The sequence below is a fragment of the Streptomyces sp. NPDC036764 genome (genome assembly GCF_055609385.1).
This window is the reverse complement of record NZ_JBVJPT010000002.1, coordinates 1-57,142: the sequence shown is the minus strand read 5'-3', so window position 1 is coordinate 57,142 and position 57,142 is coordinate 1. Positions and strand designations below refer to the sequence as shown.

Genomic DNA, 57,142 nt, shown 5'->3' with positions numbered 1-57,142 from the left:
ACCCGCGATGGGAAACGTGTCGGACGCCCAAATGGCCAGGCTGCACCAGTCGGGTCAGGCCAAGGAGTACGACATGGGCGGGCAGAGCGAAGTACGCACATGGAACGGGTGAGTACGGATACGGGCCCCACGAAGCCGCGCCGGCGCAGGTGGCTGGTGTGGTTCCTGGCCTTGTGTGTGGTGTGGACGCTCGGCGCGATCACTTGGGCGGCCGTCGCGCTGCTCACGCCGGCCGGTGACGGTCCGAAGGAGGCAGTGGAGCGCGCGGCGGGGATGCACCACGATCAGCATCAATCCGCGGGGCGCTACTACATACCGACGTACGCCAAGGTGGAGAAGGACGGCACCGCGGTGCTCCGGTACGAGGTGGGCAACAGCCAGGACTCGAGCATCAAGGACTTCCTTCGTACGTACGACATCACCGCCAAGCCGAAGCGCACCAGCCCGTCTGCGGTGACGTACTCCGACCGCTTCGGCGACGTACGGCGAACGTTTACGATCACCTACAACCCGGCGCCCGAGCCAGGCGGGTACGACTACGCGCGGATCACCATCAGGGCCAGGGGCACCGACGCAAGCTGAAGGTCCGGAAACAGGTCGGCAGGTCGGGATCCTTCAGCTCCGAACCCATCCCTCGTGGTTGTGCCGCCCCAGCGACGCCGGCGCTCTCTGAGCCGTTCGTGGATCGGCCGGTGAAAGACCCTTGGCAGCGCCCAAGTTGCCGTGCAGCCCCGCCCGTGGTGGCAGGATGGTGACGGTGTCGTTCAGCGCGGCGGGGGGAGCGACGAGGTGACGGTGGTTGATCCCGAACCGGTGAGCCAGACAGTCACACGCGAGAGTGAGCGAAGTGGACTCCGTCTCCGCAGTGGCATCCAACTGCAGCAACAGAGCCTCCTGGAAGGCAAGTTGACGTAGACACCCTCCGAGCTACCAAGAGACCCTGTTCTCATGCCCGGCACCAGACGCAATCGCCCGATCGAGTGTCCTGCCGGACCGCGGCTGTCACATGGTGGGGCGTTGACGAGCTGGGATGCCAGATCGTTTGCGACCGCGGAGGCTCGGGGTTCTCAAGCGACCTGGCGGAAGTCTCGTTCGCGATAGAGGCGGGCCACGGCCATGGAGACATCGGTGTGGCCCGCCATGCCGTCCGTTGGTCGCGGCCGTTTCAGCCTTGGTTTCCGGGCTGGAGCCTCAACTGTTGGCCAGGGTGCGGTCCAGAAGGGGGAGCAGGCGATCCCAGTGGCGCTTCAGCCCGGAGGAGCTATAAGCGTCGGTGTCGGACATGGTGAAGCCGTGGATGGTGCCGGGGTAGATCTCGGAGGTGTAGCCGACACCTGCCGCATCCAGGGCCTGGTTGACCTCGCCGAGGGCCTCAGGTGTCACGTCGCCTTCGGCGTGGCCGAGGTGGACCTGGGCGGTGAGCTTGGAAAAGAGGTTGGCCCCGTCGACGCCCACCGGCCCGTGGAACGCGGCGACGGCAAGTGGTGAGGAACCTGAGGTAGGCGTCGGCGTCGCTCAGAACACGTTCGGCGGTGTGCGCCTCGATCAGGGGCATCAGATGGGCGAAGACCGCGGCCCGGACCTCTCTCCGATGAACTCGGGAAGCTCGACCAGCGGCGCCGGGCCGTGCCGGTAGAAGGAGTTGGGGACGAGCACGTAGTAGCCGTGCCCGGCCAGTTCGCGGGCCATCTCCCGCAGCACGGGCCGGATGCCGAAGCCGTCCGCGTACATCAGCACCCCTGGGTGCCACTCGCCGTGGTCGGGGAAGGCAGCGAAGGCGTCGGCCTGGCCGTCCGCGGTGGGAATGTGCAGCGTCTTGGTGGGCATGAATGCTCCTGTCGTGGTTGATGTGCAGAGCCTTTGATCAACACGACAGAGGCGGAGCCCGCGCAGCAGCGCAACATCCTCGATCGAACAGCGGGCCCAAACCGGCCCGTACGGCGCTCAGAAGAGCACCGGGTCACCGATCCGTGTGTGGCGCAAGGCCGTCCCGGTATTCATAGCCGCACAGCGTAGCCCAAAAGGATATGAGCCGACGTCGGCACTGCAGCCCGAGCGGATACCTCGATTGGCTGAGAACCGACACGCGTCGCATGCGACAGGACATCGTGACTCCCGTTCGAAGGACACCCCTCGCGTTCGCCTCACTCTCACAACCAGAGACACGGGGCCTATTACGACAGGAAGTGCCGCGAAGGAAAGCACCACGTCGCAGCCCTGATCGCCCGACGGCGCATCGACGTGCTCGTCGCCATGATCCGAGATGGCACCTTCTATGAGCCCCCCGACTCCCGCCACGGCTTGACGAAGCCCATAGAGGTACGACAGACACGGCTGGCCCCGCGGGCGAAATGGCGGCAGGGCCGCTCCGCTGGGTCTCCACCTCGTCAGTGGCTGAATATCGTCCCCGACGGTTGAGAAAAGGGGCTACCGCTCAGGGAAAGCCTGTTCTATGTCGCCATCAGCCACATTCCACCAGGGACCCGATCTCTCGGCATTTTGGCGATGGGGCGCCGACCTGCTTGCCGTGGCCATCGATGGGGCCACCGCACGGGAAGGCGATGTGTCGGAAGGTGTTCCGCCGGAGGGCCTCCTGCCCACACCGAAGCCCACCAACGTTGCGTCGTCGGGACCGTCGCCGCTGGTCCTGGAGGCGAGGCTGCCAACTCTTCCGGGCCATGTCACCGAGCCGCTGCACAATCAGGGGTTCAAAGCCTGCGATCTCTGCACGGTGGGTCTCGCCCTGGCCGCGGATCTCGATCCGGCGATCGGCCGGACCGCCTGGCTACGAACGCTGCCGCGTCCCGCCTACGTTTACTTCGCCTCGATCGCCCGGTGCGCACTGCATGACGGGCTCACCCCGAACGGCATCCTCAGGGTCGTGCCGCCGGCCGCCATCGGAACCGGCTCCGTGCCTCATGAGACCGTCGTGCGGGCCAACGAGTCGGAGCGCCACGAACCCGGCCCCGCCCGCCCTGAACCAGCGGGGGTAACCCAGGAGGGCGTCCTGTGATGTCCCAGGCGTCGCACGCCGGCGGCTCCCTGATGGCCATGCTCGACTCTCGCGCGCCAGACCAGGCCCGTCCGCTGGACGCCCATGTGCGCGCCCCGCTGGAGCGGGCCTTCGGCACTTCACTGAGCGACGTGATGGTCCACACCGACCTTCCCGCGGCCACCACCGCGGCTCGTATGGACGCCCAGGCGTATGCGCTGGGCCGTCATGTGGTCTTCGCGCCGGGCCGTTTCGACCCGTATTCACCGATCGGCCGAGCGCTGCTGGCCCATGAAGTGGCGCATGTCCTTCAACAGAGGCACGCCGGTGGCCGGAACGGCACGACGGTCCCGCTCGGTCCGCAGGCCGGCATCGCCGCGGAAACCGATGCCGATCATGCAGGTGCCCTCGCGGCCGCCGGGCTGCCCGCTGCCGTGTCCGTCACCTCACCGGTTGGTGTCGCCCGCAAGGCGACGAAAGAGCCGGTCGTCGTCGCGACCGTTCCCATGTACGAGTACCGCGACGAGCACGGCACCGTGGTCCGACTCACCGAGCAGGAGTACCGGGAGAGACGGGGCGCGGCCGACCGCCGCGTTCGCCAGGCCATCACCCGGCTGGAGGGCATCGGGGACGTCGGGCGTGCGACACACGCCCGGCATCTGAACGAGTGGCACGCCGAGTCCTTCGGCGACATCGCGAGCAAACCGCAGCGACTGATCGGCGTCGCCGCCAATATCTGGGGCGGCATCGTGCCGCCCCCGCTGCACATCTGGGATCCACCCCGCACTCAGGCCGCCGAGGCGCGCAAGGCGCTCGATGCCGGAAACCTCGCCGAGGCGGGACGGCTGCTGAAGTCGGCGGACGCCGCGCTGAGGGCAGCTCAGAAGCAGTGGAACGACTTCCTTGCGGCCACGATCGAGGGTGCGGCCAAACTCAAAGGCGACCTCGAGATCGTCCGCGACGCGGCCTTCGCCGTCGAGATCGGACTGGCAGCGGTCGTCGCGGCGCCGGCCATCGGCGCCGCCGCGGCAACGGGCGCGGTGTCCTCGGTGGTCATCGGAGGCGCCATCCGTGGCGGGACACACGCGGTGGCGTCCCGGCGAGCCTCCCGCCAGGCCGGTGGCCGGGGCGAGGTGGATGTGCGGGGCGCCCTCAAAGCGGCCGTCGATCCACGCAGCGTGGTGGTCGACGCTGCCACGGGAGCGGTGGCTCCGGGGGTGGGCAAGGCCTTCGGCGTGGGGACCAAGGGCCTGACGCTGGGCCAGAACGCGCTGCGCCAAGGGGGTGCGGCGGCGACGACCGCAGCGGTCGTGGGAGTGGGGGAGACGGCCGTCGAGACGACGGCCGCCGTGACCGTCGAGGGCAAGACGCTGAAGCAGGCGACAGAGGAAAACCTGCTGCCCGGACTGGAACGGGCTGGGACGTCGGCCGCTGCCGGGGCTGTGGGCGGTGCGGCGGGCGCGGTCGTCGGCGCTGCGACGGGCAAGGTGGCACCCGCCGTCGGGTCGCCACTGGGCAAGGCCGTCGGACACGCCGGGCAGGCGACTGTCGCTGCAGGTACGGCCCTGGCATTGGGCGGTGACACCACGGCTGCGGCAGCGGCGGCACTGGCCACCCTCGCCGGCGCCGCGGCCCCCCAGCCCAAAGCGAGCAGGCGCCCCCGGCCGGTGCCCCGCCCCTCCAAGCGGCGGGTGGCCGCGGCGGAGGGGAGACTGGCGGCTGCCGAGAAGAAGAAGGGCGATCGTCTGGAGAGTTTGACGAAGGCGCGCGGCAAGGCGCAGGACGCGGCAGTCCGGCAGGAGCAGGCCGCCGCAGATGTCAGCGAGGCTCGGGCAGCGCTCGCCTCTGCCAGAGCCGAGGCTCGCAGCGCACGCCAGAGCGCCAGGAGGGCCGCCAAGGCTGCAGCCGAGGAGGCGGCACAGGCGCAGCCGCGCAAGCCGGCAGGGCCCCGGTCACGGAAGCCGGCGGGCCGGGTCCGGGCGGAGCGGGCTCTCGCGTCGGCCGAGAAAGGAGAGAAGGCCCTCGCAAGAGCCAAACAAAAGGTCGGAAGTGCCCGGAAGAAGCTCGAGAGGGCTGAGCGCTCCGTGCGCCACTGGAACAAGGCCGCGAAGAACCATCAGGACAAACTCGCGCAGGCTGACACAGCCATCAGACGGGCCAAGACCAAGCTTCGTATGGCGAGGCAGTCGCACAGCGTGGCCAAGGAAGCTCGCAAGGACTGGGCGAAGCAGATCCGCCCCGAGCAGGCCCGCAGATTCGGCGCGCGATCGGGCGAGGAACTCCACCATGCCATCGAGCTGCAGGTACTCGACAGGTATCCCGAGGCCTTCGCTCCGGGCGAGCTGCTTCAGGACAAGAACATCCGCCCCATTCCTGCGGAGATCACCCCACACGAAGCACATCTGCTGGCCCAGGGAAAGCAGACGCCACGTGCACAGTGGACCAAGGAGATGACCGACCTGCTGGAGGTGCACACGCCGGGGGGCGGCGAGGACATCGTGCTCCTTAAGGAACGTCCCAGGAAGGGCCGTCCCGCCCAACTGCACCAGAGCGCCATTCGCCGTGAGTGGGACAAGATCTACGACCGACTCGATGCCGACCTGGAACGCGGTGCCCGTGACGGTTCACTGCCGGAGGGCTCCCAACGACAGCTCCAGTTCATCCGCAATCGCATCTTCGAAGGCCGCGCCTACGTCGACTACCGGTTCAGAGATTTCTTCAGCGAGGCCCGGAGAACGCTGAAGCTGCGCTGATGGCAGTCGATCGTCCGCCAGTCCGTGGGTGCCGCATGCGCGAGTCCTCGCTGCAAGCCCACCATGCTGATCCACACGGGGGAACTCGCGGGTCAGCCCGCTGTGCACACTGCGAGACCCGCGAGCCGATCGCATGCTGGTGTCATGCCCGACCTCAATCCGACCCGCATCCCCCTCGGCCACCAGCCGGACAAGCTGCTGATGTCCCGCGACGGTCGCCTGCTCTATGTGGTCTGCGCCGACGACGACGTCATCTGCGAGATCGATACGGCCACTGGCCGGGTGGCGGCCAAGATCGCCTGTCCCGACCTGCGACGGTACGCCACCCTTCTGCCCGACGGCCGCCTGTACGCGACGGTGGGGGAAGGCGAGGTCGCGGTCGTGGACACCGCAGCTCGTTCGGTGACGAGCACGATCAGCCTCGGCGGTCGTCCCTCCGGAGGTGTCGTCGCCCCCGACGGGCGACTCGCCTACGTGTCACTGGGCACTGTGCCGCTGGACAGCGCTATGGGTATCGCGGTGATCGACACCGTTGAGAACACGGTGATCGACACCTTCGAGATCGAAGTCCTCCCGTCCATTCTCGCGATGTCGCCCACGGGCGATCGCATCTACGCGGCTGACGAGAACGGCGGGGCGCTCGTGGTAGTCGATACGGAGACCATGACAGGCGACGGGATCACCGTCGGTGCGGACATGGAGGGGATCTTCGGTCTCGCGGTCCATCCCAGCGGTGGGCATGTGTTCGTGCCCTGTATGGATTCGGGAACCTTGCGCGTCGTCGACGTCGACGGGTCTGAGGTGACGGGCGAGGTCAAGGTCGGCTCCGAACCGCAGGACGTGGCTCTGTCTCCCGACGGCACCCGCCTGTACGTCTCCCAGTCCACGCAGACCGTCGCCGTCATCGACACCGCGGACATGTCCGTAATCCGCGAGTTCGCCGCGGAAGGGGTGGACCGCCTGGTGATGGCCCCCGACGGGGAGCGCCTCTATGCCTCCTCGTTCGAAGGCCATTCAGTGCTGGTCTTCCCGACCCGATACAGTGCGGTTGCCACGGCGCGTAAGTCGCAGGGCGTGGCCGTCAGCCCAGACGGCCGGCATCTCTTCGCCACCCTCCCGGAAGGGAACGCGGTGTCCGTCATCAGCAATCCGGACACCCGGATCCCGGTCGGTTGGCGGCCGGTCGCGGTGGAGGCTCCGGGGGGCGGGAACGACGTGTACGTCGCCGACGCTGTGGGAGGGCAGGTAGTCGTGATCGACTCCTTCACCGACGAGGTGGCCGGAGTCATCGAAGTCATGAGTCCTGAATTCGCGGAAAGACCACTCGACTTGGCGACGGACCCGAGTCGTGAACGCGTCTATGCCGTCGGGCCCGACCGGCTGTCGGTGATCGATACCGGGGACCGTTCGGTGGCGGATCACATTTCCGTGCGTCCCACCTCGCAGCCGCGCCGATGCCTGGCGACGGACGGAGATCGTGTCTACGTCAACAACCCGGAACAAGGTACGTTCACCGCGTACTCCAGCGAGACATTGGAGGCGGACCTGGAGTTCCCGCCGGAGGTACAACCGGTCGTGCCGCTTGTGGAGGATTTGGCGTTGGCGGGGAACGGACCCCGCGTGCTGGTCACGGATCCGGACGTCGGTGGTGTGTTCGTCGTCCACCCGAACGGGGTGCCCGACCCCCAACTGGTCCGCATCGACGGCGCGCGAGGAATGGCTGTGAGCCCCGACGGCTCTGTCTTTGTCACCAGCCCGAGCACCGACACGATCACCGTCGTCGATCCCGATTCCGCCACGACCGTCGGTGAACCAATCACGATCCCCGGCGGCCCCGGCGCTGTGGTGGTCAGTCGTGACGGGCAAAGACTGTTCGTCGCGGGCTCCAACGACAGCCACGTGACCGAGGTGGATATCGGCACCGGCAAGCCGGGCAGGCGGTTCCTGGCCTGCTCCGACCCGGACTCCATGGCCGAAGCGGCGGACGGGCGCCTGTATGTCGCCAGCTCGACGATCGGTACCGTCTCGGTGGTCCAGACGCAGGAGACGACGCTCGACGTCGACTCCAGACCGACAGGCATCGCGGTGTCCCCCCAGACAGGGCGCGCTTACGTGGCCAACTCTGCATCCGGGACTGTCTCCGTGATCGACCTGGACGCGAAGGCCGTCGTCGGCGCTCCGTTCACCGTCGGAGGCGAGCCCGTCGGCGTCGCTGTGGGCCCTGAGGGCACGCCGCTCTATGTGGCCGACGGCTTCAACGGCAGCATCGCCGTGGTGAACGTGGATGACGGCAACGTGATCAGGACCATGGAGAACATCGGCCTTCTGCTGCGCGGCCTGGCCGTTTCCCCTGACGGCAAGGTGCTCTACGTGGCCGACGCACAGGCACAGAAGGTACTGGCGGTAGACATCGAACAGCAGAACGTGACCGGAGCCGTGGACCTCCCCACCCCCTTCGGGCTCGCCATGGCCGAGGACGGGGAGAAGCTGTTCGTCACGCTCCCCGGAGAGCGCAGCGTGGCAATCGTGGACCCGCGCACGCCGGCGGAGATCGGCGAGCGGATCAAGCTGGGGGCTGCCGCCAGCGGTGTCTGCCTGGCTCCCGACGGCCGCCGGCTCTATGTGACCGACCCTTCCACCAACGTGGTGACGGTCGTGGAGTTGTGACCCCCCGTCGGCTCCTTCACGCCGTATAGACGATGCGGAAATCGTTGATGAAGGCCTTTCCCTTGAGAGCGGTGTCGACTTCCGTCGTCTTGACCGCCTCGGCGACGATGTAATAGCGGAACCTGGTGTTGTCGACCTGCCTCCGCTCGGGTGTGGCATCGGCAGTCATGTCGAAGAACACCTGATTGGGGTCCTTGGGCACCCGCACCACGGCGATGGGTTCGGTGGCGCCGTCGGCGCCGTTGCGTGCGATCTCCTTGCGGGAGAGCGTGATGGTCAGGTTGCGGTCGGACGCCTTGCTGCCCGACGCCTTCAGTTGGGAGATCAGACTGTCCTGGGGGAGAGCCACACTCATCATCCCCGAACTGGTGATGTCGCCCACTGTGGGAGATGAGGGGAAGACGCTCGGCGCACGTGTGGCCGCACGACCGTCCTCGTGCGTCCAAGCGCGCACGAAGTCGTCTTTCATCCACATCAGATTGGGTGTCAGGGTGAGAGTGAGACCGACCGGCTGGGACGGGCCGGATTCTCCAGCGGGCCGCAATTGTGGGACGAAGCGCCGGAAAGTCTGGTCCAGGGTCACCCCACCGGCCGCGGGAACGCGGATGCCGGCGAGCACTACCCATGGCTCGGAAGTCTCCGGCGGCGCGGGCTGCCCGCCCGGCACAGGTCCCGGTACCGGAGCCGTGTAGATCTCCGGCAGGGCCTCCAGTAGCCCGAGTTCGAAGCCCTCCGTCATACGGGTCTGCTCAGCCGCGCCATCGCGGCTCTCGTCGTACCGCACCGCGACGAAGAACTGGCGTGCCGGGTCCAGGGCTCCGGACGGGCCGACTGGCGGAAGCGTGCGTACGTCCACGCGCACCGAGCTCTCGATGGCAATCTCGTCGCCCTGCGGGGACAGAACGAAGCCGGGTGAGATGTCCACGGTTCCCGGGATCGGGGAGTCCTGCGGCGTCCGCGCCGGTTTGACGTCCGCCCCGAACACCAGACCCCAGCCGTGCAGCAGCCGGTTGTGCCGGCGTTTTCGTGCCAGGGCCCAGGTGTTCCACTGGCCGAGATCCTCCGGACCGACGAGCTGCCCGGTGAACCAGAGCGGGCGTTGGGATTCCTCGACAGGTGCGGACATGGGGTTCCTCTCTCTCGTGTTCTCCTGCTTGCGGCGACGAGGCCGAAGATCTACTGCGCCGGTTTCAGCACTACCTCGGCGATCACGTGGGCCGGCCGCTCTCGGGCGACGACTCGCCGCACGGCCGCGAGTGCGGGTGCGTGCTCGGCCGGGACCAGCACCTGAACCCGGTGCGCGGTCTCCGCGTACAGGGGAAGCCCGCGGTCCCTCGCGTCGATCAGCCAGGAGTTGTCCAGAACGGCCGTGCTGCCGAGCACAGGCGATTCCGGCCGCACAGCGAGCCGGGTGGTGGATCCCAGAAGTGAACTCGTGGGGTCGCCCAACTTCCAGACCCCGGCGTCGAGCAGCGGCTCGCGAATTTCCACCTCCACACCGCCCACCTCACGACGTACCGCTTCCACAAGTCCCGCCGGAGTACCCCGCCGGGCGTGGGCGGCGACCGCTCGGGCCACTTGCTCACGCCGCTGCCGTACCGTCGACGAGGGCGCTTGCGGGTCGAGCGCGTCCAAGCCGGCGTCCACCCATGCGGCGAGGCGCGACAGCCAGGGTGCGTCCTCCCGGTCCGGAGCCACCGCCGGGTCGAGCAGCTCGGGCAACCGGTCCAGCTCCTTTGTCACTTCCGCGTACATCGAGGAGAAGAGCCCCAGCAGCCGCCCCAGCGGGCCGCTGCCGTCATCGTCTCCCACGTACACGCCGGGCATCTGATCTAGCAGACCCCGTCCAATGCGCATGACGCGCACATCGCTCAACCTGGGTGTCATCCGGCCGTCTCCGATGAGCTCGACGGCCACCCACAACGCGGGCGCGATGTCCTGCGGCACCGCGAGCACGCGTGCATCGAGGCAGTCCAGCGGGCCGGCCCGCCACCGCTCGGCGAGAGTGGGCACCGGTGCATGGTCCGGATCCACGGTGCCGCGTTGAGCAGGGCTGGGCGGGTTGGGAGGGGGAACGTCCGGGCCGTGGGGGGTGCCGGACACGAGCGACCAGACGCGTACGTGCGTACCGGGGGGTGCCGGTTCGGCGAGTTCGACCTGCAACCGGTCCCAGCGGGCCTTACCACGGACGCCCGGTGCGGGCAGGACGATCACGCCCCGGGCCGCCCTCAGCGGTGCGGAGGGCCGGTACAGCCCCTCCGGACCGGCCAGCAGCAGCCGTCCACGATGGTCGACGGCGACACCGGCCAGGCCCGCGGCCACCTCGGCCAGCCGCTGTGCGGGCTCTGTCGTTTCGTCTGGCACGAGAAAAACCTCGCCCGAGGCTGTGACTGCCACGAAACCGGACCCCCAGCCATCGGGGGCCGGTACGGCGGCCACCCCGGCCACCCGGGTACGCGCGGCAAGCAGAGCCGGGTCCTCCGTGACCGCAGGGGGCACCTGCGCACCCTCGGCCACCGCTGCCCGGCCGTCCTCGCTCACCCGGACGACACGCTGACGACCCGTGTCGATGACGGTCACACTGCCGTCGGCCTCCGCTCGCACCTCGACGGTGCCGTCGGTGGGCAGGAACGTGAAGGGCGCCCAGGGCTCCCCGACGGGGAGCCCTATGACGGGTAGCAGCTTCGTGTCGCCTTCCCCACGGAGCGTGGTGACGGACGCGCCGGGCCAGCGGCCTTCCCGGTTCAGCCACCGGTAGGGCGTCTCCTCGGGCACGTCAGTTCTCCACGCCGACCCAGGCCACTCGCCATTCGAGCGACTTCCCCACACGGGTCGGAAGCTCCTCGTTGAGGAGTGAGTCCGGGTTGAGATCCACCGGTCCTACGGCATCGGGGTCGGTCGCGGTCTGACCCGAATGGAGAGGGACGACCACCGTCAGGCTGTTGACGCCGGAGCTCTCGACGTAGGGGGTGCCGTCCAGGATGGCCTGGGGCCCTGACGTCTCCCTTTTGCCTTCCAAGCGCACCAGATAGGTCGGAGAGCCGGTGAACCCGCCGGATCGGGTGTCGATCTGCGTCCGCACCCCCACCACCGACCCGCCGGCCGTCTTGACCAGCGTCCACTCCGTACGGCCGGGTACTGTTGCGCCGGCCGCCACATGGGGGGAGACCTTCAGCGGCCGGCGCAGCAACCCGTCGGGCGGCGCCGTGAGCTTGCAGTCCCGGATCAGCACGGTGGCCAGCACCAGGTCGAAACCATTGCGAACCGGTTCCTTGGGCAGCCATTGCAAGGTGGGTTCGTTGTCCAACCGCACGGCGCCGGGGGACGCCGCCGCACCCTCACGGATGTGCACAGCGGCCTCGTCGTCCTCCGTCCAGCGCATGACCAGATGGAACTCCTCCAGCTCACTGGCCGTCGCCGGCACGCTCAGTTCCACCGACCGGGTCAGCAACAACTCCCGGCCGACGGCGTCCAGCGCGTACCCGGGCTTCACCACCACCGTAGGGCTGCCGACCTCACCGATTACCTCGACCCCGCGGCTGATGCCCCAACCGTGCAGGGTTCGGTGGTGGAGTTCGCGCAGCGCTCGTTCGGTGCGAACCAGCTCTATCAGGTCGGAGGCCGCCAGCACCTGGTGCTCGAAGAAGGCCGGACGGGACACCGACGGCAGCGGGGCGGTCGGTTCGGCCATGGTCATGTTCTCCGTTCTTTCGTCGGGAACGGCCGCCGATACCGAGGTATCGGTCGGGAGGGGAATGGAGCCGATAGCCACCGGTGGCACGTCGACGAAGGCCGTCCAGACGATCTCGACGGAAGCCCTGCTCACCGGAGCCAGCCTCTCGATCTCACCCGTCCGCCGCCCGTGGCGTACCAGCAGCTTGAAGCTGCCGCGGCCCTCCTCCGAGACCTCGATGGTGGTGGTGATGGCCGCCATCGGCGGTGGTCCGTCCAGGGAAGCGATCACCACCGTGGGGGCTGCGGGCAAGTCGCGGGGCAGGGACACGGTCGCCTGCCAGCACAGATGCGTACCGGACGGTGGAGCCGCGGCCTGGGACAGCCGACCGGTCAGCAACTGTGTGGTGCCGGGGCGCTGGGCGACGGTTCGCAGGCCGATGGTCTCCACAGCGACGGGCTCCGGCGTGAAACGGCCGAGGACGACATCCGTGGCCGGCTCAACCGACGTTGCGGGTCCGAGGAGCCACGGCCGGGCACGCGGGCCTGTGCCGACGGCCCGCAGCACCACGGTGACCGGGGTGTCGCCCGGCACCAGCGCGTGAGGCTCCGTCAGGATCAGCATGTCGCCGTCGGCGGTGACGGCGACGCCCGGTGTGACGTTGAGGGTCGTCTTCGGGGCCGTCCGCAGCTTCAGTTCGAGGCCGATCAGGACACCCCGGCAGTGGTGAGCTGACCGGACATGGTCGGCGAGGCCCACGTCCAGCGGGCGGAAGAGATCGGTCAGGTCTACGGAACGCAGCGGCTGGCCGTGTTCGAAGGTGATGCGCTCCACGGCGGTCATGTCCCTGCCTCCTGCGCGATGTTGACGCTATGGGCGCCTGGCACCACCAGGGAGCCGGCCGGCACGGGCACGCCGGAATGACGGCGGTCGCCGGCCGCGGTGGGGAACGCCAGGCCGGTGATGTGATCCACACCGGGGATGTCTTCGAGCACTTGCATCACTTCGCTGCGGTGGACGTCCCGGCCGAAGGGCCAGCCGCCGCCCCTCGGGCCACCCGTGAGGGGATGGAGGAATCGGTCCAAGGCCGCCTTGGACGCCTCGGCGGTGGCCGCCCGGTCGGCACCGGGCCGGAGAACCGCCGTCACCTCTGCCGCGACCGGGACATAGCCCGGACCGGCGACAAAGACGCGAGTGCCGACGGTCCGGCGTGCCTCGAGCCAGGAGCGGACGGCGTCAAGCAGTCCCGCCGAGGGTTCGGGCCGTGCCTCGGGCAGTTCCGGAACGATCACCACGGTGACGCATCCCGCTGCCCGGAGGCCCGGCACCCGAGGGTCCGTTTCCGAGAAGGCCCGCGCCCGTGCGAGGGAGGTTCCGGGAGTGGCGAGTGCGCACCGCTCGAAGTCGGCCAGAGTCACGGCCCGTTCGGGAACATCCAGACTGAGGACCAAGTCGCGGTCGAGGTCGTCCAGGGAGGACGCTCCGGCTCCGGCGAGGGCTGCGCACAGCCGCTCGTGGACCCCCAGCGCCCGCTCGGCACGGGCGGCCGCGGCGGCCACGTCCTCGGACGCGGCGCCGTCCGTGGGCGCGATGGCCAACGTGGCCGTCAACTCGCCCGGTACCGTCGGCCGTCCCAGCAGCGCACGGTTGCGCGGTCCCGGTTCCAGGCCCCACGGAACGCCTGGCGCGGGCACACCCTCGTCGCCCCCGCCGCCGACCGAGCATGTTGCCAGCACGGTCTCGGCAGCCTCGGGCACGGCACCCCGGCGCCCGTCTCCGAAGGTGAGCACACCCGTGGACGGTTCGAGCACGGCGTGCCGGTCGGAGCGTCCCGACGCGTCGAGATCGGGCACCAGGGTCACCCGGCGCGCCGTCAGGCCGGGTGAGCACAGCCACACCTCGGCACGCTCCGCCGGCACGGTCCCGTCCACGGGCAGGGCGAAACACTGCTCGGGAGTGCCGTCGCCCACACCCGCGACGACAGCTTCGATCACCAGACGGCCCTCCACATCGCCCTCGGGCGGCTGCCAGTCGAGGACGCGGACCACGGGCCCCTCCTCCGTCTCCCCTCCCAGGCGCAGCCCATTGACCCGTTGCTGGGCGTCCACGGACACGATGAGCTTGGCCCGCGCAGGCGGTTGTGGCATGGGGCCGCCGGACGGGGTGACGCCGGTGGCGACAGCGAAGGACCCGACGGCCGCAACGGCCAGTTCGGCACGGACGGCGTCCACGGCGATCCCGGTCAGGATCGGTGCCGAGTCGAGCCGCCCGCGGTCCAGGCGGCAGCGGATCCAGGCCCGCTCGGGAAGGACTCCCAGTGCCTCTCGCGCCACCGGCTGCGGGAAGTGGAGCAGGACGCCCGCACCACGGGAAAGCGCACGGGTGCCGTCGACCACATCGGCCGCGTCCAAGCGCTGCCATGCACCTGTGCGGCGTACCTCCCACACGACCACGGCATCGTGGTGGGCGGTTTCAAGGCCGTCTTCCCGACGGGCGGGGGACGCTCCGTCTCCCCGGTGCCGGCCCTGGTCGATGCCGAGGTACAGGGACAGCCTTGTTCCGGCGGGAAGCTGGCGGTCCAGCCCGAGCACGAGCGCGGCGCCCGGGCCGGGGTCCCGGCCCAGGGCGGGGTACGGGACGCCGGCTGCGAGAGTCGCGGTGTGGTCCACCCACCCCGTGGCGTACTCCGCCTCGTCGGCGGTCCCGTCGTCCACGCCCGCCACCGTGAGGGCGGCGCCAGTAGGACGGACCGGGTGCAGCGTCGTCAACCTGAAGGACGGCCGCGTCTCCCGATCGTCGCGCGCCGGGCGACCGGCGGACAGCGTCAGGCCGGAGGGGAGTTCCCCTGTCCCGGCGGCGCCCCGGGTCACCGTGATGACGGTTGTCGCGGGGCGCGGTCCCCGTGGCGGATAACCGATCAGGGCAAGGAGTTTGCGCAGATGGCGGTCCGTGGTGCGGCCCGCCCGGTACATATCGGCATCCACGTGCCAAGCCAGCAGCTCCAGTAGGGCGATGCCCGGGTCGGAGACGTTCTGGTCGGTCCAGCGCGGAGCGACCAGAGGGATCAGCGCCCTGGCCTCGGCCACCAGATCCGGCCACCGGCGGGTGTCGAGCACAGGCGGGTGCAGGGGCACCTCACGCCTCCCTTCCGGAGAGCTGTACGGTCAGCGGCCCGGCGCACACCACCGCGTCGGGCGCGATCTCCACGCGGTCACCCGCGGGGCTGCCGTCCAGGTCGAGGTCGAGTCGCGTAACCACGTCTACGCCGGGTACGGCCTCGAGTCGACGCGCCACGTCGGAGGCGTGCACCGCCCGGCCGAACGGCCAGCCCCGCCCGTCCGGGCCGCTCCCCACCGGGTCCAGGAAACGGTCCAGTTCAGCCCGTACCGCCGAGCGGACCACACCCGGTTCCGCCGTGCGCGCCGGACGCACCCCCACCTTCACTCCCACCGGCCGGTAGCGCGGCCCCTCGACCACCAGCCCGGGCACGGCAGTGGCGGGCATCCGGGCCGCGATCGCGTTGTACACCAGCCGCCGGAGCTCACCGGAGAGTGTCGGCCGGCGCGACCCGTCACGTGGGATCACCACGAGCCGGACCGCGCCGGCAAGCGCCTGGCCGTGCCCGTCGACGGCCCCAAGCGCCCGGGCATACGCCACCCCCGGACAGGTCTCCGTCACGATCGACTCGATGTCCTTCTCGGTCAGCCCCAGCCGACGGTGCCTCAGGAGCGCGGGCCCCCGGGCGAGGACAGAGGCGTAGGATTCCGCGTCGGCGCCGCCGGCCGCTGGGCTGGGGTTATTCACCCCGGAGACTCCAGCCGCGCCCACCACCTGTGTAATCGCATCCGCCGCGACGTTGCCTGCCGCCCCGCCGCCGGTGTGGTAGGAGCGCAGCACCACGTTGCCGTCGCCCCGGGGAGCGGGCATGCCATGCCCGTCTCCGCCGAACAGGATGCGTCCTGAGGCGTGATCACAGGCAAAGACACGCTCCGAAGGTCCCGCCGCGCTCAGGCTGGAGACTTCCGTCCACAGCACCCAGGCCTCCACGACCCGCCCGGTGCGCGGCTCCGTCACGGTGCGCACCTGATCCTGCTCGGCGGGCCCCAGCTCCTGCAGGAGCAGCGGGAGATCGACACCGGCATGGAGACCGTCGCGTTCCCTTACCTCCAGTACGACGCCTTCAAGCACCGGCGCATGCCGGCTGTGGAACACCTGACCGGCGGTCCCGTCACCGGAGCCGAGCAACTCGTCGGTGACCGTGAGGTATTGGCGGGCGGAGACGGCGTTGGGAGCCAATAGGAGGACTGTGGCCCGTGCCGGGTCGGCGTCCGCAGGCAGCCGAGCCCGCAGCCACGTCCTGGGGGTGCCGAACCGGGCGGGTGGCGCGGCGCGCAACTCCCCGCCCGCATAGGCACGGGAGACGGGGCCACGTAGGGTCACCCTCTCGCCCCCGACGGCGTCCACCACCACGGCCTCGCTGCCACGGAGGTCCGACAGCACGAGCCGGTCGCCTGGGGAGAAGCGGGTGGCGGCACCGCGCCCCAGGAGGGTGACCCTGCGATCCTGCGCTTCGGCGACGGGCGCGCCCGCCGGACCGGCGCTGCCGGGCCACTGGAGGTGCACGATTCCCGAGCGGGCGAGGCCCGCCGTCGCGTCCTCGTGGGCGAGCGGCACCCAGTCGGTGCCGTCGTGTCCCTCCCACACCAGCCGTCCCGGCATGGGGAGCGCTCCGCTCTCGTCGAGCCGCACATACAGGCCGATCCGGTCCGCGGGCAGGTCGCCGTCGAAACCGAGGTAGATCGTCGGTGCCGCGTCCGGCAGGAGCCGAAAGAGCGGAGCGACGATCTCCGGGTTCTCGACGGTCCCCTCCCGCCATGTGTGGTCGTCGAGGACCAGGACGTGCTCGGGCGGCCCTGGAGTCGGTGTGTAGATGTAGGAGACCTCGATGGGTTCGAGGACGGGAGGCCTGGGCTCGACGATCGCGAACTTCAGGGTTTCCTCTCCGCTGCTCACGCTGAGGCTCCGCAGGTTGGCGTAGGCACCGGCGGACAACCGGGCTCGGAGCCAGCGGCGATCCTCGCCGGCGACGGTGACCGGGACCCAGCCCGGGGGCACCGTGAACGTGATTGTGCCTGTGCCGAGCAGGCTCTGCGGCTTCGCACCGTCTTGCGCCCCCACGGTCAAGCGCAGCTCGTGCCAGCCCGATCCGTCGAAGAACTCCCACACCACCACCACCTGGGGCGGCTCCCTGGACGGATCGCTGTGCTCGGGGGAAACGTCGGCGATACGGTCGGCCGACTCGGCGGCGGTCTCGGCACGTGTAAGTCTCAAGGTCACGACAGCGCCCGGCCGGGCGAAGGCGGCGTCGCAGGCCAGGTGGAAGACGCTGCCCAGCTCGGGTGCCGGGCCGAACGGGGAGAACGCCTTGGTGGCGTCGACGGGCAGCCCTTCGGCGACGACCCGGTCCGGCCGCAGACCCGTGGGCACGCTCTGGGTGCTGCCGATGAGCGTGATGCCCGCCAATTCGGGCAGTACCAGTCCGGGTGCGGGCACCACGGATGACGTCAGGCGGGCACGCAACCAGTACGAGGTGATGCCGCGCACCTCGGTGGGGCGGGCTTGGGCCGACGGGACGACCAGAGTGACCGTCCCCGACCCGGTCAGCCCGCGCGTGCCGTCGCGGGAGCGGCTCGGGGCATCACCCCAGGGGGCGCAGGCGCGCCATGAACTCCCGTCCCACCAGCTCCACTCCAGCGGCAGCGGCATCGAAGAGGGGGTGGCGAGAGTGATCCGGATGTCCACGGCGGACGGTCCGGCGAAGGCCAGCAGACTGTCGTGCCCCAGGTACAGCTCCCGTTGCGTGCGGCGCAGTCCACCGAAGAGGGTGAACGGCCGGCGCGCCAGTGCGTCGGCCGAGTGGTCGGCGGCGCTGTCTGAGCCCGGCACGACGCTCCACACCTCGACGAGCGGTGCTGCCACCAGCCCGATGCCGGTCTCTGTCTCGAAAGGCAACGGTTCGGCTGCGTCCGGTGCCGAGGCCGCCGCGAGCCTTGTACCCGCCGCGACCCGGCCGCCGACGGCTCCGGGCAAGGGCGCCAGGAGTACAGGTGCGGATGCCGCGCGCGGCGGCAGCGGTGCGATGCCGATCCGGTCGAGCAGTGCGGCGAGCTGCCGGTCGGGAACCGCGGCGAGCCGTTCGGCCAGCGAGGACAGCAGGGCGGCCAGGGCATGACCGGCACCCGTCGACACCGAGTCGGCGGTCGGCTGCCACTCAGGCACCCACCCCGTCCGGCGGAGCAGGAGGCTGTCCAGGATCTCGGCGCGTCCGGGCGGCGATGCCGTCACCGCTGCGCCTCCTCACGCAGGAAGAAGGGGTGGACGACGTTGTAAAAGGTGTTGGTCGAACGAATCCGGTACGCCACTTCGATGTCGAGCCGGCCTGTTGCCCGGTCGCCCACGGTCACCGCCACCTCCCGGACGTCGATCCGGGGCTCCCATGCGATCAGTGCCTGCTCGACCCTGTGCCGTACCAGAGCCGCCGTTGTGGCGGACAAGGGCTCGAACTGCAGCTCCTCGAGGCCCGCGCCGAAGTCCGGCCTCATGGCGCGTTCACCACGCCGGGTGCCGAGGATCAAACGGATGGACTGCCGGACCTTCTCCGGTCCGGCGACCTGGGCCACGTCGCCCACGGGGTCGAAGCCGACGGGAGTCCCCCAGCCGTGGCCGAGTACGGAGGCGGCGGAGCCCGCGTGGGCTCTCTGGGTCGGCTCGCCGCCCATAGGGTGTTCGCCCATCTCACCCGCCGATCAGCACGGTGGGACACCCGGCGACGATCGGTGCGCCGCAGCCGGCCGTGTCGCCCTGGCGGAGGGCGGCACGGCCGCCGATCAGGACGGTGGCCGAGCCCTTCGGGAAGGGGCTCGGGGGATGGGCGGCCGGCGGTGGAAAGGCGCATGTGTGGACATCGCCCTGCACAGCGGCGGGGCTACCGCCGATCATCACGGTGGGCACACCTGGTCCGGACACCACGCCGGGGTGGGCGGTCTGCTCCATCACACGGGCTGCGAGTGGCATGTGCGGCTCCTGTCTGCTCGGGAATCGGTGCAGCGCCAAGACCGGTCAGTTGATCTTCACCATCTTTCCCTGGACGGTGCAGGTCGCCTGGGCCTTGAGCGAGGTCCGGGCCGCGGCGGCGGTCACCGAGTCGCTCGCCTTCAACGTGATGTCGAGGCTCTCGGCCTCAACCGACCGTTTGGCGGACAGGGTGATGGTTCCCGTGGCGCCGAGCTTGACGGACGCGGCTCCGCCGGCCACAGAGATCGTGATTCCGTCCGCACCCAACTCGACGGAGTGACCCTTCTGGTGGCGCAGGACGACCTTGCCCAGCAGGTCGTCGAAGGACAGTTCATGGCCCAAGGGCGAGCGCAGAACGCGCTTGAACTGCGCGTCGGTCGGCAGGTCCACAGGGGGCTGCGACGCCATGCTCCACAGACCACCCAGCACATACGGTTCTCGCGCGTCGCCGTTACGGAAGGCGACGAGGACCTCGTCGCCCACCTGCGGCAGGCACCACATGCCGGAGCCGTCGCCGGCCACCGGAGCGCACACCCGCGCCCAGGGCTCCAGACCTGGCAGCCACGCGTAGCGCACCTGGACGCGCCCCGCATGCGTGAGGTCTAGATTCTGGACCACGATCGCCGGCGCGACCCCGGTCACCCGTGGATCGGCGGACGTCGTGAGATCATCCATGGCATCGAAGAACGGCTCGAACACGCGGGGCACCTCCAGAACTGCGGGGCAAGGATCACTGGTTGGGTGAGGGCAGGGTAAATATGCCGCCTTGGACCCGGGTCGCCCCCTGGGCCGGGCGAGGAATCCCGTCGAACCAGATTTCCTTGCGCAGTTCGAAGTCGGTCCGGTAGCCACCGGAGTCCAGGGTGTGCCGGGCGGACACCACCCGCCAGAGGCCGCCGAACGTCTCGCCGACGCCTTCGATGCGCAGCACCCGGCCCGCCCGGATCCGCGGGTCTCCCACGCAGGAGCCCTTCGCCGTGGTCCTGCGGTTGAGCAGTGGCAGTAACTTTCCCAGGATGACCCTGGGTGCGCCGGCAAGCGTGACCGGCTCGTCGACCAGCATCACCTCCTTGCCCTGAAAGCCTTCTGGGAGGCCGAATCCGGGCGTGATGTCGATGCCGAGTTTCTGCCGATCCCAGTCGTAGCCGACGCTGACCGTCAGTTCGAGCCGCACCTCCGGGCGCCAGACACGCACCGAGACCCTGGCCACCTGCCCGACGGCTGAGATACGCGGTGAGAATTCCCGCAGTGAATTGCCGTACCGAAGGGTGACGCCCGGCGTGAGGAACGCGCCGGGCGACATCAGCCGCAGCACGAAACCCCGCGGATCCAGATCGTGCTCCATCAGCAGCTCCCAGCCGTTCTCGGTGGCGATGCGCTGAAGGAACTGCAGAGTGGTCTGGGAGTGCTGGTGGCGCACCACACGCTGACGCATGGTCGGGTCCTCGATGGAACCGGCGATGTCGGCGGCACCCAGGACGGCGGCCAGCACCGCGCCGAGCCGGTCCACGACCGGGACCAGCCCGTGCTCAAGCGCCAGATAGGGGGCGACCAGCAGATCGGGGACCGGCAGAACACCGATCCGGGGCAGGGGTGCGGCGAACCAGCGGGCGGGTGAGGCGCTCGCCAGCCGGGTTCGCCGGTCCTGGGCCACCACGCGGACAGCGGGCATGCCCTCGGCAGGGAAGTCCGCCTCGGTGCCGACCACGTGACCGTGGAAAAGGGTCTGCAATTCATCGGGGGCGTACCCCAGGGCGAGGCTGACCGGGGTGTCGAGGGCGAACATCTGGTGGTCCAGCCAGCGCAGTCCCTCGTTGGCGAGGGTGATCTCCAGCCGGTCGGCACTGCTGCCCAGGCCGGTCACGCACGAGACGTCGGTCACCGACCCGCGCAGCGAGGCGGGAGCCGGCTTCCCCCCGAAGGCCAAGCGCATCTCGGGCGCATAGCGGGGGGCCTTCATGCGAACTCCGTGGCCGGCAGGTCGAAGACCTCACCCGTGGCTCGGTCCACATAGGGCAGGCGGGGCAGGACCAAAGGCATGCCCAGGGGCAGATGCCGGGGATCGTCGATGCCGTTGCGCAAGGCGATGGGCCGCCAACAGGCGGCCGAACCGTACTCCCGCCAGGCGATCAAGGGCAGCGAGTCCCCCTCGGCGGTGAGATACACCTTGGTGAAGTCACTGGTCTGGCGCTTGAGTTCCTTCGCCTCCAGATCGGTGTTGCGGTACTCGCTGAAGGTGACGGTGAGCCGGGCCCGGACCGGCACACCACTCGGCAGGAACATCACGAACCGCTGGGTCACCCGGCTGAGCACGCTGGTGAAGGTGAGGTTGCCCCAGGTGAACAGCACGGGCGGCGGAGCGTGCAGAGTGGGGTCGATGTCCATCAGGTCGGTGACCTTTTGGACGAGCAGACGTACGTCGCTGTGGGCCGCGGCCTGGCGGTTCGCCGAGAGCGAGTCCAGGAACAGCTCCATCTCCAGGGTCTGCGCCTGGCCGTGAACGAACTGCACGACCGGCGTGCTCAGCCCTGGCACGGCCATCTGTGCGAAGTTCGTCTCCCGGGTGACCGTGTACTCCTCGGGATTGAACAACACGTGGATCCGGTGGCCGGTGACCATGTTCGTCAGGCTGGCCCGTTCCAGCCCGGCCTGGATCTGTTTCATGTGGATACCGGCCCGCGCCAGAACACCGCTGCCGTCGGCCCCGGCCATCACAGCCTCCCCCGGCGTTCAAACTGTGCCTGCACGCGACGGTCGATCTCCCGAGCCACCCGCTCGACCAGCCGCGGCACATCAGCCGTGGTCAGTGCGGGTGCCAAGGTCGCGGGCCGGGCGGCGGGCGCATCGAAGAATCCCGCTGAGGCCCGGCGTTCCGCGGGATCTCGGTCACCAGCCGACCAATGGCCCCGCGTCAATGTCCCACCGTCGGCGGCGGGCCGCGGCCCTGCGAACACCAACTGCACCGGTGCCGGCACCTGGCCTGTGCGCGTCACGACACCGGTTCGAGCTTCCAGGGTGCCGTGAGTGACCGCTGAGGCGCTGGGGTGGTGCCGGAGCGTTTGGAGTCCGGGTAGGTGAACGCCTGCGCGAAGCGAGCCTCGCGCCTCTTGTGCAGGGGCCGCTTGCAGTCCTCCCGGGTCTCGCCAGGCCTCGGTTGCGGACCGCATCCGGGCAAGCCCGGTGTGCACGAGGAGCGTCCGCAACGGCGGCCCCAGGGGGCCGGCCGACGGCCCGGCGAGCGTGTACAGGCCACCGGCCCGTCGCGCATCCGGCCGGCGCGCCATGGCGGACACCGTCCGGAGAAGGTGCGGCTCGGGGGCAGGGACCGCCACCACGGCGCGGTTCACAGCCACAGCGGTCAGACCGGCCGAGACCGCAGACTGCCGCAAGGTCAGCAGGCGTTCGAAGCGATGGCCGGGGCATACCGATGGTCCTGCGGCCTCGGTGACCTGGATCCGCAGCATGCCAAGGCCGGTGCCGGGGCGGTAGGTCGCCACCGCACGCGGCAGGCGCGGTCGGCCGCGGTGCACCACGGGGATGCCGGCGAACCGGGTGGCCGGGCGTCGGTACGGCCCATGACCGTGCACGCCATGCGCCCGCGCTCGCCGCAGCAGGGCGCACACCGCAGGCCTCATCGGCGGCCCGACGCGGTGGAGACTCACCTCAGCATCCTTCCTGCTCGTTGATTCGCTGATTGATCGCGGACACCTGCTTCACCCACTCCCGCCGTTCGCCGTGCGGGAGTTGCACCAGCTCCGCGTGCGACCAGTGGAGGTAGTAGGCGAGGAAACTCATCTCGTCCCGAAGGCGGTCGACGGGATAGCTCCGGATCCCCCCAGGCGCTCCTGGCCCGTACGGACCTCCTCCCCGCAGTGAGCGCACGCGGTGCCCGCCGCTTCGTCGACGGCATTGACCTCGTTGTAGAGGGCCTGCAGATGGGCCAGATCCGCGGCGAAGAGAGCCTCGACGGTCTTCGGAGTGATCGTTTCCAGGCCGCCGAGCCGGATCACGACGCGGCTGAGCAGAACCACGGAGAGATACGCCGGATTGCGCTGCACTCTGGGATCCGCCAGGGGAAGGATCTCGTCCGCGGCTGTGGCCAGCCGCATGGTGCCGTCCCGGTGCAGCGTGCCGTCCTCGCCGAGCAGCCCGACCGGGAGGGTGAATTCGTGTTCGATCTGCAGCACTGTCAGCTCACCCTCGTCAGGCCTTCGTGTACTAGTTCAAGGGTCTCGATCGCGATGTCGCTGGACTCGGCGTTGAGGCCCGGCCCGGTGTACTTGGACGGCCAGGCGCGCACGAAGTTCCAGCGGGCGACCTCCTTGCCACCGCTGTCGAGCAGTACCACCGAGCCGTTGCGGCGGTTGAGCTTGCCCTGGGTCACCTCACGGTGCCAGTCGTACAGCTCGGTGTCCGTTGCCATACCCCACTTGAGCACCAGGTTGGCGTGCTTGGTCTGACCCGGGTACTTGCGCGGCGTGGTGTTCCACCCGCCCTCCCGGTGTTCGATGACGTCGACAGTGGAGTCCATGCCGGAGACCTCGTGGAAGGAGGCCCTTGCGATGCTGTCCAGCTCGACGAGAAAGTTGAAGTTGACGTACGGGTCCTGAATTTCGGCGGTGGCCACGGTCCTCTGCCTTCCTCTTCTCTGCGCTGCGTCGGCCGCTATTCGCTGACCTGGGAGCCGCCGTCCCAGATCCCGATCCGGACGACGATGAACTCGGCCGGATACACCGGCTGGACACCGATCTCCACGTTCAGCACGCCCTGTTTGCGGGTGGCGGGCGGGTTGAGGACTTCGTCGATCCTTACGAAGAAGGCCTCCTCCTGTGTGGCTCCGAACAGTGCCCCGTCTCGCCAGACGCGGCCGAGGAACTCGGTGAGCGTGCGCGTCAGCCGATGCCACAGGGCAAGGTCGTTTGGTTCGAACACCGCGCTGCGCAGCGATTCCTGGATCGACTCCTCCAAGAAGAGGAACAGCCGGCGTACGTTGATGTACTGCCATGTGACGTCGCTGGACGTCGTACGGGCACCCCAGACGATGGGCACGCCCCGGCCGGGCAGAATCCGCAGGGCGTTGACGCCTTGGGGGTTGAGCAGTCCCTGTTCGCTGTCTCGCAACCGCCGGTCCAGTCCGAGGGCGCCCGCGATGCCGGAGTTGGCCGGAGCCTTGTGCACACCGCGGAGGTTGTCGGTGCTGGCGTAGATGCCGGCGATGTGTCCGGACGGAGGCTGTGCGACGACGCGGTTTCGCGCCGGATCGTGTACCTGGAGCCAGGGGTAGTACAGCGCGGCGAAACCCTTGTCCAACTTGCCCGTCAGGCTCTCGCGCTGCTTCACGGCCGCCGTCGGCTCGATCCCCTGGGCGCAGTCCAGAATCGCGAATCTGTCGTGCAGCGCCTCGCAGTGCTCCACGATGGCTTGCTGGGCCTGGAGCCCGCAGCCCGGGGCGGCGACCAGACTGATCTCGTCGATCGGTTCGATGAGCGTCAACTGCTTCTGCATCCCGTCGGGCGTGTTCAGCTCGCTCCACGTGGTGGCGGGATCGTCCGGTACGTCCCCGCCCAGCGTGAACGCCCCTGCCTGCGGCCGCGGGTCGACGGTTACCGACGCCGGAACCTCGGTCGGCTCAATGCGCAGATAGCCGCTGTCCACCGTGGGGCCGCCCCACCAGCGCGGGTGGATGGGGGCTGTGGACAGCCCCCGGAAGGTGACCGGATCGCTGCCATCCGGTGCGGCCACGGTCAGATCGAACTCGGCGGTACTCAGCTGCGCTTCGGGCTTGAAGTCCTGTGTCAGAGGCTTGGTGAGCCGCACGCCGTCGCCGCTCGTCTCGGCGACGACCGCCCACTCGTGAACCGTGCCATCGTCCAGCAGTACCACGGACCCACGGGGCACCAACGCCCGCAGCGCAAGGCCGACCGGTACGTTCAGTCGTACGGTGCTGTCGCCCGCTTTCGGTGCGGCCGTCGTCAGGGTGCCGCCTGCGAAGTCGGTCGAGCCGGGAAGGGCGGCAGCGAGCTCGATGACGTTCGGTGCCTCGACCTGGCGTACGACAGCGTCAAGAGTCTGCGCATCTTTCTGCAGCTCGACGCTGTCGCCTTGAGCGAAGGAGCCCGGGTCGTCGACTGTGAGCTTGCGGCGGGTGGGGTCGACCTGGGTGATGGCGGCGGAGTCGCGGACAAGCCCGAGTCCCGTCCGGCCTTCCGGCAGGGCTTCCTGGAGCGCACTCACGTCCTTGATCTCCACCGACCCGCCGCGCCCCATGCTGCCAGTGCTGAGCGACACCGCCCGTCCGACCAGGGATTGGCCCTGCTCCCGGCCCGGGAGGGCGGCGAAGGCGGGGGTCGCCTTGCCTGCCCGCAGGACGAAGCACTGCGTGCCGCCGTTGCGGAAGAAGCCTTCCACGGCGAGTGGGAGGTAGAACGGCGTACCGGCGCCGTCCACCGGCCCTCCGAATCTCTGTGTGAAGGCGTCCAGGCTGCCGACGAACGTGGGCTGTCCGGTGGGGCCGTCCGCACACAGCCCGATGAAGGCGGCGATGCTCGTGGACACGCCTCGGATGGGTGAAGGAGGTTCGGTCTCCACAACGGTGACCCCCGGGGCACTGGGGATGGGCATGCGCATGTCCTTTCAGGGGGGTGGTTCGGACGTGTGGATCCCGCTCTGCTGCACGGGCAAGTCACAGCCTCCGTGTCTCGACGAGGCCGTTGGGCGGCAGGTCATAGGCGGCTCGGACCGTCCGGACGATGTGGCCCGGGGCGCCATCCGGCTCGGGGACCGGGAACGTCAGAGTCACTGGCACCACCGGTTTCCATGCCGCGGGGCGGCCCATCGTGCCCCAGAATTCGGCGAGCTTCGTGAAGCCGTCGACCGGAAGGAGGTCGACGGACAACGAGCGCTCCCGGAGGGAGGCCGGAACGCCGTCCAACTGCTGTGGTGTCAGCACCGCTGCCGGTACGAGTGGCCCGGCAGCAATCAGGGCACTCACCACTGCTCCGAGCATCGCGTGCTCTTGCTCGGTGGCGGCTACCTGGGGCGAGTCTCGTGCCGAATTCCAGGCGGACACGAGGTAAAGGCAGCGCACGTGGACGGCCGCGCCGGGGGGCGTGCCCGAGGCGATGTTCTGGTGGGCGGTCTGCCGCAGTCGACGGTTCTCTCGCAGATCGACGAGATAGCAGTTCACGAACACCCCCTGCGCCGCACCGACCTGGCGCCGCCAGTCTTCGTCGGGCGGCTGGAACCCGATCTGAGCACTGCCGAGCCCGCGGACGCGCGTCAACAGTGTCTGTCGAATGACCAGGTCGAGGACGTCGATCATCCGTCCCCCTCGTGGGTTTCGCCGCCGTCCGGCCAGCGGTGAGTGATCGTCGCGTTGGCTGCCCTGGCCATCACCCGCTTGCCGGACTCACGTGGGTCGTACGGACTGAGAATCGACCCGGTCTGGCAGGGCTGAAACGGGAGGAGTTGGACCGGCTTGGCTTCGGTGTGATTCTCGCGGCTTACCTGTCGCCAGCCCCTCCTCTGCCGGGCCGTAGGGGTGCCCCCCTCATTGGGCAGCCTCTCTTTGCGCATGAGTTCCCGGTCTTTTGCCACCGTGAGGGTGCCCACGGTAAGGAGACGCGCGCATTGGTCGTGCAGGCGCTCGTCGACCGGCTCTTGGAGGGCCTCGTCCCATAGAGGCGTGTCGCCCGGCATCAGAAGTCCCCTCGCGGTGCGAGATCCCTCGTCGCCTGACCGAACTTGTCATATTCGCGCTCCACTGCCCGCAGCATGGTCTCGTGGTCGACAACGCCGCTGCCGACCACCGCCAGATGCGCGGCGGTGACGACCACGTTGCGGATGTGACCCCCGGAGAGCGGATAGCGCTCAGCGAGGCTGGCGAAGTCGACATCGGGTGTATGCGCCAGGCCATCCGGCCACACCGCCCGCCAGATCCTTTCCCGCTCGGGAGGTTCAGGGAAGGGAAAATGGACGACGAACGACAGGCGCCTGCTGAAGGCCTCGTCCAGGTGGTGCTGCAGGTTCGTGGCCAGCACTGCCAAGCCGTCGTAGTTCTCCATCCGCTGCAGCAGGTACGCCACTTCCAGGTTCGCGTACCGGTCCCGTGCGTCCTGTACTTCGCTGCGTTTGCCGAAGAGGGCGTCCGCCTCGTCGAAGAGGAGGACCGCGTTCGTGCGTACGGCTGCGCTGAAGACCGCGTCGAGATTCCGTTCGGTCTCGCCGATGTACTTGGAGACCACCGATGCTAGATCGACCCGGTACAGGGCATGGCCGATGTCCCCTGCAAGGAGCCGGGCGGCAAGGGTCTTGCCGGTACCGCTGGGCCCCGCGAAAAGAACGGAGATGCCTCGGCCGACGGAGTCAGGAAGCTGCAGCTCATCGCGTACCTGTCTCCGCGACGCCACCTGAGAGCGCACGTCGTGCAGGCGCTCGACCACGGGTGGGGGCAGGACCAGGGAAGCCCACTCGGCCGTGGTCGGCAGCCGCGTTGCCAGTCGGTCCAGGGGGCCGGCGGTCACCAAGGTCGCCACTTCGCACACGTCCGCGGCGGTCACCGTCGGCACAGCATCTGTGTCGTGGGCGCCGTTCGCGCGGGCGGCCAGCACCTCGATGAGCCGACGCTGTTCGAGCCCGGACAGGTGTGCCCACTCGCCGAGCGGTCTGGAACCGGCTTCGGAGCCGAGCACGACTCCCCGACTGAGGAGCGCCGCTGCGAGGCTCGGACTGGCCGGATCGACAAGGGAAGGGGGGATGGCAATCGACGCGACGGTTACGGGGCTGGCAGGCGCGACCACCGGAGGCAGCGACTGCGCGTTCCCGATGACCACGGCGTGCGAGAACAGCTCCCACGCCAGGGCGGGAGGAGTGGCGTCGGCTGTGGCGTCGACCACCACAACGGCTTCGCGCAGCAGAGCCTGTGCTGCCAGCCGACGGGTGGTAGCGGGGTCGTTCAGCGCCTCGGCCTCCACCCGTAGAACCGGACGGCCGGCACGCGCGGCACTCCACCAAGCCACGTCGAGGCAGGTGCCGGTCTGAGGGCCGTACAGGTGGGTGAGTGCCGGAGTCTGCCCGCCGAGCCGCCGCTGCAATGCTTCCACAGGCCCCGGGTCAACCACGTCCGGCGGAACGTACGTCTCTGCCACCGCGATGCTGGCGAGATCATCAGGTAGTTCCCGGACTCCGAACATCCAGCGCAACAAATCGCTTGACGCACGGATGGCGGCTCGGTGGGAGTAGGCGTCGACTACGCCGTCGACGAGCAGGTCCAGCAGCCCTACCCGCACCAGTCGGGAACCTGGGCCCACCCGGACCACTACGACATCTCCCTCGGCGTCGCTGTCGCAGCACAGTTGGGCCAACAGATTCACCGTCGGGTATGGGAACCCGGGATTCCCGCTGCCACCGTCGCGTAGCCAGGCGATGCTCCGGCCGAAGAGGGGGTCGAGATCCGGTGCCAGCGCAAGGGACAGCACGCAGAGATCGAAGTCGTCGAACCCTTGGTGCAGGAGAGGTGCAGCCACGTGGTCGGGCACAGGAGGTGGAGAGACGATGCCGACCGGCGTACGCGCAGTGGTGAGTGCCGCGACGACATGACCGTGCGACGGGTACAGCCGATCCAGTGGCCCGGCCTCGGAATTGTCCCCGCTTTGTGGACCCGCGCTCTCGACGGCGCGAAGGAGGACGTCAGTGACCCAATGCCGAAGTGCCGAGAGATCCGGTGCGGGCTGGGTGGCTGGGGAGGTCACAGAGGCATGGCTACCGTGCGGCACGCAGGATGCCACCCACCCTCGTGGTGGAAATCGGCCGTAGGGAGGGAGGACACCGAGTCCACCTCTCTCCGCCTTTTCTCCTCCTTCACTCAGCCTGGTGGGCCATTGCTGCCAGGCTGGCGCAGAACGTGCACGGCCGCCTCCCGACGCGTGACTCCCAACTTGCGCAACACCGCGTGGACGTGGGACTTGACCGTCGCCTTCCCGATGACCAGCCGCTCACCGATCTGGTGGTTGGACAGTCCCTCAGCGATCAGGAACAGCACCTCGCGCTCACGGGCGGTCAACGAGTCCGTGAGGTCCTCACGCAGTCGGCCGACAGCCGGGCGGGGCTGCCGCATGTGCTGGAGCAGCCATGCCGCGATCCGCGGCGGACACGGCGCTTCGCCGCGCACCACCGCGGAGATTGCGGCCACCACATCCTGGAGCGAGTGCTCTGCGTCGATGAACCCAGCCACTCCTGCCTCTGCAGCGGCGATGACGTTCTCACGCATGGTCCGGGTGTCCTCTACACCAAGCGCGATGATGCGAGTGGCAGGCGTGTGGTGCGTGATCGCCTGTACGGCGGCGAGGCTGTTCCGTACGGCCAGGTCGAGGAGCAGGACCGACGGCTGAAGGCGGGCTGCGGCCGAGACGGCTTCCGCCGCGGTGCCACCGCTGCTGACGAGTGAAAGCGTGGGGTCGGACCTGAGGGCCTGAAGGGTAGCCTCGCGGTACACCCTGACAGGGGCGATGAGGAGTACGTCGATCACATCGAGTTGAGGGTAGCCGTGCCACAGGCTCTGAGATACGACCCCGCCCCAGGCGTGTTGCCACGGCTCAACCGGTGCAGAAAGTGAGTGCCTCTCGGCCATGGCACTGGTATCGGCGTTCTCCAGCGCCCCGCTCTCGGCGACACGTACCAGCGTCCCGGCGGCATCCGGCGTGAGGGTGATCTCTACGAGGTCGCCCAGTCTGCGGTAGCCACCGGACGGCGAGGCGCCGACCGGATTCCACGGCCTCCACTCTGGCGGGAAGCCTTCGTGCTGGTCCCAGCGCAAGGGATCTGGCTGAGGTCGTGGACGGCCTGGCGGCATCCAGCCGGCCGGGTGGGGCTGCGGGTCCGGAGGGGGTTCGAACGAGGCTCGGCCATACATCCCTCGTGGTTGTGCCGCCCCAGCGACGCCGGCGCTCTCTGAGCCGTTCGTGGATCGGACGGTGAAAGACCCTTGGCAGCGCCCAAGTTGCCGTGCAGCCCCGCCCGTGGTGGCAGGATGGTGACGGAGTCGTTCAGCGCGGCGGGGGGAGCGACGAGGTGACGGTGATCGAGTACATGCTGATCGGCGGAGCAGGCGGAGCGCTGATCGAAGCAGTCGCCTTCTTCAACCGGCTGGGCGAATGGCGCGCGGCTCGGCTGACGCCAACCGGCAACAAGCGCAGGAACCCCCCGAGCTTTCTCAACTTCATTGACCTGCCGCCGGTGGTGGCCATCGCTGTCGCGCGACTGGTGCTCGGTGGCGCCGCCGCCACGGCGTACGGGACCAGTGGTCAAGCCACCGGGACATTGGGCGCCCTGACGGTTGGGGCCGCAGCACCCGCCCTGCTCCAACAGCTAGGTCAGATCCGTCAGATCCGCGAGGCAGTTACTCAGCCCGCGACTCAGCAGCCAGGTGTGCAGCCGACGGCTGCGGACACGACGGCCAATACGATGGAACCGTCGGCCCCGGAGGCCGTCGAAGAGAGGGCGAAGGGTGGGATCGCATGAACAGGGACAGCGGTGAAGATCTGACCTTCAGCCGGAAGGTCGTCGGCGGCCTCATCGGGGCCATCAACAACACCCACAGTGTTGGGTCCTACCACCAACAGGCCACGAGCCATGCTGCTGCTACGGACGAGGCCACCGCTGAACTGCTGAGCGCAGTAAGGGAACTGCGGGCGGATCTGGAGCGGGTGCGGTCAAGCCCCGAGACGGCTGTCCTTGATGAGGCCCTTGCGCGGATCGAGGAGGAGATCACTGTCACTGGCCAGGCCTCGCCAGGTCAGCGGGAGCGGCTGCTAGCGGCACTACAAGACAACGGGACGGTGCTATCGCTGCTGGCCTCAGCGGGCGCTGTTGCCGGGCTCCTTGGTCACTGAGGCAAGCCCGGCTGAGCAACGCCCGGTCTACCGCAGTACTCCCTCGCCAGGGGCCTGCCGCGCCGCCTCGTACGCCGCCACGTCGGGTTCGTGGTCGAGCCACTGCTGACACACGGTCCAATGGATGCGGGGACTGCCCGCGTCGCAGAGGAAGACGTCAGCGACGAGGTCCCGAGTACAGGTCTTGGTGCCGTGTGCGCTGCACACGGTGTTGGCGAGCTGGGGTTGCGGGGTGTCCCACCGCACGATCTCCACGATGCGCGACTTCATGCTCGACACCGTAGTAGTACATGGCAGGTTTCCAGCCCCCTCGCTGGTACGGAACAGGTGCACGAGTCTGTTCTCGTCCGCCGTCGAGATCAGCAAGGGAGCGGCATCCTGAGGCATCTCCGTTGCCGTGCCGCTGTCACCTGGTGGTGTGCAAGGGGGCCGGGTCGTCGGCTTGTTGGAGTTCGGTGAGTAGCTGGTACTGGCCGGCGAGGAGTTCGGTGAGGATCCGGCGGGCGGCGCGCAGGAGTTCGGCGACGTCTCCTCCGGCGAGCGCGTAGCGGACGGTAGAGCCCTCCCGCATGGACACGACGATGCCGGAGCGCCGCAGGACGGCCAACTGCTGCGAAAGGCTGGACGGTTCGATGTCGATGTCGGCCAGCAGGTCCCGTACGGACACCGGCCCATGCTGGAGGAGTTCCAGCACCCTGATGCGTACGGGGTGGCCGAGCATGCGGAAGAACTCTGCCTTGACCTGGTAGAGGGGGGCCTGCATGGGTGCTCGCTCCTGCTCGGGTGGGTGGGATTGCGGTCACCGCGATGCGGCGGCGTCGAGGGACACCGCCGCGTCACAGACCGCCTTGGGATGCCGATCCTTCACGTCTCGGACTCGGCAGGAACGCACATTGGCACCATGCTGATGTGGTGACTTGAAGAAGTCTTCACATGGTGGGCAGGCGTGGCCACCGGCGTCCTCGGGCCGACTAGATCTCGATCGCCTCCTCCACGCGCTTGAGTTGGTGGCGGGCCATCGCCAGATTCGAATTGCCCTTGTCGAGAACGAGATACAGAAACAGCCCGTTGCCCGTACGACCGGTCACCAGGCGGATCACGTGGTACTGGCGGTCCAGCGTGATCAGGATGTCCTCGATCCGGCCCTTGAGACCCAACTGCTCCATGGTGCGGACCTTGGCCCGGATGACATCCGTGTTGCCGGCCGCAGCAACGGTCAGGTCCAGGTCCTTGCCCCCACCGATCGTGCCCAGCGCCATTCCGCTGGTGTAGTCGACAACGGCGGCTCCCAGGGCTCCCTCGACCCCGGCCATCATCTCCTTCAACGACACTTCCACACTCGCCACAGCGCCTCCCATTGCCTGACTTCGACTTCGCGGGCCGGTACCGGTCGGCCCGCCTCGGTGTCCGGACCGTATGCACGCCTGCGTCACGTGAGGAGGAACTCTTCGGGACTGACCCTCGACGACCGGACGATTGCGCGACGCGACCGTTCGAGAGACCACAAGTGCCTTGGCGGGGCGCGAAGTTGGCGCCGGAAACCTCAGCCCGTGACTTGCGGGGGTGCGGGGCGGGTAGGGCATGGGCAACCGGCCGGGAGTGCGGCCCTGCGCCGCGACGCGCGTGACTTGTCCCCGCCACGCCACTCCAACACGTGGACGCGCAACAGATTCCGTTCCGGATCTTCTACGAGGGCGAATCCGCGTGATCAATCAGGATCAGCGACGCCGGGCAGGGAGTGCGCACCGGCCGCCCTCGCCGGCGTTGCCCTCGACCGACTCGCCGCGCTCGTGCGCAACCGACTCAAGCGCCTCCAGTACCGGCCCGACGCCCTCGACGGCTTCCTCGCCGGGACCGGACTCGCCATCGACCTCCCGCCACCATCACCTTGAAGCGCCTGGTCGGTTAATCGGTTGCACGCCACCGAGACGGGGTGTCTGATCCCGGCTATGACGATTGTGCTGAGGACGCCCGCGGCCGACGGGGTGCACGAGGCCGTTGCGGCGCTGCGGGAGTGGCAGCACGACGAAACGCCGATGCAACTGCATCCCGGGGACATCGGCTGGAACTACCGGTTCGGAACGGCCGAGACGGCCGCGGCGGTACGGACCTGGAGCCGGAACGGACGGATCCTCGCCGTCGGGATGCTGGATACGCCGACGCTCGTGCGGATGACGGTCGCTACCGACGCTTTCCAGGACGAGGATTTGGCGCGGCGGCTCGTCGAGGACTTCTCGCTGCCCGAGCGCGGCGTGCTGCCGGAAGGAGCGGTGTCCATCGAGGCGCCGCAGGGCCTGTTGCTCCACGACCTGTTGACCAAGGAGGGCTGGGGTGTCGACGAGCCGTGGACGCCGCTCTTCCGCGACCTCGGCGAAGCGGTGGAGGAACCCGGCGTGTGGATCAAGGAGATCGGCCTGGAGCAGGCACAGGACTTCGCCGACGTCCTGCGGTCCGCCTTCAACACCACGAAGCCCACGCGCGAGTACCGGCACGAGATGTCCGCGGCACCGTTCTACGCCGACGCCCGCTGCCTGGGTGCTTACGACGACCAGGGCAACTGCGCGGCGGTGGTAACGGTCTGGTCGGCCGGCCCGGGGAAACCAGGACTGGTCGAGCCGATGGGCGTCCACACGGACCACCGCGGCCGCGGCTATGGCCGGGCGATCACCGTCGCCGGGGCGGCCGCACTGCGGGAGATGGGCTCGTCAAGCGTGCGCGTGTGCACGCCGAGCTCCAACGTCGGCGGCGTCGCCACGTACAAGGCGGCCGGGTTCGCGGCGAGGCCGGAGATCGCCGACCGGATCCGGAAGGTGTGACGTCGGGGCCTGCGGACCTTCTCACCAAGGCGCAGCACCTCGTACGGCGGCCCATGCGCGTCGGAGCCTCGTGCGGCAGCCGTACGAGGCCGTCGCACGAGGCTCGATCGGACATCCACTGCTCCAACTCCGAGCGAGCCCGGCTGACGAGGGGCGCCATCCGTCATCCGCAGAGCGCATACCAATGACGACCTGCGCAAATGACCGTCAGCCGGCCGCACAAACCAGCCAACCACCTCGAAGCGCCGGAGTGCCGGCGCGAGCATTCAAGGACCACTCGAGGTGTGACCCCCGTCCCCAACGCCGCCGGACCGCATACCTAGAACCCCTCGCCGGGGATCAGTACGGCTCGTCCGCGCACCTCGCCGGAGCGGAGGGCCTCGATCGCGTCGAAGGCGCGGGACAGCGGGAACCGTTGGGTCGTGACCGTGACGGCACCGGCCCGGGCGAGCGCCATGACCTGCTCCAAATCCCTCCGTGTGCCCCAGAAGGGCAGGGAGATCCGCAGACCCGGTGGCAGCACGCCCGGCTTCCGGACCAGTAGTTCTCCGCCGCCGCTGCCGACGACGGCGAGCGCTCCGCCCGGACGCACGGCACACACGGCCAACCGGAGGGTCTCGGGCGTGCCGACGAAGTCGAGGACGGCGTCCACCCCCGCGCCGCCGGTCCGGCTGCGCAGCACCTCGGCCGTGTCCGGCCGCACGAGCGTGCCGAACAGCGCGCCGCACTCGGCGGCGAGGGCAAGCGCCTCCTCCCTCACGTCGACCGCGAGCACCTGGGAGGCGGTGGTGGCGCGCAGGATCTGGACCGCCAAGTGCCCCAGGCCGCCGACGCCGATGACGGCGACACTCGTACCGGCCTCTTCGGAGTCCCCGAGCGTCGGTCGGATGCCGGCCATCGCATGGTACGAGGTGAGCCCTGCGTCGGACAGCGGCGCGGCCTGGGCGGAGGCGAGATCACCCACCGGCAGGAGGAGGCGTCCGGACGGTACGAGGAGAAGGTCGGCCAGGCCGCCATCGCGCCCGAGCGGCGACGGAAGCTCTGTGATCCTGTGATGGCGGCTGTGTGCGCGGTGGCTGTGGCCTACGCTGAACTCGTCGCTGTTGCTCAGGTGTTGGGGGGCACTATGGGGCAGGAACCGTGGGCGGAGCTGGGTGAGACGGTCAGCGCGATTCGGGCCCAGTTGCAGCAGGCCATGGACGAGGGCGTGGGCAGTGCCCTGCAGTTCCGCACCGGACCGGTGGAGCTCGAGTTCTCCGTCGAGGTGCGCAAAGAGGGTGAAGCTAAGGCCAAAGTGTTCGTGCTGCCCTGGTCCGCTGAGGCGCGCGCTGCGGTGAGCGCGCATGCCGTGCACCGCATCAAGCTCACTCTGCAACCCGTCGACGCCGCCGGTGCGGACGCGCACATCCACGACGAGGCCACGCAGCGCTCGCGGTGACTCACCCAGAGCGGGGATCGACGGAGCTGGTCGGGATGGATGAAGCGCGGGTCGTCGAGGTGTGGGTGCCCGTCCTCAACCGAGTGGGCAGCGGCTATCTGCTGTCCGAGCGGCTGGTGCTGACGTCGTTCCACGTGGTTCGGGGCCTGCACGCGGACGCGCCGATCGAGGTCCGGCCCCTTCAAGTGCCGCAGCGCACGCCGTGGCTTCACGCATCGTTGGTCTGGCCTCCGGGGCCGGTGGATCTTGCCGTAATGCCAGAGCAGGACGCGGCATTGCTGGTGATCGACGCTCCCGGCGTCCAGGGTCTGCGTGGCAAGGTCCGTTTCGGGAAGATCTCCGGCCCCGACCCGGTGGAATGTCAGGGGCTGGGGTTCCCCCGGGCGGAGGCGCGGCCTCCTGATCGGCGCGACACCATGCCCGTGCGCGGCCACGTGGACCCGCTCCAGGGCCGCAAGTCACAGATGCTGACCGTACACATCGACCGGGGCATCGTGCCCCGGCGTCGGAACGGCGGCTCGGGCTGGTCGGGCAGCTCGGGCACCGCCCTCTTCTGCGGCCCTCTCCTGGTCGGCGTATTGGCCACCGACCGTGACATCGCCGACGATGCCCGCGCGCTGGGCGCGGCAGCTCTCAGCGCGGTTGCTCAACTGCCCGGATTCCGAAACACGTTGGCTGAACACGGGGTGGACCTGCGCATCGAGGCCGCCCCTGTCCCGGCCACCGAGCGCTTCCTGGCTCGATATCTGCTCGCGGCCCTGGACGCGGCCCGCTCGCACCCCTACCCGGTGATCCTTCCCGAAGGCCGCACCCCACCCACGTTGGGCGCCGTCTATCTGCGGCAGGACCTACACGGACCAACCGGCCAGGATCCGTCCGCGGCGGCGGCGCAGGTGCTCACCGCCGACGACGTACTCACCCAACAGGGCCCCGGCATCGTGGTGGCCGATGCCGGCGGCGGCAAGTCGAGCCTGTTGCGCATGTGGACCGCGGACCTGATCAGCCAACTCGATGCCGGTCCCACCGGGCAGGTCCCAGTGCTCGTCCAGGCCGCCAAGCTCATCCCCGACCCGGCGAAGATGCCTGCGCTGTCCGAGGCGCTGGCGGAAGCGGCGAGCAGCGAGCTGTCCGCCTACGGGCTGGATCCGAGGCCGCCGGCCGCGTTCTTCCGCACCCCGCCCATGCATCAGGCACGCTGGCTCGTGCTGGTCGACGGCCTCGACGAGATACAGGCGGCCGCGGGCAGGGAGCGCCTGATGAAGATGCTGTCCCGGGCCCACGGAGACGGGTACCGCGTCATCGTGGCCACCCGCCCGGCCCCCGACCAGGAGCTGGCCCCTCTGGGCAAGGACGTACCGCGTTACATCGTGCAGCCCTTCAGGCCCGGGGACCTGCGCACCGTCGCCAGGTCGTGGTTCACCGAAGTCCTGCCCGACCGAGACCCCGACGCGGCCTGTGAGGACTTCCTCGGGCGCCTCGAAGCCCAGGGTCTGACCCAGCTTGCGCAGGTCCCCTTGATGGCCTCGATGTTGTGCCAGGTCTATGCCGCCAACCCGGCCCTCGACCTGCCCGGCAGCCGGATCGCCCTGTACACCCGGTTCGACGCCATGCTGGCCGAGCATCACAACGACCACGGCCCCGGCAGCCTGCGAGCGCAGATCACCACGGAGATGGGCCGCTACGCGGACCAGAACGTCCTCACCGCGGCACAGCATGTTCTGAACGAACTACCCACCCTCCTGTCCTACCTGGCTGCCCAACGCCACACCGGCAACACCGCGTCAGCTCCGGAGATCGTCGCCGGCCACCAAGACGCCACCCTGCCCAGGAACTTCGACCCCGATCAGTGGCACGCGTTCCTGGCGAATGTCCTGCGCCGCAGCGGCCAACTGACCATCCGCGCCGGCGAACTCGCCTTCGTGCACCAGACACTTCAGGAGTACTTCGCTGCCCGCCATACAGCCGATACCGGCAGCGTCAGAGACCTTGAGAAGCTCTTCCACCGCCCCCGCAGATCTGGCCTGCGGAACCATGCGGTGGGCAGACGCAACATACCGGGATCCCGATACTGGAACCCCCCGAACGAGTCCCCCTCATATATCGGCTTCCTCCTCGATGCCTATCCCGACGGCGTCAGAACTCAACTGATCCGACTCGCCAAGAGGGGTGGACTGGACGGGTGCGAGTTCATTGCGGAACTGGCGCGCCTTACCGCACCCCTCCCTGACGAGGCCGTCAGAGTCGCCACGGACCTGCTGAGCGCCCTCGCACGCGACCCGATGCTCGAGGGCTCCGACTGGTATCGGGCCGCCGAGGCGCTGGCCGCACTCGACAGCTCCCGGGCCGCCGATCTCTGGCATGACCTCGCCCGCGACACCCTCCTCGGGGGCTTCCGCCGGTCTCAGGCGTCCGAGGCGCTCGCCCAACTCAGCGATTCCCGCACCGCGGATCTGTGGCACACGCTTGCGCTCGACACCACTTTGGACGGGCACGGTCGCTTTCGTGCGGCCGAGTTGCTCGCTCAGCTCAGTGACCCCCGGGCCGCCGAACCCTGGCGCGTCCTCGCCCATGACAGCACCGTCGACAGATGGCTCCGGGTACTGGCGGCGGTGGCGCTGTCCGGAGACGACACTTCCCGTGCCGCAGACGTGTGGTGTGCCGCGGCTCTCGATTCGGCCTTGGGCTCCTCGGACCGTAGGCAGGCGGCCGAGGCGCTGGCCCAGCTCGGGGATTCCCGGACGGCGGACGTGTGGCACACGCTTGTGGTCACCACCGCTCTTGACGGGCACGATCGTTTGCGTGCGGCGAGGGCGCTGGCCCGGCTCGGGGATTCCCGCACGGCGGATCTGTGGCACACGCTTGCGCTCGACACCACTGTGGACGGGACTAATCGTTTTCGTGCCGCTGAAGTACTCGACAAGCTCCGTGACCCCCGCACGGCGGATGTGTGGCACACGCTTGCGCTCGACGCCGACCTCGACGGGCCTGATCGTTTCCGTGCGGTCGAGGTGCTCGCCCGGCTCGGCGATTCCCGCACCACCGATCTGTGGCACACCCTCGCCCTCGATGCCGGCCTGGAAGGCTGGGCCCGAGTGGAAGCGGCCGAGGCGGTGGTCGAAGCCGATGGTTCCCGCGCAGCCGACGTATGGCACAGCCTCGCCCTCGACCAGAGCTTTCCTCCCTTCGCCCGAAGACGGGCAGCCGAGGTGTTGGCCGAGATCAGCGCCCCCCGCGGCGCCGATGTCCTGTGCACCATCGCCCGCGACAAGAACCTCGAACGCTTCCACCGGCTGGGGGCAGCCCACGCGTTGGCCCGATTCGATGCAACCCGCGCAGCCGACGTATGGCACAGCCTCGCCCTCGACCCCACCCTCGACGGGTTCGACCGAGGGCAGGCAGCAGAGGCCCTTGCCCAACTCGGCGACGCCCGTACCGTCGACCTGCTACACACCCTCGCTCAAGACCCAACCCTTGCCCGCTTCGCCCGCAGGCAGGCCTCCAAGATGCTCACCCGGCTCCGTGATTCCCACCCGGTGAACACGCGGGCGTAAATCGCCAGCGGCTGACCTCTTTCCTGAGCCGTCAGGAGGTGGCGAGTTACGGAAGTTCCGCGTTGGTCATGACGACGAACAGCCGCCCCCGGCTGTTGGCGCCTATCGCTGAACGTCACTTACTGACCTGGTCTTCTCCGCCTGAGTGGCGGCCCTCTCCAAAGCGGTGAGGACGTCCTCCTCCAGGTGCATCCTGGCGGCGTCGTGATGGGCCCGCGCGGTGGTGGAGTCGATGCTGACCAGGGACAGGTCCACCTCGCCCCGCTTCGCGGCATCCGCGATCAGGCCCTCAAGCAGGGCTTCGAAGACGCCGGCGTCGCACCACTGCCGGAAGCGGTTGTGGACGGTAGGCCAGGCGCCGAACTCCGTTGGCACCCCCCGCCACTGCCCGCCGGTCCTGAACCGCCAGATCACGCCCTCGAACTGCTGCCGCAGCCGTTCGGGGTATGGACCGCATCGGCCGACCGGAAGATACGGACCTAAGAATTCCAATTCCGTATCCGTCAGTTGCGCTCGCGTCACGCTGTCCGGCATACCGGATCAAGCTCCAGCGGCCGAGGGAGTCCCGCGGGTTGATCGCCGTTCGATACATGCATACCTAGTCGGCTTGCAGGGCGGCGAGGAGCCTGGTTCGCAGGAGCTGCGCGGCTGGGGAGTGCTGACCTCGGCGGGTGATGAGTCCGAGCCGGGCGTGCGTGGCGGCGTCGGTGAGCGGGACAGTCTGCAGACCGGTGCCTTGTGTGGAGGACGCGCTGAGAACAGCGACGCCTGCACCGCGCTCAGCGAGGCGGAGCAGGGTGACTGGAGAACTGGCGTCGATGTCCACGCGTGGGCCGAGACCGATCCTGTGGCAGGAGTCCTCGTAGGCGGCGCGGATGCCGGTGCCTGTGGAGAGGCAGAGAATCTTCTCGCCCCGTAGGTCGCCGAGGCGCAGTTCCGGCCGGTCGAGGTCGTGCCCGGCAGGGACGGCTGCGGTGATCGGCTCGTCGATGACGATGTTCGCCTCCAGACCTGGGGCGACGCTGCCCGCGTAGCCGATCAGGGCGAGGTCGAGAGAGCCGGCGAGGACCTGTGCCTGGAGGTCGTCGGAGTAGCCCTCGTGAAGGCTGACCTCGATGCCAGGGTGGGTGCGGCCGAGGTCGGCGATGGTGTCGAGGAAGGCCGGGATCGAGCAGCCCATGATCATGCCGAGCCGGACCCGGCCACGGACGGCATCGGCGAACTCGGCGGCGGTGTGCTTGATGGCTTCAAGAGTGGCAAGGGCGTTCTTCGCAAGGGGGAGAACGGCTTTACCGGCCGGGGTGAGGCGGATATGACGGCCGGAGCGGTCGAGCAGTTGTTGGCCCAGTTCCGACTCCAGCTTGGCGACTTGAGTGCTGATGCCGGACTGGCTGACGTGCAGGCGATGGGCGGCAGCGGTGAAGGTGCCCTCGTCCATGATCGCAGCGAAGTAGCGAAGCTGGTGCATCTCCATATCCAGTAATGATAGGTGCCATCTGATTCATCTGTTGGACGGATGGATCAGATGGCCGGAGGATGGAGGCATGACGACGACGAGGACTGCGCGAGAGCTTGCCGAGACCTACTTCAACGCCTGGGAGGCGGGCGACTTCGATACCTTGCGTGGGTTGCTGGCCGAGAACGTCGACTTCGTCGGTGCGCTGGGAACGGCGTCGGGTGCAGAGGCGGCGCTCGCCGGGCTGAAGGGGCTCGGTCAGGTGCTGGAGAAGATCGACGTGAAAGTGCGGGTAGCGGAAGGTGATGAAGTGATCACCTGGTTCGACCTATGCACAAGCGTTGCGCCACCTACCCCGACGGCGAACTGGATGCACGTGGACGACGGGAAGGTCACCCGAATCCGGGTGACCTTCGACCCCCGCGCACTGCTGGCGGGACTCGAGAGGCAGAACTGAGCGGGAAAACCCGGGCACCACGCTGATCAAGACTCGATACGCGCCCTAGTACCGCGGCCCTCCGGCCCGTCGGCACCGCCACAGCCCCCGGAATTTCCTACGGATTTCGGGGACCTTTGTCGAGCCGGTGCAGGTGCAGGCACACGACCGTTCAGACGCTGCTCCGGCGGGCAGGTGCCCCGTCCGATCCACAGGGTCAGCCCCACGGGCTACAGGCATCACGATGGGTGCCTGTCCGAACAGCCATCAACGGAGCCAAATGGGCCGGTAGCATCCCGGCCATGCTGCACGTATTCGACATGGACGGCACTCTCCTTCCCGGAACGTCCGCGACCAGAGAGATGGCCAAGGTATTCGGCCACGCAACGCACATCGAGGCCTTGGAGAGGGACTTTGCCGCCGGTCGCATCGACACGCGGCAGTTCGCGCGGTCGATGTTCCGGCTATGGGGCCCGATGGACCCGGGGCGAGTCCGCATGGCGTTCGACGCGAGCCCGAAGATGAGACACATCCGTGAGGTTGTGGCAGACATTGGTGCGCGCGGACACCGTTCGGCAGTCATCACCATGTCTCCGCTGTGCTTCGCCGACCATTTCCGGGAACTGGGCTTCGACGAGGTGCACGGCTCGGTCTTCCCGCACTCGCCGCAAGCCGACATCAATATCAGGGCGATTCTCAGGCCAGACGACAAGCCCCTGCTCACGAAGGTCATGTGTGAACGGCACGGCTTCGCGCCCGACCGAGTCGTGGCGTACGGAGACTCGCTGTCAGACCGTCACCTGTTCGAGGTGGCGCCCGTATCCGTGGCTGTCAACGGCGACGCACATGTGCAGCCTCTTGCCTCGGTCGGCTACGCCGGACGCGATCTGTGGGAGGCTTACGAACTTGCGCTTTCCCGGTTGGCGCTGCCAAATCCATCCTGGTCGCCGTCGGCGGCGATCGGCACGGCACCACCGTATTCGGCGCGGAGTGGACCGATGCCGTCTCGCTCCGCGATTGGAAGAAGTCTTCGGGTGGGAAACTGAGCATCGTGGAGACACTCGCCGAGTGTGGCGAAAGAGGATGCAACTCGCCGCAGACCTCATCGCGTTCGTGCTCGCGCCGGCCTCTGCGATCCTCGTCTATTTGGTCTCTGGCCACCTGATGGCCATGCTGGTCGTCGTCTCGATGCTGGAGGCCGCCGTGATCGTTGTGCTCGGTGTGCAGATCGTCCTGTACGCGGATCTCAGGTCCTGAGGCCGTGGCGAATGATCGGTCCGTGCGCTGTTGTCTGCTCGTCAGACCGCATCCTGCGGTCGTGTCTGTCCAGACGAATGACCCCCATACTTCCTAGCGGACGCGGGGCTGAACAGTGGATGCGGTGCGGGGACCCGGCGTGGGCGAGGCACGCGGCGCGCGGGGACCCGTGCAGTTCATGGTCTCGATGAAGCTGACTGTTTCTGTCATGTCCGCCCGCTCGGTACGCAGCCGTGGCACGCCTTCCTTCTCGAATCCCACCGAGAGACCGCAGAACAGTATGAGCCCGTCATCAGCTCCTACTGTCTGGCTGACAGTCTTGCGAAACATGGTCCACATGACCTGGGGGCAGCTATGCAGCCCTTCTGCCCTCAACAGCAGCATGACCGTCTGCAAATACATCCCCGCGTCAGCCCACTGCCCGGGCCCCATATTGCGGTCGACGTAGCAGAACAGGACGACCGGCGCCCCGAACGCCTCCGAGTTCAAGGCGGCGATCTTCTTGGGTCTGTCGGGGTCGTCCCGTTCGATTCCCAGCGCTTTGTACCGCTGGGCGGCCGCGGCGGAAAAACGGTCCAGATACGGCGAGGTCAGTTCTGGCGGGTACATCGGATACTCCCGCTCATCACCCGGGTCTCCCGCCAGCGCCCTTGCCGTCGCGCGCATCTTCAGTTCGGCCAAGGGCTCGCCGGTCACGACATACACATGCCACGGCTGGAGGTTCCCGCTCGACGGAGCCCGCGCCGCTGCGGTCAGCACTCGTTCGAGTATCTCTTTGGACACCGGCTCATCGCTGAACGCCCGCACAGCCCTGCGACTGTCCACGGCCTCATACACATCCACGACTTCGCGTCCCCTCCCTCAACCGGCCCCCCTCTACCGTACTCAGCGGTCAGTGCCGAGCACCGCTACGCCCTGGGCAACTCCCGGACGATCAGTCCAGTCGTCGGTAGGGCTATGGGGGAAAGGTGACTTGACGGACGCTCAGTGGGAGCGGCTTCGGCCGCGGATGGGGGAGGGCGATCGTCGTCGGTACCGGTTCTCCGGGTGCCCGCACCCGCCCCCCGGCCGAGAGCCGAGGGGCGGGAACACATGAGCGTGGCGGTGATGATGAAGGGGGCTGCGGTTGTGCACAGACCGTCGACGCTCTCGATCGGCCGACTGACCGCACGCATCCGCTCGTCATCGGCCGAACATAGCCCGGCCGCAGGCGCGTTGCCCGGCCGTCACAGCGCCGCGGGAGCGAATCCGGATGTGTGCGGAGCCCTGATGCGGTGGAGGGTGACGGTGGTGGAGAAGGCCTCTTTGCCGTCCTGCGTGCCGGTCACCTGGATGCGGCGTCGGCCTTGGTCGGTGGGTGCGGCGTCATGTGCGACGACCTGGCACGGCTGGTCGAGTTCCACATAGTGCGAAAAGGTCGCGTCGAAGCCGACGGGGACGGTGTGGAGGGCTGGAACGGCGGCCGTCGCGGCCTGGCTGCAGGCTTCCAGGAGAAGCATCCCCGGCACGTGATCGTGAGCGTGGTCGAAGAGCACCGGGTGGTTGGTGTCGGCCCTCAACAGCCAGGTTCGGGGGGTGTTCGTGGCGGCGAGCACGACGTCGGAAGGGCGAAGGCGCCCTACCAGCGAAGCGTCAGTCGGAGGCGGGGCGGGTAATGCGCGGGCGGCGGCTTCCTTGACGTCCGCGTACCGGCCGCGCAGGCGGTCGTAGATGGCCGGAGGGTGGGCGGTGTAGCGCACACGGGCGGTCCCGAGGCGGCTCTCCCCGCGCGTGGCGGTGATCGACGCGGTCAGATGGAGCGATCCCATCCGTCGGCGTTTGACCGCGTCGTAGGTGACCTTGAGGTCCACCGGCGACGAGTCCGGCTGGGTGCGCAGGGCGTCCGGCTCGACGCTGGAGGTGAACTCCTCCCAGCCGAGGCGGTAGGACATGGGTACGTCGAAAGTGGTGTGGGCCAATAACGCCAAGGCCTGGCGGACGCTTTCGGTGAATATGTGCGGGCCGTGCGTCTCGGGGCTGAGCGTGTAGTAACGGTGGATGCCTGGCCATCGCGCGGTGACGGCATGTGTTCCGTCCCGCCCCGGTGACCACCTTGTGAGCAGTACCTCGGTGGGGTCAGTCTTGCCCACGTACGGGCCGAGATCGAGGAGTGGGTGCGCGGCACCGATGGTCATGTGATCCTTCCCGGAACGTCGTTGTTCGCGAGACGTCTCCATCTGGAGCCGCCTGGAACTAAAAAGTAGATACGATTATGTTTTCTGTCGAGAGGTATGGGAGGGCGCGCATGGGTCAAGTCGAGGGCAGGCGAACGGCGCCGAAGCAGGAGAGGGCGACGCGTACACGTGCCGAACTGTTGCGCGCGGCCGCGGAGGAGTTCGCCGAGCAGGGCTTCTCCCGGGCCACTCTCACCAGAATCACCGACCGGGCGGGGGTGACGCTGGGCGCGATGTACTTCCACTTCAGGAACAAGGAGGAGCTCGCCCGGGCGATCGTTCAGCAGCAGCCCGACCGGGTCGTTCCGTCGCTCGAGTCGACGGGGCTGCAGCACGCGGTGGATGTCACCGTGAGTTGGGCCCGCGGGGTGCTGGAGGACGTCTTTGTGCTGGCGGGCGCGCGACTGGTGATGGAGCAGGAGTTCTTCATCGGGTCGGCCCAGAACTCCCACGAGCAGTGGGCGCGCATTCTGGCCGAGGATCTGGCGCTCGCCCAGCGCAGGCGGGAGGTGCGAGCGGCCACGGACGTGGAGGCCGTGGCCCGTCTGGTCGTCAACGCGTGCACGGGAGCGCAGATGCATGCGTACCTTCAGACGCAGCGGCAGGACCTGCCCGAGCGTGTGATCGACATTTGGCGGTGCCTGCTTCCTGCCATCGCCACGCCGTCCACGCTCAAGACGATCGACATGACGGGAAGTGGTGAAACGTCTCAGTGAGCGGTTCGGGCGCCGACGCGGCGTCCGCGCGGGGAGAAGCGCGGCGAGATGCCTCGACCATGAGGGCGGGACGCCGAATGTGCGCGGCATGGTCACATGAAGCGAACATTCCATCCACGATGTTGTTCTGTGGGTGACGTCCACTCGCCGGTAAAGCGTTCAATCAACGGGGGATTGCATGCTCGAGGGAAAAACGATCATGATAACGGGCGCGTCCAGCGGGATCGGTGAGGCTGCCGCGCGGCTGTTTTCAGCGCAGGGAGCGCATGTGGTGCTGATGGCGCGCCGTGCGAATCTGCTCAAGAGGCTCGCCGACGAGCTGGTTGCCGACGGGGGACGCGCCGTCGCCGTGCCCGGTGACGTGACGTCGGCCGACGACGTGCGTCACGTCGTCGAAGAGGCCTTACGTCACTTCGGTCGGTTGGACGCGGCCTTCAACAACGCGGGATGGGGCACGGCGGGGCTCGCCGTTCACGAGGTTCCGGACACGCTGTACGACCAGATCATGGACGTGAACGTACGCGGGGTCTGGAACTGTCTGCGACACCAGATACCTCCCATGATCGAGCAAGGGGCGGGCGGGGCCATCGTGAACATGTCCAGCACGGCCGGGCAGTTCGCCACCGGCGCGGTGGCGCCCTATGTCGCCGCCAAACACGCCGTTCTGGGACTGACCAAGGCGGCCGCATCCGACTACGGCCGGCACGGGATCCGCGTCAACGCCCTCGTCGTGGGCAGCACCGCAACGCCACTGATGGAACAGGCGATCGAGACGATGGGGTCTGTCCAGCCGGCGGTCGCACGGGCCATCCAGCAGCGGCTCGCGCATCCCACGGAGGTGGCTCACGCGGCGGCTTGGCTGTGCAGCGGTTCCGCGTCGTTCGTCACCGGAGCCGCCCTGGCCGTCGACGGAGGGGTCGCCGCGATCTGACCGGCGGGTCCGGCGGGACACGCGGCGAGTGGGACGGCGACGGCGAGCGCGGCCCTGCGCTCGTCGTCGCTGATGCACGGCCTCATGCCGGCACAGGCTCCGCGGTGTGCGGCGCACAGTGCGATGTGTCGGAAAGGGTGCGGTAGGCATGGGCCGCGGACACCAGGGTCATGTAGTGGTGCCAGCCCGGGTAGGAGCGGCCCTCGAAGTCCTGCAGACCCAGATCCCGTTCCAGCACACGCACCGTCTCCGAGGCGCGCGCCTGGTACTCGACGAGCGAGGTGAGGTCCGTGGTGCGACGGCGCGTCATGTTGGTGATCCAGGTGATGCGGGGCCTGCGGGGATCGGCGAAGAGGCGAAACACATGCCGCTCCCGCGCGCCGGGCGTCGTCGCCGCGGGCAGGCGGACCAGGCAGTTCGACACGGCCGCGTCCCCTGCGGCGCCGAGTGCACGGCCGCCGGCGGATCGAGTGCGCAGATCCCCGGTGAACGACACGGTGTACTGAGCGCCCATGGGTGTGGCCGCCTGGTCCCGGCCACAGGCGTCCAGCGGCAGGACCGGAAAGTCGCCGGGCACGGCGATCACGAAGTCGTGCCGTCTGTAGGACAGCAGACGTACCAGCTCCTCGGCCTGCCTGCTGTCGTTCATGTCGGCCACCACAGGAGCCGGCGCCACGCCGATGCAGTGATGGAGCCGGTCCACCATGTCGAAGACATCGGCGCACATCGGAAGGGGCCGGGCCTCACCCGGAATCCGGGCCCGTCGGCGAAGGTGGGGGAGGAACCAGCGTTCGGGCAGATGGAGCCGCCAGTCGACGGGCACGGCGCCCGCGTCGTCGGACATGAACAAGCCGACGCCTACCTGGCAGTTGACGGTCTGCCCCAAGCGGGGGACGAACCGTCGGTGCACCCCGCACGAATGGTCCCCCCGCTTGGGCAGGACCGTCGTCGCGACCGTCCAGGCGCGCGGCCGCAGCCGCTCGTCGACCCAGCGGGCCAGCTCGTGCCGGACGGGCTCCCACTCCCAGGGGCTTGCGTTGACGAACTGCTGCAGGGACTGGGACGCCGTCGGCGAGTCGGTGACGGCGGCGGCCAGCCGCCGAACCGTCTTCTTGCCCGGCGGCGCGGTCAGTAACCCCAGCAGGTAGGCGCGTCCCCAACGCCGCTGGTCAGCACGCTGCAGATGAGTGAAGACGGTGTCCGCGAAGTCGGAGAACCGATCGGCGGAAACCGGCGCGTCGATGGACATCGGGCGGAGCGCGGGCATGTCGATCCTTTCTTGGGGACGCCTCTCAGCTCCACAAGAATAATTGGACCTACTATGTTTTTGACGAGTTGGGAATCGGACAACATGCCGTGGGGCAGGCTGCCATCAGCGCGAGGCCAGGGCGTCCGCCGCGGGCTGGAACAGGCCAACCCGCCCCTTGGTGTCCGGGAGTTGGACTTGCTGCAACCACCACGTGACCGCGACGCTGTGCGTCCCACCTGCGAGATCGCCCGGGATACCCGCATCGGCAGCCATGCCGCACGCCGTACCGACGACACCAGCCCGATGGCTGCCCTTCAGCACCGGCGAGGGCTGCCGCCCCCGGCGGTGCACAGTGTGGCCCCATGGGGCGTGACTGCAGCCTTCCCCTCACGGAAGTTCACCCGCCGTCGCACCGACGGCTAGCGAGCGCCCCCGGAGCATCACATGCAGGCAAGAGCAGCGCGAACACGACAGGCCCTGCTGTGCGCGGCCGCCTCGGAATTCGACCGCCACGGCTATGCCGCCACATCGATGGCACAGGTGTGCAAGGCGGCGGGGATAACGACCGGCGCCCTCACCTTCCACTTCGGGACCAAGGGCGAGCTGGCCGATGCCGTCCAGGAATACGGATGCCGGACCATACGCGCTGCCGTCGACCGGGTGAAGACCGCTCCGCGTCCGGCACTTGAACTCGTGGTCGAACTGACGGTCTGCCTTGCTCGACTGCTGGAGGACGACGCCTGTGTACGGTGCGCCGCGCGGCTCTCCCGCGAGCGCCCCGGATCCGCCCCCGGCTGGCCCGCCTGCTGGCTGCCGGACATTCGCGAACTCGCCCATCGCGCGCAGCGCGCCGGCCAGTTGCGCGCGGGCACACCCCCTGCCGCGGTCGCCAGTCTCGCCACGTGCCTGCTCCTCGGGACCGAGGTGCGCACCCGCGCCGCCCTCGAAGCCGAAGCCGCGCCGGACGGGGCCGGGCAGCTCCAAGAGCTGTGGGGTCTCGCCCTCAACGGCATCTGTCTCGATCGCGAGGGATGATCCGCCGGCCCCACCTCCCTCGGTGCTCGCGTGCGGCGCCCCCATCCCCTATTCGGTGACGCGCCCGCAACTTGGGCAGGTCGATATTGCCACCACGGTGGCGAGCGTATATCTCGGACCCTCATTTCACGGTGTGACCCAAAGTGGACGGCGAATGTCACGTATCCACCTCGTCCCGACCTGGGGACGCAACGAGGATTTAACTCGCCAAGCACCGGAACGGAGCCCCGGCTGAGATAACCGTCAGCCCTATTTGGCATGCCCGCACATCGGTCCGAGGAGGGTTCATGGCGAAAGCTGAACGCATTGACGCAGTCGTCGTCGGCGGCGGAATCGCCGGGTCGGCGCTGGCAGCGGCCCTGGCGGGCGACGGACACGAGGTACTGCTCCTTGAGCGACAGACCATCTACCGGGACAAGGTCCGAGGCGAAGTCATCAACTGCTGGGGCGTGGAAGAACTTCTCCAACTGGGCCTGGAGGAAGCCATCCTCAAGGCCGGTGGAACCTACGTGGACCGCTTCATCGGCTTTGATGAGATCGTGGACCCGGAAACCGCCAGGGAAAAGGCACTGCCACTTGATGAAATGCTTCCGGGAATTCGCGGAGTTCTCGACGTAGGACACCCCGAGGCGTGCGAGGCACTCGCCAACGCCGCCGAGGAGGCGGGCGCCACGGTGGTGCGCGGGGTGGGGGACGTCCTGGTGACCGGCGGTCCCGACCCCCGTGTGCGCTACGAACACAACGACCTCGAGTACGACGTCCCCTGCCGCCTCGTGGTGGGCGCCGACGGACGGATGTCCACCGTGCGCCGGCAACTGGGCATCGGGCTGACCCAGACCCCACCGAACTCCCTCGGCGGCGGGATGCTGGTGGAGGACCTGCACGACTGGCCCGTGAACGTCACCTCGGTCGGCACCGAAGGCGACCTGCTGTACTTCGTGTTCCCCCGCGAGGGCGGCCGCGCCCGGCTGTACCTGTTGCACGACGTGTCACAGAAGGGCCGTTTCACCGGACCCGACCGCCACAACGAATTCCTGCGGGCCTTCCAACTCGACTGCATCCCCGACAGCGAGATGTTCGCCGAGGCCACCCCCGCCGCCGTCTGCGCCTTCTACCCGATGAACGACGCCTGGGCCGACACACCCTACGCACCCGGCGCGGTACTGGTCGGCGACGCGGCCGGATGGTCCGACCCGGTCATCGGGCAGGGGCTGTCCATCGCATTGCGGGACGCGCGGATGGTGCGCGACTGCCTGCGCTCCTCCGCCGCCTGGGAGCCGAACAGCCTGGAACCCTACGCACGCGAGCGCGAAGTGCGTATGCACCGCCTGCGGATCTCCGGCTCGGTCCGCACCACGATGAACATGACCTTCACCCCGCAAGGCAAGGACCGCCGCAGCGCGTACGCCGAGGTCTGGCCCACCGACCCGGTGCTGGCGGGCTCGCGGCTCGCCACCTTCAAGGGCCCCTTCCACGTACCCGCCGAGTCCTTCGCCCCGGAGGTCATCGAGCGCCTCTTCGCCCTGGGATGAGACGGCGCCACCCCGATCTCCCCCTCGCACACACGAACAACCCCGCCCTGCTCCCGGGCGTGGCGTACACGAGAGGAATCGCATGCACGTCAAGACCGCGGCCGACGACGAACTGATCCGCAAGAACGGCTGTGACATCCGCCAGCTCTACCCCTGGTCCGGTGTCGTCACCCCGCCCTGGAACAGCACTCTGTGCTCCATCCGTCCCGAGGAAGCCAGCACCGCGCACAGCCACGACACCGACGAAACGTTCATCTTCATCAGCGGACAGGGACACGCACGCGTCGGGGAGGAAGAGCGCAACGTCGCGCCGGGCGACGTCATCTACATCCCGCACGGCACCCGCCACATCGTCACCAACACCAGCGCGCACGACCCGCTGACCTTCGTCAGCATCTACTGGCTGCAGCCCACACAGGCACGAGAGGGGGACGTCTCGGAATGACCGACACCCCGAACGGCGGCGCTCACGGCCCACGACGTGTCAACGTCACCTTCTCCCCACCCACCCCCAACGGCGACCTGCACCTCGGACACCTGTCCGGGCCGGTGCTCGCCAGCGATGTATGTGCCCGCTCCCAGAAGCTCCAGGGCCACGACGTGGCCTTCGGAACCAGCACCGACGACAATCAGACCTACGTCGTCACCACGGCCGAACGGCTGGACACGGACCCCGAGTCACTCATCCGGCTCGCCTTCGACGGTGTCACCAAGACCCTGGAGCTGGCCGCCGTCGACGTCGACCTCTTCGAACGCCCCGACGCCGACTACACCGCCTTCGCCAAGGACTTCTTCACCCATCTGTGGCAGCACGGGGCCTTCGACCGGCGCGAGGTGGAGCTGCCCTACGACGCCGCGACCGACACCTACAAGGCCGAGGCCTTCGTCACGGGGCGCTGCCCCACCTGCCTGGCACACGCCCGAGCCGGCGTCTGTGAGGCGTGCGGCCTCTACAACCTGCCCGGCGCACTGCTGCCCGTGGCCGACTCGGCCTCGGCCCTGCCTCGTCGACCGGTCTCCATCTGGGTTCTGGACCTGGAGCGCTACCGGTCGATGCTCACCAACTGGTACCGGTCCTCGGACGTGACCCTGCGACCCGATCTGGACCGCGTGGTCGCGCAGACCCTCGCGGGACCCCTGCCGTACATCCCGATCACCTATCCCAGCACCTGGGGGATAGCGGTGGACTGGGACGGGCTCGACAGCCTTCCGCAGGCCATCAACGCCTGGCCGGAGATCTACGTCGGCCACCTGTACTGGCTGCAGCGAGCCCGCGAGGGCCGCCAGGCCGGCTGCGACGAACTGGTCCAGTTCATCGGGATCGACAACGGCTTCTACAACGCCTTCGTCTACGTGGCGCTGTCGCTGCTCGCCGTTCGGCACGGACTGCCGGTCGAGCTGCCCAGGACCCGCACCCTCACCAACCAGTACTACCTGCTGGAGGGCCGCAAGTTCTCCACCAGCAAGGGCGATGTCCGCTGGGCGGGAGAGTTCCTGGAAAGCGTCGGCCGTGACCGCGCCCGCTTCGTGCTGTCCCTGACCAGCCCCGAACTGCAGCAGTCCGAATTCAGCGAGCCGGTGGCCGAGTCCACCCTGGCCACCCGGTTCGACAACCCCTTGGCGACCATCGCGACCACCCTCACCGCCGCATTGACCGGGCGCCGCGTCGACGCCGAACCCTCGGACTGGTGGAAGGCCGCTCTGCGGGCATCGCGCCAACGCTTCGAGGACGCCTACCGGTTGGAGACGTTCTCCATCCGCAAGGCAGCCGAGGCACTCGCCCTGCACCTGGAGACGCTCGCCCTGCGCTGCGAGGCGCTGGACGTCGACGACCCCGGTGACGTCTGCGGAGCCCTGCAGTTCCTGTGGACCCTGCGCACCCTGGCCTGGCCCCTCACACCGGACCTGTGCGAGGACGTGTCCACCGCGTTCGGCGCCCCCTCCACCGTGGGCAACCCCCCTCTGCTCGACGCACTCGACGACCGGCCCCAGGGCCCCTTCAACGGCCTCGACACCGCCGGCGCTCCCCGCGCCGCAGCCGGTGACGCAACGGCCGCCTGATCCCGTACCCCAACCCCCACCCTCCCCGGAACGCATCGCATCGCGCCGACCGGCACACCCGCACGCCCCAAAGGAGTCACATCATGCTGCGCACCTTCATGCACTCGAAGATCCACCGCGCGACCGTCACCGACAGCAACCTCAACTACGTCGGTTCCATCACCATCTCGCCCGAACTGCTGGAGGCCGCCGGGATAGGCGTCCACGAGCTGGTCCACGTCGTCAACATCAACAACGGCGCCCGGTTCGAGACGTACACCATCCTGGACGACGCCGACGAGCCGCCGGCCGGGCAGATCGTCATCAACGGCGCGGCGGCACGCCTCGTCCAGCCCGGGGACAAGGTCATCATCATCAGCTACGCGCAGCTCACCGAAGAGGAGCAGACGGGCTTCAAGTCCCGTGTGGTGCACGTCGACGGGGCGAACCAGATCACGGAGACCACCCTGCTGAGCGGCTGACGCGCACCACCCGGACACCCAGGCAGGACCCGCCGTATCGGCAACGGGACGCCGCGACGTGCCGGCGTCCCGGTCGGCGGCCCGGCACCATCCGCAACCGGTGGTTCCCACCGCCTTACCTGCGTTCCCGCACGGACGACGAGTCGAGGATGCGTGACCTGTGAAACAACACGTCCACCCCATCATCGGGATAGGTTTCGGACCGGCGAATCTCTCCTTGGCCGTCAGGCTCGAGGAGCTCGGCTGCCTGGCGGACGCCCACTTCATCGAGCGCTCCGACCACTTCCAATGGCAGGACGAGCAACTGCTGCCCGGCGCGGACATCCAGAACAACCCGTTCCGCGATCTGGTCATGCCGCGGAACCAGGACAGCTCCCACACGTTCGTCAAGTACCTGGCCGCACGCGGCGCACTGACCGACTACCTCCATCTGAACGCCAAGTTCCCGCTGCGCCGTGAGTACGCGGACTACCTCGCCTGGGTCGCCGATTCGTTCGCCGACTCGGTGGACTACGGACACGGTGCCGCACAACTCACCCTCGTCGACGACCGGGACGACGGCGAACTGTTCAGCGTCGAGACCGAAGAAGGCCGGCGTTACCTCGGCCGTACGGTCATCGTCGGCACCGGGCGCTCCGCACGCGTCCCGCATCCCTTCCCGGCGAGTGTGGGAGACACCGTCTTCCACTCCTCCCGCTATCTGTCATCCATCAACGCCCTGGCACAGCGGGACATCCGTGCGGTGGTCGTCGGCGCGAGCCAGAGTGCCATCGAGATCGTGCTGGACCTCCTGGAACGCCCCAACGTACGCAAGGTCACCTCCGTCCACCGCAGCATCGGCTTCCGGCTCAAGGACACCAGCCCCTACAGCCGGCAGGTGTTCCTGCCGGACTTCGTCGACTACTTCCACCCGCTGCCCACCGCGGCCAAACGACGTCTGCGCGCCGAGCTGCGCTCCATCAACTACGCCGCCTGCGACCAGGACGTGATCGACCGGCTCGTCGGCATCCAGCGCGAGTACGACCTCATCGGCTCGGACCGACTAAGCCTGCGGCCCTTCACCGAGGTCACCGACATCGAGACCTCCTCCGACGGCTCCCACCGCCTGGCCGTACGGGACATCAACCATCTCACCCATGACACCCTCGACGCCGACGTCGTCATCCTGGCCACCGGGTTCAGGGACTTCGGCACCGGACCGGGCGACGAGCCGTATCACCCCCTGCTCGAGGACGTCGCCCATCGCCTCCCGCTCGACGACGAGGGCATCCCCTTCGTGGGACGGGACTACGGGATCGACCTCAAGGCACCCGAAGGCGCCCGCCCGTTGAAGATCTATCTCAACGGGCTGTGCGAGGCCAGTCACGGGATGGGCGACGCGGGGGCCCTGGCCATGCTGTCCGCACGCGCTTCCGACATCGCGGCGTCACTGCTGAGTTCCGACCTCCACGAACGGGCGGTTCGGTGACCGTGTCATCCAACTCCGCGGATGTCGCGATCGTCGGCGGAGGGATCATGGGACTGGCCACCGCCGAGCGGCTCACGGCTCAGGGCGCCTCCGTGATCGTCGTGGACGAAGCGGGAGCGAGCGGCGGTGCCACGAGTGCCTCCGGCGGCCTGGTGCGTGCCTTCGATCCCGACGGCACACATGCCGACTGGGCCGCCTTCAGTTGGGCCCGGTACCGGGCACGCGGCTGGCGCGGAACCTGGCCCGCACTGCGTGAACACGGCAGCCTGACTCTGATCGACCAACGCGAAGTGACCAGGGCGAAAGCCGCCCTGGAGGCCGCGAGGGCCGGATCGGACGCCACCTGCGATGCGGAGCACGAGGCCGACATCCTCACCGCGGACGAGATCACCCGGCGTTTTCCCGACCTCAAGGTGCCCGACAACCTGCTCGGGGTTCTCGAACCGCACGCCGGATGGTTGCCTGCCGCGGACGTCGCCGAGGCCCTGCGCCACGACGCCGGCGCCGCACTGCGCCTGCACACCACCCGGGCCACCGGCCTGATCCACTCCTCCTCGCGGATCCGCGGCGTGCACACCGCACTCGGGCCCGTGTACGCCGACGCGGTCCTGCTGGCCGCCGGAGTCGGCAGCACGGCCCTGGCCGCGACGGTGGGCGTGCACCTGCCGCTGCGGACGAGGGCGATCAGCTACTGCCTGTTCCAGTGCGAGAAACCCGGTGGTCTGCCCACCGTCGTCGACCGCACCACCGGCGCGTGGCTGCGGCAGTGGGGTGCCGACGACACCGTCCTGGCCGGGGTGGTCTCGTCCCGCACCGATGTGCCGGCCGCCGTGGAACCAGCCGTGCCGGCCGCCGAGGAACGACGTATCCGCACCGTCATCCGGCACCGCTATCCGCAGCTCGCGCACGCCCGGGCCGTGGGAGGTGTCACCGCCTACGACGCCCTCACCACCGATGGACCGGGAGCGGTGACGGCCTGGCCGCACCCGCGCGGCCTGGTCACCGCTGTGGGCTGGAACGGAGGCGGATTCAAACTCGCCCCCGCCGTCGGCCACCACACCGCCGCCAAGCTCCTCGAGGTGCTGAACCGATGACGGACGTGACAGGCTGGCGCCTCAACTCCACCGACGAGATGCTGCACCAGGCCGCGACCACGCTCGGCTCCTCCCGCATCGTCCAGGTCCTGTGGCGGCTGCCCACGCCGCCCTCCGACGAGGCGCTCCAGGCCGAGTGGGAACGGCTGAACGACGGGCTGCTCAGCCGCCGGGCGGTGAGCGCCCAGGTCCCTGGCGCCCGGCGTCGTTGGGTGCGGGCCGCCAACACCCACCCCCTGCACCTGGACCGTCACGCGCTGACCGACGCCACCGCACCCCAGTGGATCGACAGTCAGGTCCAGGTTCCGTTGCCCGCCGACTCCACGGCCCTGTGGCGGCTGGCCGCCGCGCCTTACGAGGACGGCTGCCTCGTCTCCCTCACGGTGCCGCACTTCCGCAGCGACGGCGTGGGCCTGCTCAACGCCATCGCCGCCCGCACCCCGGCACGCCGACCCCCGGACAGCGACGCCGCCGACGCGCTGGACCAGACGACCCGCGCCATCACCGAGACGGCACGATGGTCCCTGCGTCTGGCCCGTGACCCGCGGCAGCGCGCACTGGTCAGGGCCGCACTGCGGCCGCGTCCCGCCTCGGTCGGCCCGACGGCGCGGCCACGGTTCTTCAACACGGTCATCCTCGCCGTGGACGCGGCAGCATGGCAGGAGCAGGCCGGCCGCCACGGGGGCACGCCCAACAGCCTCTTCGTGGAGATGGCCGCCAACCTCGTCCGGACCCGGGTGCCGCGGGCCCCGCACGACGGCGTCGACGTCGGCATCCCGATGAGTACGCGCCGCCCCGTCGGCGACGAACGGGCCAACGCCTTGGTCGTGGTGCCGCTCGGCCTGCCGGGCGGTCTCGCGCACCACGGCGACCTGCACCGGACCCGGCAGGCGACGAAGACGCTGCTCCAGGGCTCCGGGGCGCACAGCGCCACACTGGTGCCCGAACCGCTGTGGCACCTGCTGCCGGCCCGCCGGGCCGCCGCGCTGAAGAACCCCGGGGCACAGCAGACGGATGTGGTGGCCTCCAACTTCGGAGACGCACCCGACGCCGTGGTCGAGTTCGCCGGCCGCACCGCCGACTCCGTGGCGCTCCGCACCATGAACGTCCCCGGACTCGTGCCGGACAGGGCGCGGCTGCGGGCGTCGCTCTGTCTGCTCCGCGTGGGTCAGCAGATGACCGTGACGGTCACCGGCATGCCCGATCACTTCGGCGACCCCGCCCAGTTGCGCCGCCTGGTCACCGAGGAACTGGCGGCCTGGGGACTGACGGCGCGGCCGTGGTGGTCCACGACAGCTCACGAAGCGAAGGAAGGCTGAACGATGTCTGCGCCCGAGCACCCCGCCAACCCCGAGCGTTGGTTTCGCACCCGCCCTGACTCCTCCGTGCTGGCGCGCCCGCGGCTGCTGGCCCGTTCGCTGATCGACGTCGCCGAGCTGGACGAGCAGATCGACTACTACGAGCGTCTGCTCGGGTCACCGGCCGATCTGCGGATGCCCATTCCCGACTTCGGCGGGCTGGAACTGGCCGCCATAGGGAACCTGCTGCTGATCGCCAGTGCCCGCGGCTTCACACCGATCCAGCGACAGACCTCCTACTCCCTGATCGTCCCGTCGCTCGCAGCCCAGTTGGATCTGCTGACCGACACCGGCACCACTGTCCTGGAGCCGACCGAGTCCATCCTGCCGGGGGCCCGAGCCCGGGTGCGCTATCCGGACGGCACCTTGGCCGAGTTGGTCGAGCACCGTCCCTGGCAAGGTGAGCGGCCCCGCCCTGCCGCCCCCGGTGCGACGCGTGCCGATCTTCCGGCCACCGGAGTGCGGCTGCTGGCCCGTCACGCCGTGCACGACGCGGACTTCCTCGATACCGTCCGGCTCTACGAGGCTCTGTTGCAGGTGCCGGCCGTCACCCAACCCCGGCTGAGCGGGCCCGCCGCGGCACGAGCGGCCATCGTGGGAAACCTGCTCGTCGTCGGCCTGCCGACGCCGATGCCGGACGACGTGCCAGAGCCCCGAGTGGCTCTGATCGTGTCCGAGGCGGACGCGACCGACTCAGGCCCCTCACCGTGGGCGGACGCGCGGGCCCACGGACACCGCGACGCCAACGCGGGAACCGTCGTGCTCACCGGGGACATGACCGCCGAGATCTGGAGCGAAGAGCTCGGCAGTTCCCGGAAGACCTCCCGGGCGCCGATGGGGGTCGGCCGTGAGTGACCTCGGGCACGTCGCTGAGGCGACACCTGAACTGCCCGTCTCAGGAGGGCGGCTCGGCGCCAAACCGACACGTCGGCTGGACCGGGTGATCATTCGTTTCGCGGGGGACTCGGGTGACGGTATGCAGCTCACCGGGGACCGTTTCACTTCGGAGACGGCGACGTTCGG

Annotated in this window: 49 protein-coding genes and 4 pseudogenes (1 of these 53 cut by a window edge); 26 read left to right on the top strand and 27 right to left on the bottom strand. The window is 68.9% G+C overall.

Translation table 11 applies throughout. The features are described from left to right. Nucleotides 1-112, top strand: the final stretch of a protein-coding gene (locus ACZ69Q_RS11860; RefSeq protein ID WP_471040405.1) for a hypothetical protein. 1,196 nt of this gene lie to the left of the window's left edge; 112 of the gene's 1,308 nt are visible here — the last part of the coding sequence; the start codon falls outside the window, past its left edge; it ends in the stop codon at nt 110-112. Continuing rightward, nucleotides 109-582: a hypothetical protein gene (locus ACZ69Q_RS11855; RefSeq protein ID WP_471040403.1), complete on the top strand. Its 474-nt coding sequence runs from the start codon at nt 109-111 to the stop codon at nt 580-582. Before ACZ69Q_RS11860 ends, ACZ69Q_RS11855 begins: the two co-directional genes overlap by 4 nt. 609 nt (nt 583-1,191) lie before the next feature. Here the strand turns inward: ACZ69Q_RS11855 and ACZ69Q_RS11850 are convergent. Then, nucleotides 1,192-1,827 (bottom strand): annotated as a pseudogene (locus tag ACZ69Q_RS11850) (dienelactone hydrolase family protein). A gap of 308 nt (nt 1,828-2,135) precedes the next feature. On the opposite strand from ACZ69Q_RS11850, the pseudogene ACZ69Q_RS11845 reads away from it, so the two are divergent. The 4 genes and pseudogenes from ACZ69Q_RS11845 to ACZ69Q_RS11830 all read left to right on the top strand — a co-directional run. Next, nucleotides 2,136-2,286 (top strand): annotated as a pseudogene (locus ACZ69Q_RS11845) (IS110 family transposase); the annotation flags it as partial. A gap of 166 nt (nt 2,287-2,452) precedes the next feature. Beyond that, complete coding sequence (locus ACZ69Q_RS11840) at nt 2,453-3,013, top strand: hypothetical protein (protein WP_471040401.1); 561 nt, start codon at nt 2,453-2,455, stop codon at nt 3,011-3,013. Next, nucleotides 3,013-5,745 (top strand): eCIS core domain-containing protein, encoded by a 2,733-nt coding sequence (locus ACZ69Q_RS11835; RefSeq protein ID WP_471040399.1) that lies wholly within the window; start codon nt 3,013-3,015, stop codon nt 5,743-5,745. Before ACZ69Q_RS11840 ends, ACZ69Q_RS11835 begins: the two co-directional genes overlap by 1 nt. A 144-nt stretch (nt 5,746-5,889) precedes the next feature. Then, nucleotides 5,890-8,412, top strand: coding sequence for an SMP-30/gluconolactonase/LRE family protein (locus ACZ69Q_RS11830; protein WP_471040397.1), 2,523 nt, complete (start codon nt 5,890-5,892; stop codon nt 8,410-8,412). A 16-nt stretch (nt 8,413-8,428) separates the two neighbouring features. Here the strand turns inward: ACZ69Q_RS11830 and ACZ69Q_RS11825 are convergent, their stop codons facing one another. The 17 genes from ACZ69Q_RS11825 to ACZ69Q_RS11745 all read right to left on the bottom strand — a co-directional run bounded on the left by ACZ69Q_RS11825 (nt 8,429) and on the right by ACZ69Q_RS11745 (nt 29,684). Continuing rightward, complete coding sequence (locus ACZ69Q_RS11825; RefSeq protein ID WP_471040395.1) at nt 8,429-9,538, bottom strand: hypothetical protein; 1,110 nt, start codon at nt 9,536-9,538, stop codon at nt 8,429-8,431. Nucleotides 9,539-9,588: 50 nt separating this feature from the next. Further along, nucleotides 9,589-11,187, bottom strand: a complete 1,599-nt coding sequence (locus ACZ69Q_RS11820; RefSeq protein ID WP_471040392.1) for a phage tail protein — start codon at nt 11,185-11,187, stop codon at nt 9,589-9,591. A 1-nt stretch (nt 11,188) separates the two neighbouring features. Further along, nucleotides 11,189-12,928 (bottom strand): hypothetical protein, encoded by a 1,740-nt coding sequence (locus ACZ69Q_RS11815; protein WP_471040389.1) that lies wholly within the window; start codon nt 12,926-12,928, stop codon nt 11,189-11,191. Beyond that, nucleotides 12,925-15,219 carry a baseplate J/gp47 family protein gene (locus tag ACZ69Q_RS11810; protein ID WP_471040386.1) on the bottom strand — a complete coding sequence of 765 codons (2,295 nt, stop codon included), beginning with the start codon at nt 15,217-15,219 and terminating at the stop codon, nt 12,925-12,927. The genes ACZ69Q_RS11815 and ACZ69Q_RS11810 overlap by 4 nt, the downstream gene beginning before the upstream one ends. Nucleotide 15,220: 1 nt before the next feature. Continuing rightward, nucleotides 15,221-18,430, bottom strand: coding sequence for a baseplate J/gp47 family protein (locus ACZ69Q_RS11805; RefSeq protein ID WP_471040385.1), 3,210 nt, complete (start codon nt 18,428-18,430; stop codon nt 15,221-15,223). Further along, nucleotides 18,427-18,879 carry a GPW/gp25 family protein gene (locus ACZ69Q_RS11800; protein ID WP_471040383.1) on the bottom strand — a complete coding sequence of 151 codons (453 nt, stop codon included), beginning with the start codon at nt 18,877-18,879 and terminating at the stop codon, nt 18,427-18,429. The genes ACZ69Q_RS11805 and ACZ69Q_RS11800 overlap by 4 nt, the downstream gene beginning before the upstream one ends. A 1-nt stretch (nt 18,880) precedes the next feature. Further along, the gene (locus tag ACZ69Q_RS11795; RefSeq protein WP_471040381.1) at nt 18,881-19,159 is read right to left on the bottom strand and encodes a PAAR domain-containing protein; all 279 of its coding nucleotides are present in this window, start codon (nt 19,157-19,159) and stop codon (nt 18,881-18,883) included. 45 nt (nt 19,160-19,204) lie between these two features. Further along, nucleotides 19,205-19,858 carry a phage baseplate assembly protein V gene (locus ACZ69Q_RS11790; protein ID WP_471040379.1) on the bottom strand — a complete coding sequence of 218 codons (654 nt, stop codon included), beginning with the start codon at nt 19,856-19,858 and terminating at the stop codon, nt 19,205-19,207. A 31-nt stretch (nt 19,859-19,889) separates the two neighbouring features. Then, nucleotides 19,890-21,119 (bottom strand): phage late control D family protein, encoded by a 1,230-nt coding sequence (locus tag ACZ69Q_RS11785; protein WP_471040376.1) that lies wholly within the window; start codon nt 21,117-21,119, stop codon nt 19,890-19,892. Further along, nucleotides 21,116-21,871, bottom strand: a complete 756-nt coding sequence (locus ACZ69Q_RS11780; protein ID WP_471040374.1) for a CIS tube protein — start codon at nt 21,869-21,871, stop codon at nt 21,116-21,118. The genes ACZ69Q_RS11785 and ACZ69Q_RS11780 overlap by 4 nt, the downstream gene beginning before the upstream one ends. Nucleotides 21,872-22,822: 951 nt before the next feature. Next, a complete protein-coding gene (locus ACZ69Q_RS11775) occupies nt 22,823-22,954 on the bottom strand; it encodes a DUF6760 family protein (RefSeq protein WP_471040372.1) in 132 nt (43 codons plus the stop codon). Continuing rightward, the gene (locus ACZ69Q_RS11770; protein WP_471040370.1) at nt 22,951-23,346 is read right to left on the bottom strand and encodes a hypothetical protein; all 396 of its coding nucleotides are present in this window, start codon (nt 23,344-23,346) and stop codon (nt 22,951-22,953) included. The genes ACZ69Q_RS11775 and ACZ69Q_RS11770 overlap by 4 nt, the downstream gene beginning before the upstream one ends. A 2-nt stretch (nt 23,347-23,348) precedes the next feature. Then, nucleotides 23,349-23,786, bottom strand: coding sequence for a phage tail protein (locus ACZ69Q_RS11765; RefSeq protein ID WP_471040368.1), 438 nt, complete (start codon nt 23,784-23,786; stop codon nt 23,349-23,351). Between the two features lie 38 nt (nt 23,787-23,824). Continuing rightward, nucleotides 23,825-25,714, bottom strand: a complete 1,890-nt coding sequence (locus tag ACZ69Q_RS11760; RefSeq protein ID WP_471040365.1) for a phage tail sheath subtilisin-like domain-containing protein — start codon at nt 25,712-25,714, stop codon at nt 23,825-23,827. 127 nt (nt 25,715-25,841) lie between these two features. After that, nucleotides 25,842-26,480: a Pvc16 family protein gene (locus ACZ69Q_RS11755; protein WP_471040363.1), complete on the bottom strand. Its 639-nt coding sequence runs from the start codon at nt 26,478-26,480 to the stop codon at nt 25,842-25,844. Between the two features lie 376 nt (nt 26,481-26,856). Beyond that, the gene (locus ACZ69Q_RS11750) at nt 26,857-28,695 is read right to left on the bottom strand and encodes an ATP-binding protein (protein WP_471040361.1); all 1,839 of its coding nucleotides are present in this window, start codon (nt 28,693-28,695) and stop codon (nt 26,857-26,859) included. A gap of 326 nt (nt 28,696-29,021) precedes the next feature. Continuing rightward, nucleotides 29,022-29,684: a LuxR C-terminal-related transcriptional regulator gene (locus ACZ69Q_RS11745; RefSeq protein WP_471040358.1), complete on the bottom strand. Its 663-nt coding sequence runs from the start codon at nt 29,682-29,684 to the stop codon at nt 29,022-29,024. A gap of 542 nt (nt 29,685-30,226) precedes the next feature. On the opposite strand from ACZ69Q_RS11745, the gene ACZ69Q_RS11740 reads away from it, so the two are divergent. Beyond that, complete coding sequence (locus ACZ69Q_RS11740) at nt 30,227-30,676, top strand: hypothetical protein (RefSeq protein ID WP_471040356.1); 450 nt, start codon at nt 30,227-30,229, stop codon at nt 30,674-30,676. Beyond that, a complete protein-coding gene (locus ACZ69Q_RS11735) occupies nt 30,673-31,047 on the top strand; it encodes a hypothetical protein (RefSeq protein WP_471040354.1) in 375 nt (124 codons plus the stop codon). Before ACZ69Q_RS11740 ends, ACZ69Q_RS11735 begins: the two co-directional genes overlap by 4 nt. Before the next feature lie 27 nt (nt 31,048-31,074). Here ACZ69Q_RS11735 and ACZ69Q_RS11730 read toward each other — a convergent pair whose 3' ends face one another. From ACZ69Q_RS11730 to ACZ69Q_RS11720, 3 genes are all read right to left on the bottom strand, one after another. Then, entirely contained in the window at nt 31,075-31,317 is a 243-nt protein-coding gene (locus ACZ69Q_RS11730; protein WP_471040352.1) for a hypothetical protein, read from the bottom strand. 136 nt (nt 31,318-31,453) lie between these two features. Then, nucleotides 31,454-31,810, bottom strand: coding sequence for an ArsR/SmtB family transcription factor (locus ACZ69Q_RS11725; RefSeq protein ID WP_471040350.1), 357 nt, complete (start codon nt 31,808-31,810; stop codon nt 31,454-31,456). A 208-nt stretch (nt 31,811-32,018) separates the two neighbouring features. Further along, nucleotides 32,019-32,393, bottom strand: a complete 375-nt coding sequence (locus ACZ69Q_RS11720) for a roadblock/LC7 domain-containing protein (protein WP_471040348.1) — start codon at nt 32,391-32,393, stop codon at nt 32,019-32,021. Between the two features lie 402 nt (nt 32,394-32,795). On the opposite strand from ACZ69Q_RS11720, the pseudogene ACZ69Q_RS11715 reads away from it, so the two are divergent. Together ACZ69Q_RS11715 and ACZ69Q_RS11710 are read left to right on the top strand one after the other, a co-directional pair. Continuing rightward, nucleotides 32,796-32,939, top strand: a pseudogene (locus tag ACZ69Q_RS11715) (IS630 family transposase); the annotation flags it as partial. A 57-nt stretch (nt 32,940-32,996) separates the two neighbouring features. Next, complete coding sequence (locus ACZ69Q_RS11710) at nt 32,997-33,863, top strand: GNAT family N-acetyltransferase (RefSeq protein ID WP_471040346.1); 867 nt, start codon at nt 32,997-32,999, stop codon at nt 33,861-33,863. A gap of 319 nt (nt 33,864-34,182) precedes the next feature. Here the strand turns inward: ACZ69Q_RS11710 and ACZ69Q_RS11705 are convergent, their stop codons facing one another. Then, nucleotides 34,183-34,761, bottom strand: a complete 579-nt coding sequence (locus ACZ69Q_RS11705; protein ID WP_471040344.1) for a zinc-binding dehydrogenase — start codon at nt 34,759-34,761, stop codon at nt 34,183-34,185. A 3-nt stretch (nt 34,762-34,764) separates the two neighbouring features. Between ACZ69Q_RS11705 and ACZ69Q_RS11700 the strand changes: the two genes are divergently transcribed. Continuing rightward, on the top strand, nt 34,765-35,301 hold the full coding sequence (locus ACZ69Q_RS11700; protein ID WP_471040342.1) for a trypco2 family protein: 537 nt from the start codon (nt 34,765-34,767) through the stop codon (nt 35,299-35,301). A gap of 83 nt (nt 35,302-35,384) precedes the next feature. Further along, a complete protein-coding gene (locus ACZ69Q_RS11695; RefSeq protein WP_471040339.1) occupies nt 35,385-38,852 on the top strand; it encodes a hypothetical protein in 3,468 nt (1,155 codons plus the stop codon). 126 nt (nt 38,853-38,978) lie between these two features. On the opposite strand, the pseudogene ACZ69Q_RS11690 reads toward ACZ69Q_RS11695, so the two are convergent. Both ACZ69Q_RS11690 and ACZ69Q_RS11685 read right to left on the bottom strand, forming a co-directional pair. Continuing rightward, nucleotides 38,979-39,374 (bottom strand): annotated as a pseudogene (locus ACZ69Q_RS11690) (transposase); the annotation flags it as partial. A gap of 76 nt (nt 39,375-39,450) precedes the next feature. Continuing rightward, nucleotides 39,451-40,326: a LysR family transcriptional regulator gene (locus ACZ69Q_RS11685; protein ID WP_471040337.1), complete on the bottom strand. Its 876-nt coding sequence runs from the start codon at nt 40,324-40,326 to the stop codon at nt 39,451-39,453. Nucleotides 40,327-40,396: 70 nt separating this feature from the next. Between ACZ69Q_RS11685 and ACZ69Q_RS11680 the strand changes: the two genes are divergently transcribed. The 3 genes from ACZ69Q_RS11680 (at nt 40,397) to ACZ69Q_RS11670 (ending at nt 42,001) form a co-directional block, all read left to right on the top strand. After that, a complete protein-coding gene (locus ACZ69Q_RS11680) occupies nt 40,397-40,765 on the top strand; it encodes a nuclear transport factor 2 family protein (protein ID WP_471040334.1) in 369 nt (122 codons plus the stop codon). A gap of 281 nt (nt 40,766-41,046) precedes the next feature. Further along, nucleotides 41,047-41,790, top strand: coding sequence for an HAD family hydrolase (locus tag ACZ69Q_RS11675; RefSeq protein ID WP_471040331.1), 744 nt, complete (start codon nt 41,047-41,049; stop codon nt 41,788-41,790). Between the two features lie 37 nt (nt 41,791-41,827). Continuing rightward, entirely contained in the window at nt 41,828-42,001 is a 174-nt protein-coding gene (locus ACZ69Q_RS11670; protein ID WP_471040329.1) for a hypothetical protein, read from the top strand. Between the two features lie 93 nt (nt 42,002-42,094). Here the strand turns inward: ACZ69Q_RS11670 and ACZ69Q_RS11665 are convergent, their stop codons facing one another. Further along, a complete protein-coding gene (locus ACZ69Q_RS11665; protein WP_471040328.1) occupies nt 42,095-42,844 on the bottom strand; it encodes a nitroreductase in 750 nt (249 codons plus the stop codon). A gap of 383 nt (nt 42,845-43,227) precedes the next feature. Continuing rightward, a complete protein-coding gene (locus ACZ69Q_RS11660; protein WP_471040326.1) occupies nt 43,228-44,175 on the bottom strand; it encodes a ScbA/BarX family gamma-butyrolactone biosynthesis protein in 948 nt (315 codons plus the stop codon). A 110-nt stretch (nt 44,176-44,285) separates the two neighbouring features. On the opposite strand from ACZ69Q_RS11660, the gene ACZ69Q_RS11655 reads away from it, so the two are divergent. Together ACZ69Q_RS11655 and ACZ69Q_RS11650 are read left to right on the top strand one after the other, a co-directional pair. Next, a complete protein-coding gene (locus ACZ69Q_RS11655; protein ID WP_471040324.1) occupies nt 44,286-44,930 on the top strand; it encodes a ScbR family autoregulator-binding transcription factor in 645 nt (214 codons plus the stop codon). Between the two features lie 199 nt (nt 44,931-45,129). After that, nucleotides 45,130-45,861: an SDR family NAD(P)-dependent oxidoreductase gene (locus ACZ69Q_RS11650; protein ID WP_471040322.1), complete on the top strand. Its 732-nt coding sequence runs from the start codon at nt 45,130-45,132 to the stop codon at nt 45,859-45,861. Nucleotides 45,862-45,943: 82 nt separating this feature from the next. On the opposite strand, the gene ACZ69Q_RS11645 is transcribed toward ACZ69Q_RS11650, so the two are convergent. Beyond that, nucleotides 45,944-47,128: an IS701 family transposase gene (locus tag ACZ69Q_RS11645; RefSeq protein ID WP_471040319.1), complete on the bottom strand. Its 1,185-nt coding sequence runs from the start codon at nt 47,126-47,128 to the stop codon at nt 45,944-45,946. 426 nt (nt 47,129-47,554) lie between these two features. Here ACZ69Q_RS11645 and ACZ69Q_RS11640 point away from each other — a divergent pair, with 426 nt between their 5' ends. The 9 genes from ACZ69Q_RS11640 to ACZ69Q_RS11600 all read left to right on the top strand — a co-directional run bounded on the left by ACZ69Q_RS11640 (nt 47,555) and on the right by ACZ69Q_RS11600 (nt 56,974). Further along, complete coding sequence (locus ACZ69Q_RS11640; RefSeq protein WP_471040317.1) at nt 47,555-48,145, top strand: TetR family transcriptional regulator; 591 nt, start codon at nt 47,555-47,557, stop codon at nt 48,143-48,145. Nucleotides 48,146-48,432: 287 nt separating this feature from the next. Next, the gene (locus ACZ69Q_RS11635; RefSeq protein ID WP_471040315.1) at nt 48,433-49,677 is read left to right on the top strand and encodes an FAD-dependent monooxygenase; all 1,245 of its coding nucleotides are present in this window, start codon (nt 48,433-48,435) and stop codon (nt 49,675-49,677) included. 82 nt (nt 49,678-49,759) lie between these two features. Then, the gene (locus tag ACZ69Q_RS11630; protein WP_471040314.1) at nt 49,760-50,122 is read left to right on the top strand and encodes a cupin domain-containing protein; all 363 of its coding nucleotides are present in this window, start codon (nt 49,760-49,762) and stop codon (nt 50,120-50,122) included. Next, nucleotides 50,119-51,738 carry a class I tRNA ligase family protein gene (locus tag ACZ69Q_RS11625; RefSeq protein ID WP_471040312.1) on the top strand — a complete coding sequence of 540 codons (1,620 nt, stop codon included), beginning with the start codon at nt 50,119-50,121 and terminating at the stop codon, nt 51,736-51,738. Before ACZ69Q_RS11630 ends, ACZ69Q_RS11625 begins: the two co-directional genes overlap by 4 nt. 83 nt (nt 51,739-51,821) lie before the next feature. Then, nucleotides 51,822-52,199, top strand: a complete 378-nt coding sequence (gene panD / locus ACZ69Q_RS11620; protein ID WP_471040310.1) for an aspartate 1-decarboxylase — start codon at nt 51,822-51,824, stop codon at nt 52,197-52,199. 160 nt (nt 52,200-52,359) lie between these two features. Further along, the gene (locus tag ACZ69Q_RS11615) at nt 52,360-53,667 is read left to right on the top strand and encodes a SidA/IucD/PvdA family monooxygenase (RefSeq protein WP_471040307.1); all 1,308 of its coding nucleotides are present in this window, start codon (nt 52,360-52,362) and stop codon (nt 53,665-53,667) included. After that, nucleotides 53,664-54,761 (top strand): NAD(P)/FAD-dependent oxidoreductase, encoded by a 1,098-nt coding sequence (locus tag ACZ69Q_RS11610; protein WP_471040304.1) that lies wholly within the window; start codon nt 53,664-53,666, stop codon nt 54,759-54,761. The genes ACZ69Q_RS11615 and ACZ69Q_RS11610 overlap by 4 nt, the downstream gene beginning before the upstream one ends. Further along, nucleotides 54,758-56,080 (top strand): hypothetical protein, encoded by a 1,323-nt coding sequence (locus ACZ69Q_RS11605; protein ID WP_471040303.1) that lies wholly within the window; start codon nt 54,758-54,760, stop codon nt 56,078-56,080. The genes ACZ69Q_RS11610 and ACZ69Q_RS11605 overlap by 4 nt, the downstream gene beginning before the upstream one ends. A 3-nt stretch (nt 56,081-56,083) precedes the next feature. Next, complete coding sequence (locus ACZ69Q_RS11600) at nt 56,084-56,974, top strand: VOC family protein (protein WP_471040300.1); 891 nt, start codon at nt 56,084-56,086, stop codon at nt 56,972-56,974. Nucleotides 56,975-57,142: the final 168 nt, after the last annotated feature.

What these genes read in the sequence shown, in the direction of transcription:
- ACZ69Q_RS11705 (WP_471040344.1), bottom strand. Translation starts at nt 34,761, where the DNA reads ATGGCCGGCATCCGACCGACGCTCGGGGACTCCGAAGAGGCCGGTACG.
- ACZ69Q_RS11785 (WP_471040376.1), bottom strand. Translation starts at nt 21,119, where the DNA reads ATGAAGGCCCCCCGCTATGCGCCCGAGATGCGCTTGGCCTTCGGGGGG.
- panD (WP_471040310.1), top strand. Translation starts at nt 51,822, where the DNA reads ATGCTGCGCACCTTCATGCACTCGAAGATCCACCGCGCGACCGTCACC.
- ACZ69Q_RS11780 (WP_471040374.1), bottom strand. Translation starts at nt 21,871, where the DNA reads ATGGCCGGGGCCGACGGCAGCGGTGTTCTGGCGCGGGCCGGTATCCAC.
- ACZ69Q_RS11815 (WP_471040389.1), bottom strand. Translation starts at nt 12,928, where the DNA reads ATGACCGCCGTGGAGCGCATCACCTTCGAACACGGCCAGCCGCTGCGT.
- ACZ69Q_RS11685 (WP_471040337.1), bottom strand. Translation starts at nt 40,326, where the DNA reads ATGGAGATGCACCAGCTTCGCTACTTCGCTGCGATCATGGACGAGGGC.
- ACZ69Q_RS11840 (WP_471040401.1), top strand. Translation starts at nt 2,453, where the DNA reads ATGTCGCCATCAGCCACATTCCACCAGGGACCCGATCTCTCGGCATTT.
- ACZ69Q_RS11625 (WP_471040312.1), top strand. Translation starts at nt 50,119, where the DNA reads ATGACCGACACCCCGAACGGCGGCGCTCACGGCCCACGACGTGTCAAC.
- ACZ69Q_RS11675 (WP_471040331.1), top strand. Translation starts at nt 41,047, where the DNA reads ATGCTGCACGTATTCGACATGGACGGCACTCTCCTTCCCGGAACGTCC.
- ACZ69Q_RS11800 (WP_471040383.1), bottom strand. Translation starts at nt 18,879, where the DNA reads ATGGGCGAACACCCTATGGGCGGCGAGCCGACCCAGAGAGCCCACGCG.
- ACZ69Q_RS11605 (WP_471040303.1), top strand. Translation starts at nt 54,758, where the DNA reads ATGACGGACGTGACAGGCTGGCGCCTCAACTCCACCGACGAGATGCTG.
- ACZ69Q_RS11730 (WP_471040352.1), bottom strand. Translation starts at nt 31,317, where the DNA reads ATGAAGTCGCGCATCGTGGAGATCGTGCGGTGGGACACCCCGCAACCC.
- ACZ69Q_RS11645 (WP_471040319.1), bottom strand. Translation starts at nt 47,128, where the DNA reads ATGCCCGCGCTCCGCCCGATGTCCATCGACGCGCCGGTTTCCGCCGAT.
- ACZ69Q_RS11830 (WP_471040397.1), top strand. Translation starts at nt 5,890, where the DNA reads ATGCCCGACCTCAATCCGACCCGCATCCCCCTCGGCCACCAGCCGGAC.
- ACZ69Q_RS11725 (WP_471040350.1), bottom strand. Translation starts at nt 31,810, where the DNA reads ATGCAGGCCCCCCTCTACCAGGTCAAGGCAGAGTTCTTCCGCATGCTC.
- ACZ69Q_RS11835 (WP_471040399.1), top strand. Translation starts at nt 3,013, where the DNA reads ATGTCCCAGGCGTCGCACGCCGGCGGCTCCCTGATGGCCATGCTCGAC.
- ACZ69Q_RS11775 (WP_471040372.1), bottom strand. Translation starts at nt 22,954, where the DNA reads ATGAGTTTCCTCGCCTACTACCTCCACTGGTCGCACGCGGAGCTGGTG.
- ACZ69Q_RS11755 (WP_471040363.1), bottom strand. Translation starts at nt 26,480, where the DNA reads ATGATCGACGTCCTCGACCTGGTCATTCGACAGACACTGTTGACGCGC.
- ACZ69Q_RS11670 (WP_471040329.1), top strand. Translation starts at nt 41,828, where the DNA reads ATGCAACTCGCCGCAGACCTCATCGCGTTCGTGCTCGCGCCGGCCTCT.
- ACZ69Q_RS11640 (WP_471040317.1), top strand. Translation starts at nt 47,555, where the DNA reads ATGCAGGCAAGAGCAGCGCGAACACGACAGGCCCTGCTGTGCGCGGCC.
- ACZ69Q_RS11795 (WP_471040381.1), bottom strand. Translation starts at nt 19,159, where the DNA reads ATGCCACTCGCAGCCCGTGTGATGGAGCAGACCGCCCACCCCGGCGTG.
- ACZ69Q_RS11600 (WP_471040300.1), top strand. Translation starts at nt 56,084, where the DNA reads ATGTCTGCGCCCGAGCACCCCGCCAACCCCGAGCGTTGGTTTCGCACC.
- ACZ69Q_RS11700 (WP_471040342.1), top strand. Translation starts at nt 34,765, where the DNA reads ATGGTACGAGGTGAGCCCTGCGTCGGACAGCGGCGCGGCCTGGGCGGA.
- ACZ69Q_RS11825 (WP_471040395.1), bottom strand. Translation starts at nt 9,538, where the DNA reads ATGTCCGCACCTGTCGAGGAATCCCAACGCCCGCTCTGGTTCACCGGG.
- ACZ69Q_RS11630 (WP_471040314.1), top strand. Translation starts at nt 49,760, where the DNA reads ATGCACGTCAAGACCGCGGCCGACGACGAACTGATCCGCAAGAACGGC.
- ACZ69Q_RS11650 (WP_471040322.1), top strand. Translation starts at nt 45,130, where the DNA reads ATGATAACGGGCGCGTCCAGCGGGATCGGTGAGGCTGCCGCGCGGCTG.
- ACZ69Q_RS11710 (WP_471040346.1), top strand. Translation starts at nt 32,997, where the DNA reads ATGACGATTGTGCTGAGGACGCCCGCGGCCGACGGGGTGCACGAGGCC.
- ACZ69Q_RS11680 (WP_471040334.1), top strand. Translation starts at nt 40,397, where the DNA reads ATGACGACGACGAGGACTGCGCGAGAGCTTGCCGAGACCTACTTCAAC.
- ACZ69Q_RS11735 (WP_471040354.1), top strand. Translation starts at nt 30,673, where the DNA reads ATGAACAGGGACAGCGGTGAAGATCTGACCTTCAGCCGGAAGGTCGTC.
- ACZ69Q_RS11660 (WP_471040326.1), bottom strand. Translation starts at nt 44,175, where the DNA reads ATGACCATCGGTGCCGCGCACCCACTCCTCGATCTCGGCCCGTACGTG.
- ACZ69Q_RS11655 (WP_471040324.1), top strand. Translation starts at nt 44,286, where the DNA reads ATGGGTCAAGTCGAGGGCAGGCGAACGGCGCCGAAGCAGGAGAGGGCG.
- ACZ69Q_RS11635 (WP_471040315.1), top strand. Translation starts at nt 48,433, where the DNA reads ATGGCGAAAGCTGAACGCATTGACGCAGTCGTCGTCGGCGGCGGAATC.